Below are 55627 nucleotides of genomic sequence, written 5' to 3'. Positions count from 1 at the left end.
TGGCGATGGCGTTCTTGACGACGAGGCTTTCGGCCGGTTCGTCCCGGTTCTCGCGGAACTGCTCGGCCTTGGCACGGCCATCCCTGACAGCGCCGACGCGGCGGGTCGAGAGCAGGATATAGAGGCCGAAAATGAGCGCGGCATGCGCGATCATCGGCCAGATGGTGGCTTCCGTGGGAGACATGGGGAACCTTCGGCTTGCGTTTCAGCCACCTGCATAAGTGTTTCCGGCTAAAGCCTCAACCGGAAAGGCTGCCGTGCCGCAAGCCGAAGGAAAAGGCGCCCTCCTATTGCGGCGTCAGCGTTTCGCTGCCCGAGCCGTCCTTGCCGCTGATCGTCCAGGCCCCTTCCAGCGACCCGTCGCCCTTGGCTTCGTAGACGATGAGGCCGACGGCATCGCCCAGCACGTAGGCGGCCGCGAAGGCATTGTCGTAGAGCATGCAGATGCCGTTCGACGTGGTCGAACCGGTGTGCCATTCGATCGAGCAAGTCGTCTCGCTGGTCAGCTCGATGGTCGCCGTGCCGCCATAGGCCGAACCGTCGAGATTGGTGCCCTCGACGGTGTAGGTGCCGGCATTGACGGTCTGCGCCTGCGCAGGCACGACGAGACCCAGGCCCAGCAGGGCGCCAGCCAAAATCGTCTTCATGATGTTCCCCCGATAGCCGGCGAGATTGCCGGCATTTCATCCTACGCAGGCGAACGGAAAAACGAAACGGGAGTGGCACCCCGCCAAGCGAAAATGCCCGGCAAAAGCCGGGCATTCCGCAAAAGTGCTGTCAGGATCGGCCGATCAGACGGCGCCCGGATAGTTCGGGCTTTCGCGGGTGATCGTCACGTCATGGGCGTGGCTTTCGCGCAGGCCCGCGCCGGAGATGCGCACGAAGGTGGCGCGCTCCTGGTATTCCTTGATGTCCTTGCCGCCGACATAGCCCATGGAGGCCTTGAGGCCGCCGGTAAGCTGGTGCAGCACGCCCGAGACCGGGCCCTTGTAGGGCACCTGGCCCTCGATGCCTTCCGGCACGAGCTTCAGCGTGTCGCGCACTTCCGCCTGGAAGTAGCGGTCGGCCGAGCCGCGCGCCATTGCCCCGACGGAGCCCATGCCGCGATAGGCCTTGAAGGAGCGGCCCTGGTAGAGGAACACTTCGCCCGGGCTCTCGTCCGTGCCGGCGAGCAGCGAGCCGACCATGACGGCGGAAGCGCCTGCGGCGATCGCCTTGGCAAGGTCGCCCGAGAACTTGATGCCGCCGTCGGCGATGACCGGAATGTCCGCGGCCTGCGCCGCCTCGACGGAGGACATGATAGCGGCGAGCTGCGGCACGCCGACGCCGGCGACGATGCGGGTGGTGCAGATCGAGCCCGGACCGATGCCGACCTTGACGGCATCCGCGCCCGCATCGATGAGCGCCCGGGTGCCGTCGCCCGTCGCGACGTTGCCGGCCATGACGCGGACCGAGTTCGACAGTTTCTTCACGCGGGTCACCGCATCGAGCACGCGCTGCGAGTGGCCGTGCGCCGTATCGACGACGATCAGGTCGACGCCGGCATCGATGAGGCGCTCGGCGCGCTCGAACCCGTCATCGCCGACGGAGATGGCGGCAGCGGCACGAAGGCGACCCTGCGCATCCTTGGAGGCGTTGGGATTGAGCTGCGACTTCTCGATGTCCTTCACCGTGATGAGGCCGACGCAGCGGCCGTCGCCGTCGATCACCAGCAGCTTCTCGATGCGGTGGCGGTGCAGCAGGCGCTTGGCCTCCTGCTGGTCGACGTTCTCCTTCACCGTGATGAGATTCTCACGGGTCATCAGCTCGTAGATCTTCTGGGTCGGGTCGGAGGCGAAGCGCACGTCGCGGTTCGTCAGGATGCCGACGAGGCGGCCGGCTTTGGCATTGCCGCCGTTCTCGACGACCGGGATGCCGGAAATGCCGTGCGCCTTCATCAGCGACAGCGCGTCGGCGAGCGACGCATCGGGGCCGATCGTCACCGGGTTGACGACCATGCCGCTCTCGAACTTCTTGACCTGGCGGACTTCCTCGGCCTGCTCGGCGGGCGTCAGGTTGCGGTGGATGACGCCGAGACCGCCGGCCTGGGCCATCGCGATGGCAAGGCGGCCTTCCGTGACCGTGTCCATCGCGGAGGAGAGGATCGGCAGATTCAGCTCGAAATCGTGGGCGATGCGGGTCGCGATGTTCGTCTGGCCCGGCATGACCTCGGAGTGACCGGGCTGCAGGAGAACGTCGTCGAAGGTCAGGGCTTCGAGACCGGTTGCCGTTTCAATGATGCGCGCCATAGGCCAAGTTCCTTCAGTGTAATAGCAGGCTGCCCAGGGAGGACATTGGGAGTTGTCCACCTCGGTCGCTTGCAAGAAATTCTTGGAAGTTGGCGAGGGCTGGTAACACGTTCATGACGGATTGGGAATAGCAAAAAGCCGGCAATCGGTTTCGGGGCCTGCTTCTGAACAGGCGCCGCAGGGCCGCCGCCCCTCATCCGCCTGCCGGCACCTTCTCCCCGCAAGCGGGGAGAAGGCAGATGTTGCACGGCATTGCCCCAAGTCCCTTCTCTCCGCTTGCGGGGAGAAGGTCGCGGCAGCGGGAGGAGGGGTTTTTGCCTCCACCGCTCACCACCGCGGTCGACATCTCAAACGTCGAACTGATAGCTCACCGGCACGAAGCGATAGCCCTCGCCCGCCTTTTCCACGAAGCCGGCGGCCGGGAAGGGCATGTGGTAGCCGATGAAGGGGAGCCTGTCGGTCGCGATCATGTCGAAGACACGCTTGCGGGTCGCCGCCGCCGCGGCCTTATCCATGTCGAAGCGCACCTCCCAGTCCGGCCGCTGCAGCGAGAGCACGAAATGGTTCGCCGTGTCGGCCGTCAGCATCAGCGCCCTGCCCTCCGATTCGATGCGGAAGATCATGTGGCCGGGCGAATGGCCGAAGGCGTCGAGCCCGGTGATGCCGGGCACCACCTCGCCCTCGTTCTCGATGAAGCTGAGCTTTTCGGCGAGCGGCTGGACCTTGGAGAGGACGCCCTGGTGGCCCTGCTCGGCGGGCGTTCCCATGCGCTCGGGATTGACCCAGAAATCGTATTCCGTGCGGCCGGTGACATAGCGGGCATTGGGAAAGGCCGGCTTGCCGCCCTCCATCAGCCCGCCGATATGGTCGCCATGCATGTGGGTGAGGACGACGACGGAAATCTGGTCCGGCGTGTAGCCGGCATATTTCAACCCTTCCAGCAGGCGGCCCATGCCGGCGCTCCGCCCGCCCTCGCCCATGCCGGTATCGAACAGCACGACCTCGGAGCCCGTATCGACGAGCGTCGGCGTGAAGCTGTTCACAAACGTGTCGGCAGGCAGGAAATTCTCCGTGAGCAGGGCGGCGACGGCCTCGGCGGGCTGGCCGATGCCATAGGTCTCGCTCGGCGCGCCCGAGGGGCGGATGCCGTCGCGCACGGTAAGGATGCGGAAGCTGCCGAGCTTCATGCTGCGCGTTTCGATGGGGCTCGCTCTCATGTCGGTCGTGTCCGTCTCGGTCTGGGCAAGGGCGGCGCGGTTCAGCACCAGGGGCGCGGCCAATGTGCCGACGCCGGCGGCGAGAAACAAGGAGCGGCGCGAGATCGTCGAAGGGTCTCCCATGGTATCGTCTCCGGTCAGGTGTTGCCTGGGCTCAGGACCCCGGCGGCAGGATGCCATGGCCCGATCTAGGGCACGGTCACGATGCAGTCTCGCCCCATCACGGGGTTGTGATGGGCGCGAACGGCCGCCGCGATTTGACAGAGGACGGCAACGGGCGCAGAAGACGGTGCCCGCGCAAGCGCCGTCCGCTTCCTGCCAATTCGCAAAAAGCGCCCATCTTATTTTTCTCACGATTGCGGACGCAAAACCGCTGCACATTTCTGCTGGAATTGCTCCAGAACCAGTATCGCGATCTGCCGATGAACCGTATCGTTCCCCTCATCCTTGCCGTCGCGCTCTTCATGGAGCAGATGGACTCCACCGTCATCGCCACCTCGCTGCCGGCCATCGCCGCCGATCTCGGCGTCGGGCCGATCACGCTGAAGCTGGCGCTGACCTCCTACATGGTGTCGCTCGCGACCTTCATTCCGCTGAGCGGCTGGATGGCGGACCGCTTCGGGGCAAAGCGCATCTTCCGCTTCGCCATCCTCGTTTTCGTCGCCGGCTCCATTCTCTGTGCGGTGGCGAACAGCCTCGTCGCCTTCGTCGTCGCCCGCTTCCTCCAGGGCATGGGCGGGGCGATGATGACGCCCGTCGCGCGCCTCGTGCTGGTGCGCAGCACCTCGCGCTCCGAGCTCGTCTCGGCGATGGCGCTGCTGACGATCCCGGCGCTCGTCGGCCCGCTGGCGGGCCCGCCGCTCGGCGGCTTCATCACCACCTATTTCTCCTGGCACTGGATCTTCCTCATCAACGTGCCTGTCGGGATCGTCGGCTATGTCCTCTCGGGCATCTACCTGCCGGAGATCCGCGCCGCCGCCCCGCCGCCGCTCGATTGGACGGGCTTTTTCCTCAGCGCCGTCGCCGCCTCCGGCACGATGTTCGGCCTCTCCGTCGTCAGCCTGCCGGCCCTGCCGCCGATCATCGGCATCGTCGCCACCGCCGTCGGCCTTCTGTGCGGCGTGCTCTACGTTCGCCATGCGCGGCGCCATCCGACGCCGCTGCTCGACCTGAAACTCTTCCGCGACAGCGCCTTCCGCGCCGCCTCCATCGGCGGCACGCTGTTCCGCATCTCCGTCGGCGCGGTACCGTTCCTGATGCCGCTGATGCTGCAGGTCGGCTTCGGGCTTTCGCCCTTCCAGTCCGGCCTCGTCACCTTCACGGGCGCCATCGGGGCGATCACCACCAAGTTCGTCGCAAGGCGCGTGCTCACGCTTGCCGGCTTCCGCACGACGCTGATCGTCGCCAGCATCTGCGGCGCGGCGCTGACCTTCGTCAACGGCCTCTTCACGCCCACAACGCCCTTCTGGTTCATGGCCGGCGTGCTGCTCATCGCCGGCTTTGCCCGGTCCTTCTTCTTCACCAGCGTGAACGCGCTCTCCTTCGCCGACATTCCAGACGTCGACGCCAGCAAGGCGACCTCGATGAGCGCGGTGCTCCAGCAGATCAGCCTGGCGCTTGGCGTTGCGGTGGCCGGCGCGATCCTCGAGATCGAGACATCGCTCACCGGCTCGCCGCTGGAACTGCGCGACTTCCAGATCGCCTTCATGGTGATTTCGGTGCTGACGCTTGCCGCCGTCCTACCTTTCATCGCCATGGCGAAGAATGCGGGCTCGACCGTCTCGGGCCACCGCATGGCGGGCCGGGAGGAAGACGCGGTGACGGTGAAATGACGAGGCGTGGAGGATAACCCCCTCCCCTGCCTGCCGGCGTCCTCTCCCCGCAAGCGGGGCGAGGAGCGCTGGGCGCATCGTTTTCCTGCATCTTGAGCCTTGGGGGAAAACGGTGCGACACCCCCTTCTCCCCGCCTGCGGGGAGAAGGTCCCGGCAGAAGGATGAGGGGCGCCCCCGCCTCAAGAAATCAAATCATTCCGGCTTTTCGCAGACAGCCGCCAGCTTGTTGCCGTCATGGTCGCGCACGAAGGCCGCATAGAAGCTGGCATGAAAGGGCCGCAGGCCCGGCGCGCCCTCGTCCGTACCACCGGCAGCGAGCGCTGCAGCGTGGAATGCGTCGACAGCCGCACGGTTCGGGGCGACAAGGGCGATGGTGACACCGTTGCCGAAGGTGGCCGGCTCGCGGTTGAAGGGCTCCACGACCCAGAAGCGGCAGCGCACGTCGCCATCCGCCGCATAGCCGATCTCGCCCGTCGCTTCCTTCTGCCTTGCATAGCCGAGCGGCAGCAGGACCGTATCGTAGAAGCGACCGGCGCGGACAAGATCATTGGTGCCGACCGTGGTGTAGAGAAGCATCAGGCTTCCTCGTTTTCTTCCGCCGCCTCATCCTTCGCCTTGCGGCCCTTGAAGCCCTTGGCGAGCAGGAACATTTCCACCGACTCGGCGCGCGAAGCGCCCGGCTTCACATGGATGACCTGCCTGAAATTCTGCTTGAGCATGTTGAGAAGCTCGCGCTCCGTGCCGCCCTGGAAGGTTTTGGCGAGGAAATGCCCGCCCTCGGCCAGCACCTCGACGGCGAAATGCGCGGCGACCTCGCACAGATGCATGGTACGCAGGTGGTCCGTCTGGCGGTGGCCGGTGGTCGGCGCCGCCATGTCGGAAATGACGAGATTCGGCGTGCCGCCGACGGCCTCGATAAGCTTTTCCGGCGCATCGGGATCGAGAAAGTCCATCTGGAGGATGTGCACGCCGGGCAGCGGATCCATCTCCAGGAAGTCGATGGCGGCGACGCGCGGGTCCGTATCCGTCGAGCCCGTCACCTTGGCGGCAATCTGCGACCAGCTTCCGGGCGCCGCGCCAAGGTCGATGATGCGCCGGGCGCCGCCGAGGATGTTGTGCTTCTCGTCGATCTCCAGCAGCTTGAAGGCCGCGCGGGCGCGATAACCCTCCAGCTTGGCGCGCTGCACATAGGGATCGTTGATATGACGCTCCAGCCAGCGGCGGGAAGAGGCCTTGAGCTTGCCCTTCTTGACCTTCTGGCCGAGCTTGCGGCCGATGGGGGTCTTGGTCATGACGCCTGTCCTTCGGGCTTTGCCGGATTGCGATGGCCGCCGCGCTGGTTGCGGCGGTGGCGGCCGCGGCGCCAGACGCCGTCATCGGCCATCATGTCGGTGAGCAGGCCCTCGCGCAAGCCGCGGTCGGCAACGCGCATGCGGCGCGACGGCCAGCGCTTGCGGATCGCCTCCAGGATGGCGCAGCCGGCGAGCACGAGGTCCGCCCGGTCCGGCCCGATGCAGGGATTGGCCGCGCGGGCGGAAAAGTCCCAGGAGAGCAGCCGCGCCTGCATGGCCGTGACCTCGTCGTCCGAGAGCCACACGCCGTCGACGCGGCGGCGGTCGTAGCGCGGCAGGTCGAGATGAACGCCCGCCAGCGTCGTCACCGTGCCGGAGGTGCCGATGAGGTGGAAATCCTCCGGTGCATGGACGCTCTCGCCCGGGCAATCGAAATTCGCCAGCATGCCCTCGACTTCCGAGACCATGCCCGCGAAGCTCTCCGGCGTCACGTCCCGTCCGCCATGGCGCTCGGAGAGCGTGACGACGCCCACCGGCAGCGAGGTCCAGTGGGTGATGTGGTTGGCGAGCCGGCTGGAGCGGTTGTCGCCGATGCGGATGACCGCGATTTCCGAGGAGCCGCCGCCGATGTCGAAGAGCACGACGGACTTCGCCTCGCGCCCGACGAGCGAGGAGCAGCCGGAGACCGCAAGCCGCGCTTCCGTCTCGCGGTTGATGATCTCGAGCTCGAGCCCCGTCTCCTCGCGCACGCGCTCCAGAAACATCTCGCCATTATCGGCCGCGCGGCAGGCCTCGGTGGCGATGAGGCGGCTGCGGCGGATATTGCGGTTCTTCAGCTTGGCCGCGCAGATCTTCAGCGCCTCGACGGAGCGGTCCATCGCCTCGTCGGAAAGCCGGCCGCTCGCCGCAAGCCCCTCGCCGAGGCGCACGATCCGCGAAAAGGCATCCACCACCCGGAACTGGCCGGGCCGGGTCGGCTGGGCCACGAGAAGGCGGCAATTGTTGGTGCCCAGATCGAGCGCGGCGTAGAGCGGCGCGTCGTGATGCTCGCGCTCGGCCGAACGATGCGGCGGCGCGGCTTCGCGCCGGGGTTCGGCAACGTGCTGCGGCGTGCGCGGCACGGCGCCGGCTTCGATCGGCGGCAGGAGCCCGCCAGCTTCGGCGGTCGCCGGGGCCGGGCGCGCCGCGGATTTCCGCCCACGATGCTTGCGGCGCGGCTTGCGGCTATCCGCCTGATCCTGCTGGGGGTCTTCGCGCTGGCCGACGGGCGCGAGCGGACGCACATTCTCGCCGCCCGGATTCCTGCCGTGCCTGCGACGCTTGTTCCGGCGCGCATTGTTGCCGCTCGTCGCGGCCTGGGGGCGCTCGGCGGGCGCGGACGAACCGGCCGCCTGGCCTGCGGACGGGGAAACGGCAGAGGGACTCATGGCGCCCTTCTGCTTTCCCTTGCGACGGCGCGACCGCTTCGGCCGCCCCGCATTGTCCGCATCTCGCGCCCCGGAAACGGACGGCTTTTCGCCGCTGTCGGGGTCGTTCACTGTACTGCCTATGGCGCCGCGCAAAGCCTTAAGCTGCAAGCAGGCGCTCTCTCGATCTTCGTTGGCGCGACATTACCAGCGCCCGGCCCGTTCGCCAAATTCTTTTTATGACGCGGCGGTAACAGTGCATGCCGAACAGCAGGCCGCAATTTTTTCCAAAAAAACCATTTGCAACACGCCGCCTTTTGTTTATAAGCCCGCCTCACAGGCACCGGCCCCGCCGGAGCCAGCCATGCTGGGGAATAGTTCAACGGTAGAACGACGGACTCTGACTCCGTTAATCTTGGTTCGAATCCAGGTTCCCCAGCCAACTTCCTCCTAAATCATTGAAATCATTAAAGTGCCTCGCGCCACCTCAGGCGGGATGAAGCATTTTGCTACAAACCGCTACGCGAGCGAAGCGACGTGGCAGCTCCTTTCAATGTTGTCCGGCGCGGACGTATGTTTCATTTCCGCAGAGTCGTGCCCGCCAATTTGCGCGACAGGCTGAAAAGACGCGAGTTCGTGCGCATGTTGGGAGCCTGCTCCACGAGAACGGCGCGGCTGCGAGCGGACGAACTATATCGGCTCACCGAAAAACTTTTCGAGAGAGCCCGCGCAAATCCCATGCTTGCCAAATCGGCCACCTCGCACAGGAATTCTACAACCATATTCTGGCGAGGGAGCACGCCGGCCGCGCTTCCGGCGCGTATCTGACAGAGGATGGGCGGTGCCGCACGCGCCAAATTCTGGGCCGACGTAGCCGAACAAACGCGGAAAACCCTTGGCGGCAATGCGCTCGATACCGGGCTTTGGGCATCCCATGCCGCCGCCCGGATGGCCGGTTTGTCTGGCCCTCGCTTGACGAGGAAGAACGCTATCAGTGCAAGGAAGCGGTTCCGCCAGACCTTGACCGAGGCGCGCCCGGTGGCGCGAAGACGGAGAAGCCGGACTGTCGACGCGAACGCTTCACCGCCAGCCGGCCCCATCGGGGAGAGGGCTGGCCAGCCACAATGCGGTCTTTGCATCAAAAGCTGCAAGCACGGAGATTGGAGCTGGTCTCGACCGATTCCTCACCCTCATGCCATGGGCTCATGGAGCTGACGGTCGCGCCGAGCTTCAGCAGCGAGCAGCAGGTTCAGCAGGGAGTTCAGTCAGGCTGGAAGGTTCGGATGGCGCGCGCCAGTTCCGCATTCTCCACCTTGTCGGCCGCCTCCTCAGGATCAAACCAGCCGCGGATGCGCTGCTTGCGTTCGGGCCAATGCGTTAGCGTGCCGCGCACCCGTAGCGCGAACAGGGTCACATGGTAATGTTGCAGCACGCCCTCCGCCGTCTCCCTGACATAGCGATAGCCTGCCAGAGGATAGGTGAGGATATCGCCGATCACGCCGGCTTCATCGAAAGCCTCCATCGCCGCCGAAAGATAGGACGGCTTGTCCTTCATCGGCCATCCCGTCGGAACGATCCAGCGGCCGCGCCCCCGGGAGGTCACGAGCAGCACGCGCACGCGGCCACGCTGATCCCTCCGCCACGGGACGGCTCCATATCGCTGCAACAGGACTTCGGCGGCCTGCTCCTTCAGAACACCTCTCATAGCCTTTCCCCCTCGACACCGAACCGGTGAACGGATGGGACATTCCGCTGCTTGAGCGCCGGATCGATCTGGGCAACGGCCAGACGTTTGCACCACGGGCAGCGGCGAGCCGCGCGCGGCAGAGAACGATTGCAGGATATGCAGAATTGCAACGGGAGGGGATGTCTCACGGTTACGCTCCATTTGCGCGATGCAAGCGCATCGCTGAAATGAACCGCAATGATAATATTCCCGGAGCTGGCTAGGTGCGGCGATCGAAAAATGGAAGGGTGCCGCTCCGGGACGAAGCACGTGCTTCGCCGGCAAGCCTGGTCATCCTGATGAACGTTTCCATGCACATGGTCTGGACATAGGGTCTCTCGCGGCCCTATTCAAGGGGGGGATATTTCCCGTTTTTTCTTTTTTTTCAGTGCTTTGACTTTCCGCTTTCCATGGCCGATAGTATCGGCATGAACGCGCTTTTCACCCGCCATAGCTCCAGGTTACGTCTGATCACGAGCTCCTGACCCTGGTCGGCCCTCCTTCTGGTTAGAGGCCGCCCAGGGAGAGCGTTCATTCGCCTTATCCGAACATGTCCCGCCGCTCGGCTCCGCCGCGCCCTCTTTCGCGCGTGCGAACGCGCTTGCGGGATTTGGGCCGCATCGCATCAGCCAACTGTTGGAGATCGCATTGGGCAAGCACGCCTTGCTTCTCATCGTGGACCTATCGCTCACCCGCCGTGCACGCCTCGAGCCGCTCGTCCGCGATGCGACGAGGGGCACGACCTTGCCTGACCGTATTCGTAACCTTGTTCACTCCCGCAGGGGCGCTCTCGGGCTCACCGGCCCGTCTCGCGGAGACGCGCCAGGCCATGTCGCCGGGTTGCCGCGCCTCTGAGCGCTGGCAACCCGAACGGACCGCCTCACCCGACGATGGAACAATGCAAGGAAACGACATGCCCTTATGGACGGAACTGGCACGGGTCTGCAACGCAGCCGGCGACGAGATTCTCTTACGCAGGAAGGGTGACATCCACGAGATCCGCTTCAACGGATTGGAGCTGATGTCCAACATCAATCACCGGTCGGAAACGATCCTCGCCGAGCGGAGCCTCCGGCTTCTCGGCCGTCCGGTCCGGCGCGTGCTGATTGGCGGGCTCGGCATGGGTTTCACGCTGCGCGCGACGCTCGACTGGATCGACGAGAATGCCGAGGTGACCGTCTGCGAGCTGGTCCCGGAAATCGTCGACTGGAACCGGGAGCATATCGGCCATCTGGCCGGCCATCCGCTGCGCGATCGACGGGTGGATCTTCGCGTGGTCGACATACAGCACTTTTTGAAGCGGCAGGACAAAGGCTACGATGTCATTCTGATGGACACCGACAACGGCCCCGATTTCACGGTGCGGGAGACGAATGACGCGATTTACAGCGACGATGGCCTGAAATCCGTCCATCGCATTCTCTCCCCCGGCGGCATCGCAGCTTTCTGGTCGGCAACCGTTTCGGCGGATTTCGAAGAAAGGCTTTGCACCCTGCCCTGGCGCTGGCGGCGTGACGACGTGTGCCTGATCGGCGGACGTGCCGACGCCTTCCACCATATCTATTTCGCAGGCAACAGCCTGCCTTGTCCTCACTTTCCGCCCCAAACGGCACCGCTGCCGGCCACGCCATATCCAATCCCGGAGCCTTCATAGCTGCGGGTATCGCAGCCGAGCAGGCGCTGCCGCGCAAACCACGTGCGTTGAAGCGCCTGCCGATGCCTCCAAGCGCCCGCCGCGCTGACCAGCATTCAACGGCATGCCGATTGACCCTCATTCAGAGAAGCCTCTGCCTGAGCAAGGCCTCAAGCCAGTCGGCAAAAACCTGCAGCCGGCGTGAAAGGTGCTGGCGGTGCGGATAGAGAAGCGTCACCGGCATCGGCTCCGCGCGATATGAAGGCAGCACCTCGACGAGCTCGCCGGCGCTGAGATGGTCGCGAACGTCATAGGCGGGAATCTGGATCAGGCCTAGGCCGGCCACGCAGCAGGCGATATAGGCTTCGGCGCTGTTGACCGCGACGCGGCTGCGCATCGGCCGGGTCTTGATTACCCCGTCCTCGACCCATTCCCAGGCCTCGATGCGGCCGCTCGATGGCGAGGCGTAGTTGATCGCCAGATGATCGCGAAGATCTTCCGGCGCTTCAGGCATGCCATGGCGCAGGAGATAGGCTGGGCTTGCGACATTGATCAGCGGGAGATCGTCGATCTGACGCGCGATCAGGCCGGAATCGGCGAGCGGCCCCACGCGCAGCACACAATCGACACTGTCCTCCACCAGATTCACCGCGCGGTCCGTGACGCCGAGATCGATGTCGATCTCGGGATAGGCGTCGAGAAATTCAGGAAGTGCCGGCGCGATGACAAGCCGGCCGATACGGCCCGGAACATCGATCCGGAGCCGGCCCGAAGGCGCGGCGGTTTGGCGGAATACGTTTTCGGCTTCCTCCACATCCGCGATCAGCCGCCGGCAGCGCTCGTAAAAGGCCAGGCCGTCCTGCGTCGGCGAGACCACCCTTGTCGTCCGGTGCAGGAGCCTCGCCCCGACACGGCCTTCCAGCTCCTGCACCGCTGCCGATACGGACGAGCGCGGCATGCCGAGCATATCGGCCGCGCGCGTGAAGTTCGAGCATTCGACGACACGGACGAAGATGCGGAACAGGTCGATGCGGTCCAAGCAAGGCGCCTCTATTGTACAGGAATGACGACAGGTGATTTCAGAATAACCGGCTTTATAGCATAATTGTAGACGATATCGTGAGCCCTCGAAAGCGATCGCATGACGCGGCCGCACGAAGCACGGAGGCTCGCGCCATGACCGACCATAGTATCAAAGGTAAAACCATTCTCATCGCGGGAGGCGCAAAGAACCTCGGCGCGCTGATCGCCCGCGATCTCGCTGCCCATGGGGCAAAAGCGATCGCTATCCACTACAACAGCGCCGCCACCAGGGCCGATGCGGAGGCGACCGTCGCCGCCATCGAGGCAGCGGGCGCGGACGCGGTCGCCTTTCAGGCCGATCTCACCACGGCCGGCGCGATGGAAAAGCTCTTCGCCGACACCGTCACCGCGATTGGCAAGCCGGATATCGCGATCAACACCGTCGGAAAGGTGCTGAAGAAGCCGATGCTCGAGATCTCCGAAGCCGAGTACGACGAGATGAGCGCGGTCAACGCCAAATCGGCCTTCTTCTTCATCAAGGAGGCCGGCAAGCACCTCAACGACAACGGCAAGATCTGCACGCTCGTCACCTCGCTGCTGGGGGCGTTCACCCCCTTCTACGCCGCCTATGCGGGGACCAAGGCGCCGGTCGAGCATTTCACCCGCGCGGCCTCCAAGGAGTTCGGCGAGCGTGGCATCTCGGTGACGGCGATCGGCCCCGGCCCGATGGACACGTCGTTCTTCTATCCGGCCGAGGGCGCCGATGCGGTTGCCTACCACAAGACGGCAGCCGCGCTTTCGAAGTTCTCAAAAACGGGCCTCACCGATATCGAGGACATCGTCCCCTATATCCGGTTCATGGTCTCGGAGGGCTGGTGGATGACCGGTCAGACGATCCTCGTCAACGGCGGTTACACGACCAAGTAACGCCATTGGACGACCTGGCGGCGGCCAGGGACTACCCCGCTCCTTCGCGCGGCCCGCGTGAAGGAGCGCGGTTCCGACTCAAACGACGAGTGCCGCGTCGTGCCAGAGACGGAAACCGCCTTCGAAGGCGAGGGCGTTGTCACCGCGCCGGGCACCGGGCGGCATTTCGTCCAGTTTTTCGACATTGCCGCCGCCGATGACGACATCGTCGGGCTCCATTGCAGCCCGCAGCCGTTCCACGACATCGAAGACGGACTTTCGCCATTTCTTCCTGCCGCGTTTTTCAAGCCCGGCTTCCCCGACATAGGCTTCGAAGCTCTTGCCTTTCTTATAGGGCAGATGGGCCAACTCCATGGGCTGCGCGACATGATCGACGATCATGGCCGCCCCCAGCCCGGTGCCGAGGCCGAGAAACAACATGCGCCCGCCCTCATAGGAGCCGATCGCCTGCATCAGCGCGTCATTGACGATCTTGACCGGCTTGCCGAAGGCGCCGGCAAAGTCGAACCCCACCCAGCCCGGACCGAGATTGCGTGGGTCGAGCACGATCCGGTTGTGGACGACAGGCCCCGGATATCCCATCGCGACAACATCGAAGCGCAAATCCTGGGCGAGCACTTTCAGTTGCGCCATCATCCGGGCAGGTCCCATGCCCGCACCCGAAGTAAACTTGCGCTCCTCGCCGCCCGAACTGGTGCGGATCTTGACATGGGAGCCGCCGATATCGACGGCGAGAACGATCTTCTGCTCGTCGCTTGCCGGCTGATTTGCCTCGGTGCATGCATCCATCGTCTCGCCCTCCGTCACGTTCCCGGATCGACCCAGCCGCCGGGCGGGCAGAAGCCCGCCATGGCTTCCTTCGGCCCCCACGTTCCCGGCTGGTAGACGGCGGGCGGCGACGGATCATCGAGCACCGGGGCAACGATGCGCCAGGCAATCTCCGAGGCATCCTGCCGGGTGAACAATTGTCGATTGCCGTTCATCGCATCGCCGATCAGCCGCTCATATGGCTCCATTTCGTTCCTGGTATCCGTGTCGAGGGCGCTCAGTTCCACCTTTTCACCCACCATCGCATCACCGGACGCCTTGCGGCGTGCACCGATGCCGATGGCTACATCGGGGCTGATACGAAAACGCAGATAATTCGCCTCGTCACGCGCGACGGCATCGAACACGGCAATCGGCGGCTGCTTGAAACGCACCAGAACCTCCGTCGCATGCACCGGCAGGTTCTTGCCGGCGCGGATATAGAAAGGCACGCCCTGCCAGCGCCAGGTATCGATCATGAAGCGCACGGCGGCAAAGGTCTCGCGCGGCGAAGCCGCCGCGACGCCCGGTTCCTGCAGATATCCATCGACCTGTCCGCGCACGACATCGTTTGCCGTCAGCGTGCGTACTGCCTTCAGGACCTGCACCTTCTCATCGATCAGATCGTCTGCATTGTTGCCGGCCGGAGGCTCCATGGCCAGAAGCAGAATGATGTTGAGGAGATGGTTCTCGATGACATCCCGGATGCAGCCGACCTCGTCATAAAACCTGCCGCGGCCTTCCACACCGAAGTTCTCGGCCATGGTGACCTGCACGCTATCGACGAAATTGCGGTTCCATACCGGTTCGAGAAAGGCATTGGCGAAGCGGAAATAGAGCAGATTCTGGATCGCTTCCTTGCCGAGATAGTGATCTATGCGGAAGATCGACGCCTCGTCGAAGACGATGTGCAGGACCCGATTGAGCCAGCGTGCCGATTGCAGATCGCGGCCAAAGGGCTTTTCCACCATCACCCTGGCGCCGGCGGCGCCGCCGGACTGTTCCAGCCCCTGCACCACCGGTTCGAACATGGAGGGCGGTATCGCAAGATAATAGAGCGGCGACTTGTCGCTCGACAGCGCTTCCCTCAACCGGGTGAAGGTTGCCGGGTCGCGGTAGTCCCCGCTGACATAGTGGAGAAGATCGGCAAGTTTGCGGAACGCATCCTCGTCAACCTTGCCGTTGGCTGCCTCGATGCCGTCGCGCGCGCGTTCTGCCAGCTTCGCGCGATCCCAATCCTCCAGCGCCACGCCGATGACCGGTTCGGTCAGAACACCGCGCTTCACCATGGAGTAGAGCGCGGGAAGAATCTTCTTGTGGGCCAGATCGCCGGTTGCCCCGAACAGCACCAGAACGTCGGATCGGTGGCTGCTCATTCGTTCTCTCCCGCGGTCGGGGACTTCGGCTTTTCGACGTGCCCGCCGAAAGCGAAGCGCATGGCCGAAAGAAGCTTGTCGGCATATTCGGCTTCACCGCGCGAGGAGAAGCGGTCGAATAGGGCCGTCGACAGAACGGGCGCCGGAACGCCGGTATCGATCGCGGCCTTCAACGTCCAGCGGCCTTCGCCGGAATCGGACACCCGCCCGCTGAATTTTAAAAGCTCGGGATCGGCCTTAAGGGCGCCCGCGGTGAGGTCGAGCAACCAGGAACCGATAACGGAGCCGTGCCGCCACACCTCGGCGACCTCAGCCAGGTCGATGTCGAAGCGATAATAATGCGGTTCGTCCAGCGGCGTCGTCTCGGCGTCCGCATCGCGGCTCTGCGCGCCGGCATTGGCTGCCTTGAGAATGTTCATCCCCTCGGCATAGGCGGCCATGATGCCGTATTCGATGCCGTTGTGGACCATCTTGACGAAATGGCCGGCGCCGCTCGGACCGCAATGCAGGTAACCATAGGGCGCGGTGCCTGCCGCACCGTCCGGCGCGTTGCCGGCGTCCGCACCGGGCGCCAGGCTGGCGAAGATCGGATCGAGGCGCTTCACCGCCTCGTCCGGGCCGCCGATCATCAGGCAATAGCCGCGGTCCAGCCCCCAGACCCCGCCGCTGGTGCCGACATCCAGGTAATTCAGGCCCTTCTTCGAGAAAAGCGCGGCCTGATCGACCGCGTCGCGATAATTGGAATTGCCGCCGTCGACGATGGAATCGCCAGCCTCCATGAAGTCGGCGACCGCGCCGGCGACCTTGCGCGTGATTGCGGCCGGCAGCATCAGCCAGACGACGCGGGGTTTTTGCAGCTTGCCGACGAGATCCTCGATAGAAGCCGCGCCGACGGCGCCATCCCGGGCGAGATCGGCGATGCTTGCCGGATTGATGTCATGGACGACGCATTCATGCCCGGCCTTCATCAGGCGCCGCACCATACTGGCGCCCATGCGCCCGAGGCCAATCATTCCGATCTGCATATCTTACTCCCGTGCTGGTGACGTTGAAGAGGATTGCAAAACGGCAACGGCGTAGTTCGCATTCTCCCAATGGCCTGCGTCGCGCCAGAAAAACGTGAAGACAAGGCTAGCACCAGGATCGGCATCGGCAATGGGCAAATCGACGATATGGATGCCGAACGCCTTCTCCTGTGTCTCGCTCTCGTGAACGGTCGCCCAGCCGTCGAGGCTCCAACGCACCATGGCGGTCGCCAGAACCTCGATGCGCAGGAGCTTGCCGGCGGGCAGGGAGGCGGTCTTCTGGTTGAAGCGCCATGATCGGTACGGCGATATGGTCTTGCTCCTGACATAGCGCTCGATCCCCTGTGGCGGGAGGTCGAAGACGGCGCCGTCCTTCAGCGAGCGCAGCAGCTTGATATGCTCGGAATGTGCCCAGACCAGCGGCATGGCACTGCCGGAGGCGCGGCCGTGCAACAATTCGAGATCCGGCAAGTCCTCACCGTCCCAGACCTGCTCCGGGATCAACCCGCCTGCATTGGCCGATCCCTCCAGCGCGCCGAGCAGACGCTCCGCCTCCTCGCGCCGCCCGGCGGCCAGTTCGTAATGCGCCCGTTCACCGGCAAGCAGCGGCCATGGCCGGCCGGTCCCCCAGCCGTCGAAGGGCGCGCCGTCGTCATGCTCACCGTAACCATCGTCATTGTAGCGATACCAGAGCGGGCCTTGCGGCAGGTCGCAGCGCAGCAAGGCATCGATTACCGTGACCGTGTCGCGGATGCGTGGATCGTCGGCCGCCCGCAGGCCGAAACGTACCAGCGCCAGCGCATCGGGGCTGACGAGTTGGCGCACCAGCAGGCTGGAGGCCTCCGGCGGCCGGTTCTTGATGGGCACGAAACCGTCCTTCGGCGAGGCGGCGTCGGCGGTATCCGGCGCGCCGATGCGGACATAATAGCCGGCTACGCCATGCTCCACCGCGAGAGGTGTGTTCTCGACATAGGTCCAGCGCTCGATCTGTTCATTCCAGCAATCGGCGGTCTCCCGCAGGTAGGTGGCGGCGTCCGCCTTGCCGGAAAGCGTGAGCAGGTCGGCGGCCGCCAGCAAGGCGGCGATCTCGACCGCCAGCGTGAAGGGGCTATAGCCGGCATCCTCCTCCCACCGGTCCTCACCGGTCACCGGGCCGTTGCGAGCCACATAGGACGCAGCCTTCTCGATCATCGGCATGAAGCGCTGGAATCTCTCTTCCGGCAGATGGCCCGCACGACGCAGGGCGTCGGCGAGCAGAATGGGAAAGGCGCATTCGTCCATCTGAAGGCCCGGCCAATAGGCGGCGCCGTCCAGCCAGGCATTTTGCGGCCAGTGCCCGTCGTCCTGCTGGATGGTCTCCAGATAACCGAGGATCTGCAACGCCTCTTCCGCATCGCCGGCGGCGAGAAAGCCGCCGGCCGTCTCGACGAGGTCGCGCGGCCAGACAAGGTGATAGCCGCCGAGATCGTCATCCCCCTTGGCGGAACCCCAGGGAATCGAGAGGCTGGCCACCGCGGCTCCCGGAGGCTGTGACGAACGGTGCGTGGCCAGAACCGCCGTCGATACGCGATAGGGATCGAGGGCGGTGGATGGCCCGGCGCGGTCGAGCGGCACAAGCTTGGCCTGCCATTCCCGCCACTCGGAAAGATAAGCCTTTGCCGCCGTATCGAAACCCTGCGACAGGCTGGCAATGGCGTGCTCCGCCGCTTCGTCGGACGTATCGCCGAAGCCAAGCGCCAGGACGGCCGTGCGGGCGTCTTCGGAAAAGCCGATTTCGGCAGTGAGCGCGACATTTCCGTCTTCGGCGCGCCGGAAATCGGGATCGAGGCGACCGGATGCGCGGAGCTGCTGCCAGCCATCCGAGACGCCGACATAGCCGGCGGAGCGGGCGCCCCAGGGCAGCGAGCAGGCAAGAGCAAGGCTCGTGCCGCGCCCGGTCGCGAACAGCATCGGCACGCCGCCATATTCACCGATCCAGGCGGTATTGCCCATGCCGGCATTCACCAGATGCGGCGCCAGCAGACCGTAGGCGCGATAATCTGCAATCTTGCCCTTGAGCGGGGTAAAGGTGATCTCCTGGAGGAGGCAGGGCCGCGCCGGGTCGCTCAGGATGAGTTTCTCGATACACCAGGCATCGTCCAGAGCCTTGTTGGCGAGCCGATAGGCGGGCACGCCTTTCTCCATGGCCTCGATGTCATGGCTGGCATCACGCTTTTCTTCCCAGAAGCCGCCGTCTGCCCCGGTTACAACCAGCCCGAAATCGCGCGTGCAGGCATTGTCGGGCCTCGGATAATAGATCTCGTTCAGGATGCCGTGGCTGATGGTGAACCAGAGCGGGCTGCGGAACGAGAGCGCGGTTCCGACACCGCTCTTGGCGCTTGATGTCCAGCGCGCCGCTATCCCCGGCCGCCCAGGTGCGAGTGACCCGTCCACCATCTTTCACCTCATCGCCCTTTTCGGACAAGGTTGAAACATGACCTACCCGGCGGCCTTGCGCCAGACCATGCGAAGCGCCCGGCGACGGTATTTTCGATTCCGGCATTGCGCAATCCTCGGCGGCAGGACAGATTCGGCCCGTCCGTCCCCATTTCAAGGATTCCTGCAACGTGCTGCGCAATCTCGATTTCACTTCCTGGCACAGCCTTCTGGTCACGCTGATCGGTCTGGCGCTGTTCACGCTCATCAGCATCGGCATCCGCCTTGTCATGATGGTGACGATCCAGCAGCGGCGGGAGCGGGCGAACCGGCAGATCAACGAGCGCCTGCGTACCCTGATCGCGGCCTACAAGACGCTCGGCGGCTCCTTCACCGGCAATCTCGCGGTCGATCCCACCCATTTGCGCGACCTGCGCCAGAGGGCGGAGCCGCAGGCAACGGTCGAAGGCGACGTCGATCTTTCTGCCAGCTCCGAGCGCAGCCGCCGCATCCGGGACGATGTGGAGGCGGCGCTTTCCGACATCATGCTGCTCGGCACCGAGGAGCAGGTCCGGCTCGCGGAAAAGGCGGTGCGGGAGCTGGTCGCCGGCCGGCCGGTGCACACCCACGATCTCGTCGTCTCCCTTCGCGCCTTCATTCGCGGCGCCCTCGATCTCGATCCGGTTCCCGCGGACCTTGCCATTCCGAGGCAAGGCCCGGCCCGCCCGTCTGGCGGCAGCAGCCGGGGCAAGGCGGAACGCGGCAAGGAAGGTGCGCGCGGCGGCGGCGGTGGTGGTGGCGGCATGGGTATGGGAGGTGGAGGCGGCATGGGCGGCGGGCTTGGATTGGGCGGGCACCCGGCGGACGACGAGCCGGCGCACAGGCCCTGACGCTCGTCAATAGTGCGCCTGCCCTGCCAACCGGCGCTTTCAATTTGCTGCGGACTTTTCAACCAGCGCTCTTGTCACCGCCCGTTGCCGCTGGCACGTTCAGCGCGTCTGATTCACATTCCGGGAAAAGGGAAGCCCATGGCGCACAAGTTTGAAATCTACAAGGACAAGGCCGGCGAATTCCGCGTTCGCTTCAAGTACAACAGCGAGATCATGTTCTCGACGGAAGGCTATTCCAGCAAGGCCAGCGCGCAGAACGCCATCGATTCGATCAAGAAGAACGGCCCCGACGCGCCGGTCGAGGACAATACGCAGGCCTGATCCGCCGCATTTCCCGAAAGCCCGCCCCCGGCGGGCTTTCTTCTTTCAGAAGGTCGGCGGGGTGCAGGCGCTGATGACCTCACAGGGCACCGGGCCGACGCAGCGGAAGCGGTGCGGCCGGCGGCTTTCGAAATAGTAGGCATCGCCCGGGCCGAGGATGCGGCGCTCGTCATCGACCGTCACTTCGAGGCGGCCGGACAGCACGATGCCGCCCTCCTCCCCCTCATGCACCAATGGCACCTTTCCGGTATCGGCGCCGGGCTGGTAGCACTCCTTCAATATCTGCAGGCTGCGGCCGAACAGGTTGTCGCCGATCTGGCGATAGGAAATGCCGCCCTTGCCGATCTCCGTCAGCTCGTCCGCCCGGTAGAACGCCTTTCGCGGGCGGTCGGGCTCGAAGGCGAAGAATTCCGCAAGGCCGATCGGGATGCCGTCGAGGATGCGCTTGAGGGCACCGACCGACGGGTTCGAGGCATTCGATTCGATCAGGGAGATCGTCGAATTGGTGACGCCGGCGCGCTTGGCGAGCTCCCGCTGGGAGAGATTGTGGGCCAGGCGCAGATGACGCAGCCTGCCTCCGATATCGACCGACATGACATTTCCTGTTTCAGATGTTCGAAATAGCGAAAACCACTCTCGTTGCATCCTTTAATTTCAAACCCTTGACGTCAACCAGAAAAGGACTTGTTCGGCATGGCAAATCATGGCGTCAATCCATCAGCCAGAGCATTTCCGCCTTCTTGCGGAAACGCTCTACCCTTTTCATTTTTCGCAATTCCGGACGCAGAACCGCTACGCACTTTTGCCGGAATTGCTTTGGGAGGAGATCCGCCATGAACGTTCACAACAAACCCAATGCGCCGGTGCTCGACAGCTACTGGATGCCGTTTACCGCCAACCGCCAGTTCAAGGCCGCGCCGCGCCTGCTCGCGAGCGCCGAGGGCATGTATTACACCAGCACCGACGGCCGCACGGTCCTCGACGGCACCGCGGGCCTCTGGTGCTGCAACGCCGGCCACGGCCGCCGGCAGATCGCCGCCGCCGTCGAGCGCCAGCTGACGCAGATGGATTTCGCGCCGTCCTTCCAGATGGGCCATCCGATCGCCTTCGACTTCGCCGAGCGGCTCGCGGAAATCGCGCCCGGCCCTGAAGGCGCGAAGCTCGACCGCGTGTTCTACACGGGCTCCGGCTCCGAATCGGTCGACACGGCCCTGAAGATCGCCATCGCCTACCAGCGCGCCATCGGCCAGGGCACGCGCACGCGCCTCATCGGCCGCGAGCGCGGCTATCACGGCGTCGGCTTCGGCGGTATCTCGGTCGGCGGCATCGTCAACAACCGCCGCGTCTTCCCGCAGCTTGCCGGCTCGGATCACCTGCGCCACACGCATGACCTCTCCAAGAACGCCTATGTGAAGGGCCAGCCGGAGCATGGCGCGGAACTGGCCGACGACCTCGAACGTCTCGTCGCCCTGCATGGCGCGGAAACCATCGCGGCCTGCATCGTCGAACCCGTCGCCGGCTCCACCGGCGTCCTCATTCCGCCGAAGGGCTATCTCGAAAAGCTGCGCGCGATCTGCGACAGGCACGGCATCCTCTTGATCTTCGACGAAGTGATCACCGGCTTCGGCCGCCTCGGCGCCGCCTTCGCCACCGACTATTTCGGCGTGACGCCGGATCTCGTGACGACCGCCAAGGGCCTCACTAACGGCGCGATCCCGATGGGCGCGGTCTTCGCCAGCCGCAAGGTCCACGACGCGCTGATGCACGGGCCGGAAAACGCCATCGAGCTTTTCCATGGCTACACCTATTCCGGCCATCCGGCGGCCTGCGCGGCGGGCATCGCGACGCTCGACATCTACCGCGACGAGGGCCTCTTCACCCGCGGCGCCGAGCTGCAGGACGCGTGGCATACGGCGATGCATTCGCTGAAGGGCCTGCCGCACGTCATCGACATCCGCACCATCGGCCTCATCGCCGGCATCGAGCTGGCACCTCGCGACGGCGCACCGGGCGCGCGCGCCTATGACGTCTTCGTCGACTGCTTCGAGAAGGGCCTGCTGATCCGCGTCACCGGCGACATCATCGCCTTCTCGCCGCCGCTGATTGCCGAGAAGAAGCATTTCGAGGACATCGTCTCGATCCTCGGCGATGCCCTCAAGCGGGCAGCCTGAGCTTTAATCCGCGGAAAACGCTGTTATAACTGGCCCGTATCCATACGGGCCAGTTTCATGTCAGCAGCCGCCAAGACCGAACCGAAGATCATCTTCCGGATCCAGCTCGAGCCGGAAGGGCGCATCGGCCGCGGCAAGATCGAGCTTCTCTCGCATATAAGGGAAACGGGCTCGATCTCGGCGGGCGGGCGGGCGATGGACATGTCCTATCGCCGGGCCTGGCTGCTGGTCGACGAGATGAACCGGCTGTTCCGCCAGCCGGTGGTGGAATCGCAGCGCGGCGGCAAGCAGGGCGGCGGCGCGGTGCTGACGCCCTTCGGCGAGGCGCTGATCGCGCATTACCATGCCATGGAGGAGAAGGCGCGCTTGGCGCTTGCCGAGGAAATCGGCTGGCTGGTCGCTAACCTCGCGGACTGATCCCTATTCCAGCGCCACCGTCTTGATGACGGCATGCACCGGCAGGCCGGGCGCAAGGCCGAGCCGTTCGACGGAGAACGCCGTGATGCGGGCGCGGACGTGATCGCCGCCGCAGGCGATGCGCAGGCTCGCCATGCCCTCGCCGTCCGGTTCGATGGTCTCCACCGTGCCTTCGAGGATGTTGAGCGCGGAGAGGCCCTCCGGCCGCACCGTCGCCACCATGACGTCGCGCGCCGGGATGCGCAGGCGCACCGCCTCGCCGGGCGAAACGGCAGCGCCGGGCACAAGGATCGCCGCACCGCCGTCGAGGCGGATGGTGGCAAGGCCATGCGCCGCATCGCGCGCCTCGACATGGCCGGACAGCACGCTGCCCGCCTCGCGGCGGTCGGCGGCGGAGGCAAGGCGGGGGCCGCCGAGCACGTCGGAGGCCGGCCCGACCGCCTCGACGCGGCCGCCCGTCATCAGCACGACCCGGTCGGCAAGCCGCGCGACCTCGGCGACGGAATGGCTGACATAGACGATGGGAATGCCCGCCTCGTCGCGCAGGCGCTCCAGATAGGGCAGGATCTCCGCCTTGCGCTCCTCGTCGAGCGCGGCAAGCGGCTCGTCCATCAGCAGGAGGCGCGGGGAAGCGAGCAGCGCGCGGCCGATGGCGACGCGCTGCTTCTCGCCGCCGGAAAGGTTGGCCGGCTGGCGGTCGAGGAGATCGCCGATGCCGAGCAGGCCGACGACACGATCCGGGCTTTCCGGGCGCGTGCCCTTCGGCGAGAACCAGCGGCCGTAATTGAGGTTCTGCCGGACGGTCAGGTGCGGGAAGAGCCGCGCCTCCTGGAAGACATAGCCGAAGCGGCGGCGATGGGGCGGCACGAAGATGCCGCGCGCCGTATCGACCAGCACGTCGTCGCCGAGGCGCACCACGCCTTCCGCCGGGCGCGTCAGGCCGGCGATGATGCGGATGAGCGAGGTCTTGCCCGAGCCGGAACGGCCGAAGAGCGCCGTGACTCCGCCATCGGAGGTGAAGGCGGCGTCGAGGGTGAAATCGCCGAGCCGGTGGCGTGCTTCGACGACGAGGCTCATTCGAGGTTCACCTTGCGGCCGAGGCGCTGGGCGAGGATTTCCGAGGCGATGAGCGCGACCATGGAAATGGCAATGGCGACGACGGTGAGGCGCATGGCGCCGGCATCGCCGCCCGGCACCTGAGTGAAGGTGTAGATGGCGGCCGAGAGCGTCTGTGTCTCGCCGGGAATGTTCGAGACGAAGGTGATGGTCGCGCCGAACTCGCCCATGGCCTTGGCGAAGGCGAGGATCATGCCGGCGATGACGCCGGGCAGGATGAGCGGCAGGGTCACCGTGAGGAAGACCCAGGCGGGGCTGGCGCCGAGCGTGCCGGCCGCCTCCTCCAGCTTGCGGTCGACCGCCTCGATGGAAAGGCGGATGGAGCGCACCATGAGCGGAAAGCCCATGACGCCGCAGGCAAGCGCCGCGCCGGTCCAACGGAAGGAGAGCACGATGCCGAACCATTCGGCGAGCACCGAGCCGATGGGCCCGCGCCGGCCGAACAGGATGAGCAGGATGAAGCCGGTAACGACCGGCGGCAGGATCAGTGGCAGATGGACGATGCCGTTCAGAAGCGACTTGCCCCAGAAGCGGCCGCGCGCCAGCGCCAGCGCGACCAGAATGCCGAGCGGCAGGCTGACGAGCACCGCGACGGTCGAGACCCTGAGGCTCAGCCGGATCGCCGTCCATTCCTCAGCGCTCAAGGCAAACCAGTCCACGCCGTCTCCTTACTTTGCCGCCGTCCGGGTGGGGCGCCCCTCATCCGGCCTGCCGGCCACTTCTCCCCGCAAGCGGGGCGAAGGGATATGCCGCACTGGTTTCCCAAACGTCCACCCTTGTGTCGGGCAAGTCCCCTCTCCCCGCTTGTGGGGAGAGGGTTAGGGTGAGGGGCAACCTCGCAAGGGGCATTTCCGGCCACCAAAAACGATAGGCCGACAATATCATCCCGGCCTGTCGCGAAGCTCGTCTTACTTCAGGATGGTGAAGCCCTGCTCGGTGAAGAAGGGGGCGGCCTTGTCGGACTTCAGGAAGTCGAGATAGGCGCCGGCGGCCGGGCTCTGCGATTCCGAGAGGATGGCAACCGGGTAGATGATCGGCGGATGGCTGTCTTCCGGGAAGGTGCCGACGACGGCGACGCCAGGATCAGCGGCGGCGTCCGTCTCGTAGACGATGCCGTAGGGTGCCTCGCCGCGCGAGACGAGCGCGAGCGCGGCGCGCACGCTTTCGGCGCCCGCCACCTTGCCTTCGACGGCGGACCAGACGCCGAGCTTTTCAAGCGCCGCCTTGCCGTATTTGCCGGCCGGCACGCTGTCCACCGCACCCATGGCGAGCTTGCCGTCGCCGACGAGGCCGGCGAGATCGAAGCCTTCCTTGATCTCGACCGTCGAGGCCTTGTCCTTCGGCGCGACGAGCACAATGCGGTTGCCGAGGAGGTTGGAGCGGGTGTCGTCCTTGATCAGCTTCTTCTCGGCGACGTAATCCATCCAGGCAAGGTCTGCCGAGATGAAGAGGTCGGCGGGCGCGGCCGCCTCGATCTGCTTGGCGAGCGCCGAGCTTGCGGCATAGGAAACGGCCGTCTCGTTGCCGGTTTCCTTCTGCCACGCGGCATTGGCGGCATCGAGCGCGTTCTTGAGGCTGGCGGCGGCGAAGACGGTGACCTTCTCCGCGGCGGCGGCCGGCAGGGCGAGCGGCATGGCCGCGAAGGCGGCGACGACCAGTTTCAGAAGCAGACGACGGTTCATTCCTGTTCTCCCTTTTTCTGCCTTTGCGGCAACGTCATATCCCCTTGGATATATCGATGTTTCCGGCTTGGCCAGCGCTATATTTTCAAAAATATAGTGAAATTACCTATGGCAAATCGGCCGGAATGACCGGCCGATCGCATGGCATCGACAATGCGGGAACGAAGGGCTCAGAACAGAGCGTCGTCGAAGAGGTCCTCGTCGCTCTGGGCGGCGGCGGGCGCGGCGGGCATCTCCACCGTCGTGCCGAAGACCCGGGCGTGCACCTCCCGTTCGGAAACCATCGTATAGGTCCGGGCGATCCGGCCGCCGAGATCGGCGAGCGCTTCTTCGAGACCGGCAGTGTCCGGCAAGTCGGGGCAGATCAGGTCGCCGACGCTCCCGGCGCAATCGGCGAGCACGTCGCCGAGTTCGGCGTTGAAATCGAGATCGGCGATGGTGCGGCCGGCCTTGGCGGAAATGTCGGCGCAGCAATCGCGCAGGGCCGCCATGTCCTCCTCCATGCGGTCGCCCGCGTGGCGGATATGATCCAGAACCTCCTCCAGCCGGGCATCGAGGGAGCCATCGGCGGCGTTGCCGGCCGCGCCGAGCTTGATGGCATCGTCTTCCAGCGATTGCAGGGCGGTGAGGATGCGCTCGGCGATCTCGTCGAGCTGCGCGGAGAAGCTGCGCAGCTCCGCCGTCACCACATTGATCGCGCGCCCCTCCTCGCCGAGCTTGCTGCAGCGCAGATTGGTATTGAGCGCCATGTACTGGATGTCGGTACGAACGAGCTGGATGGTCTTCACGCCCTTCAGCAGCTCCTGCACGGTCTCGACCGTGCTCGAGCCCAGCGCATTGGCCTTGCCGGCAGCCTGCTCGATATCGCGCACCACGGTGCGGGCGGCATCGATATCGGCTTCCAGCGTGCGCATGGCGCGGTCGGCGGAATGGCCATCGCTGGCATCCATGTCGCCGTAAAGCGCCATGAGAGCATCGATATCCGCGCCGAAACTGCGGATCGTGCCGACGACGGTCCGGCATTCGCGCTCGAAGTCGCGGGCGATCTCGACGAGCTGGTCGCGCACCAGATGGCGCACCAGCGCCGTGAGCCGGCCGCCCGCATCGCCGTCCAGCGCCACGGAAGCGAGATATTCCTCCAGGAAGGTGAAGGCGGACTGGCAGTGCTCGATGCGCTGGCGGGTGATGTCGCCGATCTGCATGGAGGAGAGCGTCGTCGCGACCTTCGTCTGCACGAGGCGCGCGGAGCTGCCGACCTTGCCGGCAAGCTGCGAGAGATGGCGGCGCTGGGCGGTGAGATCCGCCGCATTGCGCGAGAGGTTGCCGGCAATGTCCGGCACGCTGCGGCGGAAGCGCTCCAGCGCCTCCCCGCCCCCGGCGGACGCAGCGTCGATCACGCCGCCGAGCGTGCCGATCCGGGCGCCGAGCGCATTAACCTCGCTCGTGCCGAAATGGATGCGCTCGAGGATCTCTTCCGCGAAGCCCGAAAAGTCCGGGATGGCAGCGCCGGTGATCTTGGCTGTGGTGGCAAAGGTGCGGAGATACCGCAGCGTCTCCTGCATGTCCGCGATATGGGTGCCGAGCGACTTCTCCGTCACCGCGACGCCGGCAAGGCGCTGCTGGCGGGTCTCCTCGATGGCCGGCAGGGCGGTGAGCTGGTCGACCGTCGCGACCAGCCGGCCGATCGTCGCCTCGGCGGCCTCGTCGTCGAGCGATTGCGACAGGTTCTCCAGCGACGCCACCAGGCGGTTGAGCACGTCGAGGACGGCAAGCAGCACGACGCCGCCGTCGAGGAAGCGCTGTTCGATGCGGGAACGGGCCCCTTCGAGGCGGGAGACGAGTTCCGCCTCGGCCGTCTGCCGCTCAATGCGGACTGCGCTCGCTGTTCCTGACACGCCATACCCCACTTTCAAGAAACCTGGCCCGACCCTAGGGCGAACAAGGTAACGCGCAGTAAATTCGCATTTTCTGATGGAGTAGAATCGGCCTCCAAAGGCCCGGTTTTCGCGCCACTACCCGAAGCTGCACTCACCCCAGGAATTAGGGATTTATAAATAATATCTCTAATGTCTAATCATATTTAAATGTCTTATTTTTCAATGAATTACACTGAAAAACTACCCTAAGGTGAGTTGGTGTATTTTCCTCTTCTCGACTACCATTAGATGAATTTGGCAACCGGGCTTTACGGTTCATTAAGCGTATCTGGGAATTCTGGCGCGGGAAATACTCCCTTCAGAAACGTTTATCGGGGCCTCCATGTCCTCCACCCTGCCCGGTGACGCACCGTTAACCTTGCCAACGGCGCTTACCATCAAGAACATATCGGCGGTCCAGGAGCTTATCCTGAGCCATCTGAACAATAATCCGGCGGCGATACTTGATATCGACGAGGAGGCGCAGGTCGACCTCAGTTTCGTCCAGCTCGTGACGGCGGCGCGCAAGCACGCTGCGTCCCGCGCGGGCCGGCTTCTACTTGCACGACCGGCGGCGGGGGACCTTTACGACGTGCTGAAGCGCGGCGGCTTTCTCGACGAGATGACGTCGGACGCCGCGCATTTCTGGCTGCATCAGGAGAAGAATTGATGACCGCGAAAATCTTGACCGTGGACGATTCCGCCAGCATCCGGCTGACGACACGCGTCACCCTCAGCAATGCCGGCTATGCCGTGACCGAGGCGGTCGACGGGCTCGACGGCCTCAACAAGCTGAAGGAAGGTGAATACGACCTCGTGGTCACCGACCTCAACATGCCGAACATGGACGGCCTGACGATGATCCGCGAGCTGCGCAAGCTGCCCGCGCATACCGGCGTGCCGGTCATCTTCCTCACCACCGAATCCGACGGCGAACTGAAGGCGCAGGCCAAAGCCGCCGGCGCCACCGGCTGGCTCACCAAGCCGTTCGATCCGGAAAGCCTCGTCAAGATAGCCCGGAAGGTCCTCGGAAAATGAGCAACCCGGACCCGATCTCAGTCTTCCGGACAGAAGCGGCCGAACTGCTGGAACAGATCGAGTCCGGCCTTCTGGACCTGACCCGCAGCCTCGACGACCGCGACCAGATCGACGCGGTCTTCCGGGGCCTGCACACATTGAAGGGGTCGGGCGCGATGTTCGGCTTCGAGGCGCTGGCCGCCTTCACGCATCATTGCGAGACCGCCTTCGACCGCGTGCGCAAGGGCGACGTGCCGGCAACACACGAACTGGTCTCGGCGGTCCTTTCCGCGCAGGACCACATGCGCGCCCTGCTCGAAACGCCGAACGGCGACCATGACGCGATGAGCGCGAGCCTGCTCGACAACCTGCACCGCGCCGTCAACGGCGCGGGCTCGCCCGCCCCCGCGGCAAACGTTGCCGCCGCGACTGCGCCGGTGGCCGAAGCGTCCGGCGGCATGCGCGAATGGCGCATCCGCTTCAGCCTGCCCGTCAACGCCATGGCGAACGGCACCAATCCGCTCGGCCTGCTCGACGAGATGCGCGACCTCGGCGAATGCCGGATCGTCGCCGATGCGGCGAAGGTGCCCGAGCTTGCCGAGCTCGACCCGCGCGACATCCACCTTTCCTGGGACGTGACGCTGAAGACCGAGAAGCCGCGCAGCGACATCGAAGACGTCTTCATCTTCGTCATGGACGACATGGAGCTGGAGATCACCGAGATCGCCATCGAGCCTCCGGCCGCAACGCCCGAACCCGCCCCCCTGCCGAAGGCGGTGGTGGTGACGGAACGCGAGGCGCCAGCCGTGCAGGCTGCCAACGATTCCAGGCAGGCGAAGTCCGCCGCCGAGAACGTCCGCGTTCCCGCCGAACGGCTCGACGAGATGATGGACCGTGTCGGCGAACTCGTCATCGCCCAGTCCCGCCTCACCCAGCTCGCAGGCGCGGCGGCCGACCTTGGCCTTCGTTCCGTCTCGGAAGAGATCGAGCGCCTTTCCGGCGAATTGCGCGACACGATGATGGTGCTGCGCATGATGCCGGTCGCCAGCCTCTTCAGCCGCTTCCGCCGTCTCGTGCACGACCTGTCGCGCGAGACCGGCAAGGAAATCGAACTCATTACCGAGGGCGAGAGCACCGAGGTCGACAAGACGGTCATCGACCGGCTCGCCGATCCGCTCGTCCATCTCGTGCGCAACTCCATCGACCACGGCCTCGAAAAACCCGAGGAGCGCATCGCCGCCGGCAAGGACGCGAAGGGCAAGGTCCTTCTCTCGGCCCATCAGACGGGCGGCGAGGTCATCATCACCATCAAGGACGACGGCCGCGGCATCAACCGTGAGCGCGTGCGTGCCAAGGCCGAGGCCTCCGGCCTGATCCAGCCGGCCCAGGCGCTCTCCGACCCGGAACTGCTGCAGCTCATCTTCCAGCCGGGCTTCTCCACCGCCCAGCAGGTCACCAACCTTTCCGGCCGCGGCGTCGGCATGGACGTGGTGAAGAAGACGGTGGAAGCGCTGCGCGGGGCGATCGACATCACCAGCAAGCCGGGCGACGGCTCGGAAGTCTCGCTGCGCATCCCGCTGACGCTCGCCATCATCGACGGCCTGCTGGTGCGTGTCGGAGAGGGCTGCTACGTCATCCCGCTCTCGGCGGTCGAGGAGTGCCTGGAGCTCTCGCTCGAAGACGACCTGCGCTCGCGCGGGCGCTCCTTCATCTCGCTGCGCGACAGCCTCGTGCCGTTCCTGCGCCTGCGGGAACTCTTCCGCACCGGCACCCAGCCCGATCCGCACCAGAAGGTCGTCGTCATCTCGACGGGCTCCGAGCGTGTCGGCCTCGTCGTCGACCAGATCATCGGCGACCACCAGACGGTCATCAAATCCATGTCCAAGCTGCACCATGACGTCGCCACCTTCTCGGGCGCGACCATCCTCGGGGACGGCAGCGTCGCGCTGATCCTCGACGTCACCCATCTGGTCGCGGCCGGACAGCATCAGGAGGCGCAAATGCGGGCGGCAGGATGAGCGAAGCGGCACGGAAACTCGACCACGACACGATCTGGGGCGTTGAGGAGGACCTTTCCGTCCTCACCTTCAACCTCAACGGCGAGACCTTCGCCATCGAGGCGACCGTCGTGCAGGAAATCCTCGACCTTCTGCCGGAGACCCACGTTCCCGGCAGCAAGCCCTTCGTGTCCAGCGTCATCAACTTCCGCGGCAAGGTGATCCCGCTCGCCGACATCCGTCTCGCCTTCGGCATGGACGCGACGGAAACCACCATAGACAGCCGCATCGTCGTCATCGAGCTCGACCTCGACGACGAACCGACGCTGGTCGGCATCCGCACCGACAAGGTCAACGAAGTCACGACCCTGCCGAAGGTCGCCAGCGAGCCGCCGCCGAGCGTCGGCATGCGCTGGCGCGCCGACTACATCAACTGCCTCGTCAAGCGGGGCGGCGAATTCATCATCGTCCCGAATCTGCACGCGATCTTTTCCTCTCGGAAGGAACGCACCGGCAACGCGCAAGCGCCGAACTAGGCACTCAGGAGAGACCCATGCGCTTTACCATAAAACTCAAGCTGTTCCTGACATTCGGCTTCATGATCGCGGTGCTTCTCGGCACCGCGGGCTACGGTATCATGAGCCTCGGCGGTCTCAACACGACGCTCAGCGACGTGCTGAACGGCCCGGCCGAGCGCCTGAAGCTCACCCAGACGCTGAACAACCTGCAACTCCAGCAGATCCGTCAGCAGAAGAACATGCTGTCTTCCGCAAGCACCACCGAGACGAACCGCTATATCGGTCTCAGCGACGAGGCGCGCAAGGAATTCGACGCGACCTTCGGGCAGATCCTCGCCAAGGCGACGGAACAGGGCAAGGTGATGTGGGACAAGCTCTCCGCCTTCACCACCGATTTCCGCCGCAACGACGATCGCATCCGGGCGCTGGCGCTCGCCGGCGACATGGACGGCGCGACCCGCATCTCGAACACCGATGCGCGCGCCGTGACCAACGAGATCGACAAGCTGCTCGGCGAAGTCGTCAAGCTCGAGGAAAGCCGCCTGGACGAAGCCGAACTCGGCGCCCAGGCGCAATATGAAAGCACGCGGACGGTCATGATCGGAGCCGCCGCCATCGCGGTTCTGATCGCAGCGCTTGCAGCCACCTGGATCGTCCTGTCGATCAACCGCGGCCTCGGCCGCGCTGCGAGCGCCGTGCAGGCCGTCGCCGACGGCGACCTCACCCGCTTTGCCGACATCACCACGAAGGACGAGATCGGCGACATGCTCGGCCATGTCAACACGATGATCGAGCGCCTGCGCGGCGTCGTCGCAGACGCGCTTTCCGCCTCCGAGAACGTCTCGTCCGGCAGCCAGGAACTCTCCTCCAGCTCCGAGCAGCTCTCGCAGGGCGCGACCGAGCAGGCCTCCTCCGCCGAAGAGGCCTCCGCCTCGATGGAAGAAATGGCCGCGAACATCAAGCAGAACGCCGACAACGCCGCCCAGACCGAGAAGATCGCCCGTCAGTCCGCCAAGGACGCGGAAGCATCCGGCGAAGCGGTCGGCCGCGCCGTCGGCGCCATGCGCACCATCGCGGAGAAGATCTCCATCGTGCAGGAAATCGCCCGCCAGACGGACCTTCTCGCCCTCAACGCTGCGGTGGAAGCCGCCCGTGCCGGCGAGCACGGCAAGGGCTTTGCCGTCGTCGCCTCGGAAGTGCGCAAGCTCGCCGAGCGCAGTCAGGCGGCCGCCGCCGAGATCAGCACGCTGTCCGGCCAGACCGTCTCCGTCGCAACGGAAGCCGGCGACATGCTGAACCGGCTGGTGCCCGATATCCGCAAGACCGCCGAGCTGGTCTCCGAGATCTCCGCCGCCTGCCGCGAGCAGGATATCGGCGCCTCGCAGATCAACGAGGCGATCCAGCAGCTCGACAAGGTAACGCAGCAGAATGCCGGTGCGTCGGAAGAGATGTCCGGCACCTCGGAGGAGCTTGCCGCCCAGGCCGAAGAGCTGCAGACCTCCATCGCCTTCTTCCGCGTCGACGGTGCCCGCAAGGAACCGAACCACGCCGACCGGCTGCGGGCGACCGCTGCGAAGATGGCCGCTCCCGCCGCCAAGCGGCCGGCCGCGAGCCCTGCCCATCGCCCCGCGCCGTCGAGCGCCAAGGCGGCGCGCGGCAACGGCTTCTCCCTCGACATGTCGATGGGCGGCCCGGATGCCGACGATGCAGATTTCAGGGAAAGCGCCTGATCGGAACCAATGATGGCGGCGCGCCCGGCAACGGGCGCGCCGTGCAATCGACAGCGGCGCATGTCAGCGCCGGCGAAAGGGCTGCTCCGGCGGCCCGCGGAAGGGTGAGTGTATCGGTCTTCACGCATGGGAGCGTCGCGTTGCGGCCGCTCCGCCCTCAACAGGCATCTGCAAGGAGAACAGGATGCGCCTTACCATCAAGTTGAAGCTGGGCCTCGCCTTCGGCTTCCTCATCGCCCTTCTTTGTATTTCGGCCGGCATCGGTATCCGCAGCCTCAGCGAAATGAACACCCTGCGCAACGACCTCATCGAAGGCCCGATTCAGCAGGACGACTATTCCAACGACCTCGCGGCCGCCTTCGACGGACTGGGCCTTGCCGAGGCCGACCTTCTGCTCGCGACGACGCTGGAGCGGACGAACAAGGCGAAGGCCACCATCGCGGCCGAACGGGAGGCCTTCGAAAAGGCGCTGAACGACGGCCAGAACGACGCGACCGGCGAATTCAAGGCCAAGTGGCAGGAGATTCGCGACTTCTGGGACGACTACCTCGCCATCAACGACAGGATCGTCTCGCTGATGGCCTCCGGCCAGCGCGACATGGCGCTCGAGATCAATCAGACGGAAGGCGCCGTCGCCGCCGACAAGCTGGACGGCATGACGGCCGCTCTCGCCAACCTGACCGAACAGGCGATCAAGGATTCCGACACGGTCGCCGATGCCGGCTACGAGACGGCGTTCTACACGCTCGTCATCCTGACCCTCTCCGCCCTCGTCCTTTCCGTCGGCGCCGCCCTCTGGATCGCGCTCGGCATCAATACCGGCCTGCGCAAGATCCGGAACGTCGCGGAAGCCGTCGCGGTAGGCGACCTCGACCAGAATGTCGAGATCAGGACCAATGACGAGATCAAGGACCTTGTCGACACGATCAACGTGATGACCGGCAACCTGCGCAACACGGCCACCATCGCCGACCAGATCGCCAATGGTGACCTGACCGTGACGCCGAAGGCCCTCTCCGACAAGGATACGCTGGGCATTTCGCTGGAAAGCATGGTGGAGCGCCTGCGCGGCGTCGTCGCCGACGCGCTTTCGGCAGCCAACAACGTCTCCTCGGGCAGCCAGGAGCTTTCGGCCAGCTCCGAGCAGCTCTCGCAGGGCGCGACCGAGCAGGCCTCCTCCGCCGAAGAGGCCTCCGCCTCGATGGAAGAGATGGCCGCGAACATCAAGCAGAACGCCGACAACGCCGCCCAGACCGAGAAGATCGCCCGCCAGTCCGCCAAGGACGCGGAAGCTTCCGGCGAAGCGGTCGGTCGCGCCGTCGGCGCCATGCGCACCATCGCGGAAAAGATCTCCATCGTGCAGGAAATCGCCCGCCAGACGGACCTCCTCGCCCTCAATGCCGCGGTGGAAGCCGCCCGTGCCGGCGAGCACGGCAAGGGCTTTGCCGTCGTCGCCTCGGAAGTGCGCAAGCTCGCCGAGCGCAGCCAGGCGGCGGCCGCCGAGATCAGCACGCTGTCCGGCCAGACCGTCTCCGTCGCAACGGAAGCCGGCGACATGCTGAACCGGCTGGTGCCCGATATCCGCAAGACCGCCGAGCTGGTCTCCGAGATCTCCGCCGCCTGCCGCGAGCAGGATATCGGCGCCTCGCAGATCAACGAGGCAATCCAGCAGCTCGACAAGGTGACGCAGCAGAATGCCGGTGCGTCGGAAGAAATGTCCGGCACTTCGGAAGAGCTCGCCGCCCAGGCCGAGGAACTGCAGACCTCCATCGCCTTCTTCCGCGTCGACCGCGCGGCGGGCGCCCCGGCTTCCGCCCAGCGCCGCCCGGCGCCGGCAGCGACACGCCCGGCCGCCAAGTCCGCGGCCACACCCACCCGCAAGTCCGACAACAGCGTCAATGCCCAGCAGGCCCGCGCCCGCGGCTTTGCCCTCGACATGTCGATGGGCGGCCCGGATGCCGACGACGCAGATTTCAGGGAAAGCGCTTGATCATGGCCGGCACGTCCTCCGAATCCCAGTACGTCACCTTCTCCCTCGACAACGAGGTCTTCGCGGTCCCCGTCTCGGTGGTCCGGGAAATCCTCGATCATGAGGAAGCCTTCAGGATCCCGCATGGGCCGGACTATCTGCTCGGGCTCCGGGACGTGCGCGGCCAGGGCGTGCCGGTCATCGATCTACGTCTCCGTCTCGGCATGACGAAGACGGAGAGGACGCCGCACACGCGCGCGCTCGTGCTCGACGTGCCGATCGGCGAGAAGACCCTGACGCTCGGCCTCGTCGCCGACCGCGTCTACGAGGTCATTCCCTTCCGCGCGGAGGAGATCGAGGGTGCGCCGGACATCGGCGTGCGCTGGCCCTCCGACTACATTGCCGGTGTCGTGCGCCGCGATGGCGGCTTCGTCGTCATCGTCGATCTCGCCCGCCTCTTCTCCAGCGCGGAAGTGGCGATGATGGGAACGGCGAACCGCCTCGCCGCGACGGCGTAATCTCGAGGAGACGGGTGTGGGAGCAGCATTGCGGGCGCAGGCGGGCGAAGACGGCTTGAGCAGCCGGAATTTCGAGGCCCTGTCGCGATATATCTACGACTATAGCGGCATCAAGATGCCGATCACCAAGCTGACCATGCTGGAGGGCCGCCTACGGCGACGCCTGCGGGCCACCGGCATCCCCAGCTTCAACGCCTATTGCGACTATCTCTTCAAGCATGGCGGCATCGAGAAGGAAGCGATCTTCCTGATCGACGCGGTGACGACCAACAAGACGGACTTCTTCCGCGAGCCGAAGCATTTCGACTTCATGGAGCGGACCGGCCTGCCGGAGCTGGTCGCGGCCGGGCACAAGCGGCTGCGCCTGTGGAGCGCCGCCTGCTCGATCGGCGCCGAGCCCTATACGATGGCGATGGTCATGCAGGATTTCGCCGATGCCACATCCGGCATCGACTACCGGATTCTCGCGACGGACCTTTCGACCGATGTGCTGGCCGCCGCCCGCCGCGGCGTCTATCCGCGCGACATGGTCCAGCCCGTGCCGGCCGAACTCCAGCGGCGCCACGTGATGATCTCGCGCGATGCCGCGCGCGGCGAGGTGCGCATCCATCCCCGCCTTCGCTCGACCATCGGCTTTGCCCGCATGAACCTCATGGACGGCGCCTACAAGGTGGGCGAGCCGATGCACATGATCTTCTGCCGCAACGTGCTGATCTATTTCGACAAGCCGACACAGGCGAAAGTGCTGACACGGCTCTGCGATTGCCTTGTCCCCGGCGGTTTCCTCTATGTGGGCCATTCCGAAACGGTCACCGGCATTCCCCTGCCGGTGCGCCAGGTCGCCAACACGGTTTTCAAGAAGATCTGATGCCCCTTCCGGCCAAGAAAATCCGCGTTCTCATCATCGACGACTCGGCGAGCGTGCGCCAGGCGCTGACCCATGTGCTGGAAGAGGACCCCGAGATCGAAGTGATGGGCGCGGCCTCCGACCCCTTCATGGCGGCGAAGAAGATCCAGGAGGAGCTGCCCGACGTCATCACGCTCGACGTGGAAATGCCGCGCATGGACGGCATCACCTTCCTGCGCAAGATCATGTCGCAGCGGCCGATCCCCGTCGTCATGTGCTCCTCGCTGACGGAAGAGGGCTCCGAGACGCTGATGCAGGCGCTGGAAGCCGGCGCCGTCGACATCATCCTCAAGCCGAAGATCGGCGCGGCCGACCATCTTGCCGAATCCGGCACGCGCATCCGCGAGGCGGTCAAGGGCGCGGCCGTCGCCCGCCTCGGCGCGAACCGGCGCAGCGCCGCGGCAAGCGGGCCCACGGCCAAGCTCACCGCCGATGCCGTGCTGCCGCCCCCCTCCGGCCGGGCCATGGCCAAGACGACGGAAATGGTGGCCTGCATCGGCGCTTCCACGGGCGGCACGGAAGCGCTGCGCGTGCTGCTCGAACAGTTGCCGGCCAATTCGCCGGGCATCGTCATCGTCCAGCACATGCCGGAAAAATTCACCGCCGCCTTCGCCAAGCGGCTGAACAGCCTTTGCGAGGTGGAAGTCAAGGAAGCGGCGCACGGCGACCCCGTGCTGCGCGGCCATGTGCTGATCGCCCCCGGCGACCGGCACCTGATGCTGGAGCGGCAGGGCGCGCGCTACCATGTCGCGGTGCGCGAGGGGCCTCTCGTCTCCCGCCACCGGCCATCCGTTGACGTGCTCTTCCGCTCGGCGGCCCGCGCCGCGGGCGCCAACGCCATGGGCGTCATCATGACCGGAATGGGCGACGACGGCGCGCGCGGCATGGCCGAGATGCACCAGGCGGGCGCCTATACCGTTGCGCAGGACGAGGCGTCCTCCATCGTCTTCGGCATGCCGAAGGAAGCGATCGCCCATGGCGGGGTCGACAGGATCCTGCCGCTCGACCAGATCGCCCGCGAAATCCTCGCGGCGGACCGGCGCAGATAGGGCATTTTCATCCACCATTAACCATGATGGGCGAAAGTGGCGAAGCACCATGCGAAGGTGCCTGCCCGAGCGATGACCGGCTCGACGAACCGATCCGGAGAAGCCCATGCCCGTCATCACCTTCGCCAATACCAAGGGCGGCGCCGGCAAGACGACGGCGGTGCTGCTGCTCGCCACCGAGCTTGCCCGCCTCGGCTTCCGCGTCTCGGTGCTCGACGCCGATCCGCAGCACTGGATCACCCGCTGGTACGAGACGTCGCAAAGCGCGCTCGGCAAGCTGACCGTGGTGCCCTACGTCACCATGAACTCGATCGACCGGCAGCTCACCGAGGAGAAGACGCGCGCCGATTTCGTGCTGATCGACCTGCCGGGCTCGCGCTCCTCGCTGCTCGCCAAGGCGGTCGGCCATGCCGACTATGTGCTGATCCCCGTGCAGGGGTCGGCCATGGACGCCCAGGGCGGTGCCAATGTTATCGAGCTCCTGCAATATCTCGAGGACAAGGCCGATATCCGCATCCGCCATTCCGTCGTGCTGACGCGCGTCAACTCGATGGTGACGACGCGCGCGATGAACGCCGTCAAGGACCTGCTCGCCGCCCGGCGCGTGCACCTTCTCGAAACGCCGATCATCGAACGCTCCGCTTTCCGCGACATGTTCGGCTGCGGCGGCACGCTCTATTCGATGGATGCGCGCCGCGTCAGCAATCTGGACAAGGCCCAGGAGAATGCCCGCGCGCTGGCGCTGGAAGTGCTGCAGCAGATACCCGCCGCGCGACATGCCGGCATTCCGGGCCTTCGCAACGTCGCCTGAGGCACCGCTTCCTTTCGGCGTTCCCGCCTTCCACGCTTCTGCACCCGTCTCTACCGACAGGATGGATGCTCGGGTCAAGCCCGAGCATGACGAGGGAGAGGTAGGGCATAATGACGGAGAGCAGGGACACATCCGCCAAACCCGGCCCGCCAGCGTTCGAACTGTTCTTTGAGAAAACTCAGGTCCAGAAGCGGAAAAGCCTGCCGCGGGAGGAGGTGCGGCAGGCTTTCCGATAGAACCGAATGACGACTGGGAGGAGGAGTGTCGTCATTCCCGCAGTCGGCCCTGGGAGGAGGAGTAGGCCTTCTGCATCCATCGAAGCTTCGTGGGAGGAGGTACGTTGCTTCGATAAGTGTGACTATATCCGATTCCTGATTATTTCATAGGCACCGTTTTGCAATGCAGCTATGCGTTATGCGCGTAACGTATATCTCAATTCCGTTGAATTAAGTCTCGCCGAGGTGATTCGTTCGCACATGCAAAAACGCCCGCCGGAAGGCGGGCGTTTTTGAAATCTTGCCTTGCGGCGTCGGTCAGAAGCCGACGGCGGCGCGGGCGACAGCCTTGATTTCCGAACGCTCGATGCCGAGGTCGCGCAGTTCGCGAGCGGACATGCGGTCGAGTTCGTTGACGGTCTGACGGTACTTGCGCCAATTGTTGAAGGAACGTGCCATGTTCATGATGATCCCCTTTCGTAGGGCTCTCTGTTCGGCACCGGTCCGTGGCGCCGCGTCTTTCGATGGCCGCCTTGTACCGTCATGCTGCGCTGCGGAAAAGCGCGAAGCTGACACGTCACCCATGCAGTGAATGCATGGGTGAGTAAGGTTTCATTAACGAAGCAGCTATGCGGCGCGCGCGGCCTGCTCCTCGCGCAGGAAGGCGGTGAAGCGCTTCAGGCCCTCGCGCAGGATCGCTTCGCCATTGGCGTAGCCGATGCGAAGATAGCCTTCCATGTCCATGGCGCTGCCGGGTGTCAGCATGACGCCGGTGCGCTCCAGCAGCCTGGTGCAGAAGGCTTCGGAAGTGAGCGGGAGGTCGTATTTCAGGAGCGCGGTCGTGCCGGATTTCGGCTTCACCCAGGAAATCAGCGGCTCGCCCTCCACCCATTCGGCGAGGATGGCAAGGTTGCGCCGGGTGATCTCATGGCTGCGCGCAAGAATCTTGTCGCGATTTTCCAGCGCGATGGCTGCGAAATGGTCGTCCAGCATGCCGACGCTGATCGTGTTGTAATCGCGATGGATGGAAACCTTGTGAAGCAGCGCCTTCGGCCCGACGATCCAGCCGAGGCGGAGGCCCGCCAGCGAATAGGTCTTCGACATGCTGCCGGTGCTGATGCCCTTTTCATAAAGATCGGCGATGGAGGCCGTCATGCCGTCGCCCTGCTGGTCCGTGCCGCGATAGACCTCGTCGCAGAGGATCCAGGCGCCGCAGCCGCGCGCGATCTCGACGACCTGCGAGAGGAAGTCGCGATCCATCAGCGAGCCGGTCGGATTGTTGGGGTTGTTGAGGCAGATGAGCTTCGTGCCGGGCGTGGCAAGGCGGCGCAGCTCGGCAAGATCCGGCAGGAAGCCGTGCTCGGGCGTCAGCTTGAGAATGCCGACATCCGCCCCGAAGCTTTCGGGGATCGAATAGTGCTGCTGGTAGGTGGGCAGGACCGAGACGACGCGGTCGCCGGGCTCCACCAGCGTCTCGTGCACCAGCGCATTGGCGCCGATCGCGCCATGGGTGACGACGACATTCTCGATCGCCTGCTTCTCGTAAAGGCCGGCGATCTGTCCGCGCAGCCGGTCGCTGCCCTCGATCGCGCCGTAGGTAAGCTTCATCGGCAGCAGCTCGGACAGGATGTCGTCGCGCTTGCCGGCCATGTCGAGCAGCTCGGCGACCGTCAGCGATTCGACGCAGGTTTCCGCGAGATTGAGCTCGCAATGGTTTTCATAGCGGTTCATCCAGATCTCGACGCCGAAATCGCGTATCTTCATGGCGGGGTCCTTTCGGGTTAGAAAGCGAAAAGCGGGCAGCAGCCCTTCGACACGAACGATAGAGCAGTATATTGCACAGTCAAGAACGCAGCGACGTCCTCGCCCATGTCTCGGGCAACCTGCGCCGCCTCAGGCAGGCAGCGGGTCTCAGCCAGGCGGCACTGGCGGAAGCCTCCGGCATCAGCCGCCGCATGATCGTGGCGCTCGAGGGAGGCGACGCCAATATCAGCCTCTCGAGCCTCGACAAGCTTGCCGCGGCGATGGGCGTCGGCTTCGTCGATCTCGTGCGCGATCCCGCCCGGGCGCCATCCGCTGAGATCAACGAGGTGACGTGGCGGGGAAAGCATGCCGAAAGCACCGCCGTCCTGCTCGGCTCCGCGCCGGCAACGGTGGAGGCGCAGATGTGGCTCTGGTCGCTCGGCCCCGGCGAGCGCTACGAGGCGGAGCCGGACCCGGCCGGCTGGCACGAGATGGTGCTGGTGACGGAAGGCACCCTGCGGCTCGAACTTTCGGGTTCGGTGAAGGACTATCCGGCGGGCAGCTTTGCCGTCTACGGCACCGACCGGCCCTATGCCTATGCCAATCCCGGCGACGTGCCCGTGCGTTTCGTGCGCAACGTCATCGCCTGACCGTCAGCCGGCCAGCAGCCGCCAGCCGATGCCGGCCAGCGCCGCAAGGCCGAGCGTCAGCAGCACAGACGCCTTCAGCCGGAAAAGCGCGAAGGCGGCCGCGGCCGCCAGCAGCGCCGAGGGCAGGACGATCGTCGCAAGGACGGGCAGTTCGATATGGAACGGGCCAGCGGCCAGCACAGTCACCCGGCCGAACAGCGTGTGAATGACGAACCAGACGGCAAGATTGAGGATGACGCCGACCACCGCGGCGGTGATCGCCGACAGGGCGCCGGAAAGGGCGGCATTGCCGCGCAGCTTCTCGATGAAGGGCGCGCCGAGGAAAATCCACAGGAAGCAGGGAACGAAGGTGACCCATGTGGTGAGGATCGCGGCAAACGTCGCGGCCACCATCGGATCGAGGCTGCCGGGATCGCGATAGGCTCCGAGAAAGCCAACGAATTGCAGCACCATGATCAGCGGCCCCGGCGTCGTTTCCGCCATGCCGAGCCCGTCGAGCATCTCGCCCGGCCTCAGCCAGCCGTAGTGCTGCACGGCCTCCTGCGCGACATAGGCAAGCGCCGCATAGGCCCCGCCGAAAGTGACGACCGCCATCTTGCTGAAGAAGATGCCGATCTCGGTGAAGACATTGCCGCCGCCGGCGAAGATCGCGATGAGCGCGACCGGTCCGAGCCAGAGGCCGAGAAGCGCCGCCGATATCTTCAGCGACCAGAGGAGATCGGGGCGGGCATGGGCCGGCGTCCCTTCGCCGAGAAGCGAATCGCGATCCTGCAGCACGGCTCCGCGCGCGGCCGCGTGGCCGGAGGCGGTGCGGAACAGGCGCGATCCCGACCGCGACCCGGCATAGCCGACGATGGCGGCAACGAGGATGATGAGCGGGAACGGCACCTTGAAGGCGAAGATGGCGATGAAGGCGCCGGCAGCAATGGCGATCATCGCCGGATTGACCAGCGCCCGGCTACCGATGCGGAACACCGCCTGCACCACCACGGCCAGCACCGCCGCCTTGAGGCCGAAGAACAGCCCTTCGACGACGCCGGCATCGCCGAAGATCACATAGACATAGCTGAGGGCGAGGATGGAAAGGAAACCCGGCAGGATGAAGAGGAGGCCGGCGACCAGCCCGCCCCAGGTGCGATGCATCAGCCAGCCGATGTAGACGGCAAGCTGCTGCGCCTCCGGCCCCGGCAGCAGCATGCAATAGTTGAGCGCATGGAGAAAACGGCTCTCGCCGATCCAGCGCTTCTCGTCGACGACGATGCGGTGCATGACCGCGATCTGCCCCGCCGGCCCGCCGAAGCTGAGCGCCGCGACCCGCGCCCACACGCGCAGCGCCTCGCCGAAGGAAACACCGTGGCCCTGCCGCGCGTCCGTATTTGCAGGCGCGGTCATTGTCTCATCCATCGAATGTCCTCTCCCCGTCGAACCGGCCCGCTACATGGCCTCTTCTTATGACACGGATTCGACAGCCGCTCCTCACCTTCGCCATTTCAAAAAAGAGGTGGCGCCGGACTGGCGTTCGGCTAGGGTCGCACCACCGGCCGGGGGCACCGCTTTCAGGGACTGTCGGAACTGGTCGCGGACGAGTCGCAGACAGGCTGCACTGGCGTCGAGCGAGGCCCTAAAATCGGGCGCAATTTCTCATCGGGGTCTATCAGCATGGCAGAGTTTCCGCAAAAGGCGAAGGTCGTCATCATCGGTTTGGGTGGCATCGTGGGCGCGTCCATCGCCCACCATCTCATCGAGCGCGGCTGGGACGATATCGTGGGCATCGACAAGTCGGGCATCCCGACCGATATCGGTTCGACGGCGCATGCCTCGGACTTCTGCTACACGACCAGCCACGACTATCTCTCGGTCTGGACGACCCAGTATTCCATCGATTTCTACGAGAAGATGGGCCACTACGCCCGCATCGGCGGCCTCGAAGTCGCCCGCACGGGCGATGACGCATGGATGGAGGAGATCAAGCGCAAGCTTTCCTCCGCCCGCGCCTTCGGCACGCGCGCCCGCTCGGTCTCGCCGTCCGAGATCAAGGAAATGTTCCCGCTGATCGAGGAAGACCAGGTGCAGGGCGGCCTGTTCGATCCCGACGCCGGCCTCGTCATCCCGCGTTCGCAGACCGTCGCGGGCAAGTTGGTCGATGCCGCCGAGAAGTCCGGCAAGCTGCAGGTCTACGGCAACACGCCGGCCACCGCGCTCATCGTCGAGAAGGGCCGCATCAAGGGTGTCGTCACCCATCGCGGCACGATCATGGCCGACCATGTCATCGTCTGCGCCGGCATCTGGGGCCGCCTGATCGCCGAGATGGTGGGCGAGGACCTGCCGGTCATGCCCGTCGACCATCCGCTGACCTTCTTCGGCCCGTACAACGAATTCGAAGGCACCGGCAAGGAAATCGGCTTCCCGCTGCTGCGCGACCAAGGCAATTCGGCCTATATGCGCGACACGGGCGACCCGAAGACCACCGAGGGCGGCCAGATCGAATGGGGTTATTACGAGACCACCAATCCGCGTCTCTGCCATCCGCGCGACATTCTTGAAAAGCACGAGGCGCGCCTGTCGCCCTCACAGCGCGACCTCGACATGGAACAGATCCTCGAGCCGCTCGAAAAGGCCATGGAGCTGACGCCGATCCTCGGCGAACTCGGCTATAACGAAGGCCATTCCTTCAACGGCCTGCTGCAGGTTTCCGCCGGCGGCGGCGCGTCCTGCGGCGAGAGCCAGAAGGTGCGCGGCCTGTGGTACTGCGTCGCCATCTGGGTGAAGGACGGTCCCGGCTACGGCAAGCTGATCGCCGACTGGATGACGGACGGCCGCACCGAGATCGACCACAACTCCATCGACTATTCCCGCTTCTATCCGCACCAGCTGGAAGAGAAGTTCATCGAGGGCCGCACCTACGAGGCCGCCCAGAAGATCTACTTCCCGGCCGTGCACAACCGCGAGCCCTATGCCTCGGGCCGCGGCGTCAAGCGCTCGCCCTTCTACGAGCGCGAGATGGAGCTCGGCGGCTACTTCATGGAACTCGGCGGCTGGGAGCGTGCGCATGGCTACAAGGCCAACGAGCACCTTCTGGAGAAATACGGCGACCGCGTGCCGGTGCGCGAAAACGAGTGGGACAGCCGCCACTTCTGGCGCGTCTCCAATGCCGAGCACCTGGCGCTGAGCGAGGATTGCGGCATCATCAACCTCTCGCACTTCCACATGGTCGATATCGAAGGTCCCGACCATGTCGAGCTCTTGGAATGGCTCTGCGCGGCAAAAATCGGCGGCGATGGCAATATCGGCAAGGGCATCTATACCCACTTCCTCGACGACGAGGGCATGGTGCGCGCCGACTTCACCGTCTTCCGCATGGCCGACCGCTGCCGCCTCGTCAACGGCGCCGATGCCGGCCCGCGCGACTTCCACTACATGAAGCGCGTCGCCGAGGATCGCGGCCTCGACGTCACCATCACCGACACGTCGGAGAAGTTCATCACCATCGGCATCTGGGGTCCGAACGCCCGCGAGAACCTGAAGAAGGTAGTCGCCGATCCCGATGGCCTGAACGTCGAGAACTTCCCCTTCGCCGCGATCAAGCAGATCGAGATCGCCGGCAAGACCGTCACCGCCTTCCGCATCTCCTATGTCGGCGAGCAGGGCTGGGAACTGCACATGAAATACGAGGACGGCCTTGCTGTCTGGGACGCGCTGCGTTCCACCGGCGTCATGGCTGTCGGCGTCGAGACCTATGCCAACTCGCGCCGCATGGAAAAGAGCCTGCGTCTCCAGAACGCCGACCTTCTCACCCAGTACAACCTCATCGAGGCGGATCTTGCCCGCCCGAAGGTCAAGGAAGCCGATTTCCGCGGCAAGGCGAAGCATCTGGAATACAAGGCGCGCGACCACCAGCCCGCCATGCTCTGCACGCTCGTCATGACGGAGAATACGGACAAGAACGGCGTCAAGCGCTACCCGCTCGGCAACCTGCCGGTCGTGGACCCGGCCACCGGCGAAATCCTGATCGACGACCTCGGCCGCCGCTCCTACACCACCTCCATCGCCTTCGGCCCGACCATCGGCAAGAACATCGCGCTTGCCTACCTGCCGCATGCCTATTGCCAGGAAGGCCGCAAGCTCAACATCGAATATTTCGACGAGAGCTACCCGGTCGAGGTGGTCAGCATCGGCTACAAGCCGCTTTACGATCCCGAGAACCTGAAGCCGCGCACGTAAGCGGCCTCACATCAAACGAAAGGGCGTGCCGGTGGAAAGCCGGCACGCCTTTTTCGTTTGCGAAGACTTTGACCGTCCATTCACTTCAAGCACGCCCTCTCCTTCGTTACCCTCGGGTCAAGCCCGACCATGACGAAGGAGAGATTATCGCATCACCGCGCCGTTCTCCGCGACCAGCCGGCCTTCCTTGAAGACCCGCCGGCCTTTCGGCACCGCGACAACCGCCTCCGGCACATGTTCGGCGGCGAGCGTCACGAAGTCGGCCTTGGCGCCAAGCGCGATGCCGTAGCCTTCGAGGCCGAGGGCCTTTGCGCCCGCTGCGGTGACGATATCGAAGGCGGCGGCGAGGTCTTCGTCCGTGTAGAAGCCGGAGCGGTAGCCGATCATCATGGCGCGGCCGAGCATGTCGCCATCGCCGTAAGGCCACCAGGAATCGCGGATATTGTCGTTGCCGGCGAAGACGTTGACACCCTCGGCGCGCAGAAGCGCGACCGGCGGGAAGGCATGGTCTCCGGGCGCGTTGGTCATGATCGAGACGCCGGCGGCGGCGATCTTCGCACCGATGCGGCGGGCGGCATCCCGGTCGAGATTGCCGAGACCGTAGGCGTGGCTGATCGCGACCTTGTGCTGCATGCCGAGCGCCACCGTGCGGGCACAGATTTCCTCCACCGTGAAGGCGCCGAGCGTGCCGAAATCATGGAGATGGATGTCGACCCCGACGCCATGCTTTTCCGCGACGCCAAAGACGACGTCGAGATGGCCCTGAAGATCGCGGTCGAAGCTCGCCGGATCGAGGCCGCCGACGAGATCGGCGCCCATGGCGATGGCCTCGTCCAGAAGCTCCGGCGTGCCAGGGCTTTTCAGGATGCCGCTCTGCGGGAAGGCGACGAGCTGGATATCGATGATGCCGCGATATTCCTCGCGGACCTTCAGGATCGTTTCCAGCGACTTCAGCCCGACGGAGCCGTCGACCATGACATGGCTGCGCATCTGGAGGGAGCCGTTGGCGACGCAAAGCTCGAGCTGGTTGCGGGCACGCTCGTCCATCGGCGCGGCCTGCGCCATGTTTTGCGCCTGGAAGGCGACGCGCTCATGCACATCGAAACCATTCGTGCAGGGTTTGTGCGGGATCCATTTGTCGCCGTAGAAGCTCGTGTCGAGGTGGATATGACCCTCGACGAAGGCCGGCACCAGCAGCGCACCGGCAATGTCGATCTTCCGCGCCGCATCCGACGTCGCGCCGGCCGGCGCGATCGAGACGACGCGTCCGTGCACGACGCCGATATCCTTCAGCGAGCCATCGGCCAGCTTCGCATTGGTGAAAAGAGTTTCCGTCATCTCGCGTCTCCATCATGCGCGACCGGGCCTGCCCGATGGGAGCAAACCATATCGCACACAATTAGACGCGAAAATCGTATACAGTCAATAGGCCGCGGCAACGGCCGGCGAACCGAGCACCACGATGGGCGTGCCGTTCTGCACGCGATTGTAGAGGTCGACGACGTCCTGGTTCATCATGCGCACGCAGCCGGACGAGACGGACTTGCCGATGGTCCACCATTCCGGCGAGCCGTGAATGCGGTAGAGCGTATCCTCGCCGTCGCGGAAGATATAGAGCGCACGGGCACCGAGCGGGTTCTTGAGGCCGGGCTCCATGCCGCCGTTGCGGGAGCTGTAAGGCTCCAGCTCCGGCTGGCGGCCGATCATCTCGTCCGGCGGCGTCCAGCGCGGCCATTCGCGCTTGTACTGGATGACGCCGCGGCCGGCCCATTCGAAACCGGCGCGGCCAAGGCCGACGCCATAGCGCATGGCTTGCCCATCCTCATAGGTGAGGTAGAGGAAATGGCTCGCGGTATCGACGACGATCACGCCGGGGCGCTCGCCGGTGGGGTTCGGCACCATCTGGCGGTAGAAGCGCGGATCGATCTTCTGGTAGGGGATGGCCGGCAGCGGAAACTGCTCGTCGGGCTTCGGCCCGTACATGGCGGCGTAGATGCTGGTATCGACCGGCTCGGGCTCGACGGCCACCCTTTCGCGAACGGGCACCGAGGTGCAGCCGGCCAGAACGGTGGTTGCCAATCCTGCGCTGCCGAGCAGGAAGGACCGGCGGGTTACGCTTTCACCAGTCAATACATGTCCTCACACATCAATCGTCATAGGGATCGGCAAGAGCGGCTTCGGGCCGGCTGACCGGGTATTTCGTCCGCGAGATGCGCGCGGCCATGCCCTTTGCCCCCTCCTGCTTGAGCAGCGAGCGGAAGCTCGGATGCATGCCGCCGTCCGAATAGGAGAAACTGGAAACCGGCGCGGCGCCTGCAAAAGCCGCATCCAGCTTCTTTTGTTCCGCACCGATCTTCGCCATCAGATCATTGTCGGCGCCATCGACAGTGGCCGGGCACTGCGCCAGCGGATCGCTCGGCTCGCCGGTCGCGAATTCCTTGTTGAAGACGTAGCGGCCGCCGCAGACGGAGACTTTCGGCTGGCGCTTGGTGAAGGCGAAAGCGTCGTAGCCCTCTTTCAGGGTGCGCCAGAAGGGCATGTTCGGGTCGCCCTTGTGCTTGGCCATGTTCTCCGTGGTCATGCGGAAGGGATAGGCCTGCACCTGGAAGCGGTCCTGCCCGCTCTCCAGCGCCTTCTGCACGATGGCGTAGATCTCGCCGACGCCCTGGTCCGTCATGGCGTAGCAGCCCGAGGACGAACAGGCGCCATGCACCATCAGCGCCTCGCCCGAATAGCCGAGCGCCGATTCCAGCCTGTTCGGATAGCCGAGGTTGAACGAGACGTAATATTGCGAATTCGGATTCAGCATGCCGGCGGAGACATGGTAGAAGCCTTCCGGCGCCTGCCGGTCGCCGCTCTTCGTCTTGGGCCCGAGCTTTCCGGACCAGCGGCACATCGGATAGGTCTTGAAGAGCGCGTATTTGCCGCTCGTATCGACCTTCCAGACTTCCAACTCGCTTTCCTGCTTGAAGATGCGCACGAGCACGGGGCTCTCCGGGCGCATCTTCTTCTTCGACATCTCGGCTTTCACCTTGTTGGAAAGCTTCGGCGCCTCGGCGAGCGAAGCGACGTCCATGGCCATGCAGCCGGCGAGCAGGCCGCCGGCGACGGTCGCAGCGGCCAAGCGCGCGAGAAGCGGGAGACGCAGGCGGGCAGTTTCAAGAGAAAGACGGTGGCGAAGCGCAAACATGGGTCGTTTTCGGTTTTTCGGGGTCCGTGGTGCGCCGCAGTCCCCGCGGCGCGTCTCGGTTCAGAGTCCAAGCGATTGCTTAGAACTTCGTTAATCTTACGGCCTTCATCGGCCCTCGCGCGGCGTCATGCCTCAGTTTTCACCCCGAATCCGGGGCTGCAGTTCGGCTGGAGCTTAAATCCTCAAGCCCCTTGAGCTTCAACCCCAGCTTTGCGGCTTTCTTTCGACCTGACATCACGGCGCGAACACAATATCGTCAGACGCTTGCGCCGGGCCGCTCTACCGAGAGAAAACTTGATTTGCGACGGCGCCCGCCACATCTCTTGGTGGGCTCATTGAAGAGGCGAATGCTATGCTGACGATCGGCGATCTTTCCAGGGAAACGGGCGTCAAGGTTCCGACCATCCGCTACTACGAGCAGATGGGCCTGCTTTCCCATGCCGAACGTTCCGAAGGCAACCAGCGGCGCTATTCCAGCGAGGAGCGCGACCGGCTCGCCTTCATCCGCCATGCCCGCGACCTCGGCCTCACCATTGACGCGATCCGCGAGTTGATCGACCTCAGCCAGCACCCCGAGCGCCCCTGCCACGACGCCGACCGCATCGCCGCCGAGCAGCTTGCGACCGTGCGGCGCAAGATCGCCCGGCTGCGCAAGCTGGAGGCGGAGCTGGAGCGCATCACCAGCCATTGCCACTCCGACCAGATCAGCGATTGCTACGTCATCCGGGCGCTGGCCAACCACGACCTCTGCACCGACGATCACGACTAGAGCACGTCCGGTGGACTCCGGTTCTCCGAACGTGTTCTAGATTCTTGTTTTTATCGCATTATCCGACGCCGAAGCGATTTCGCTTCGGCTGGAAATGCTCTAGGACGCGGCCAGCAGCTTCAGTTTCTGCAGCTGGTTTTCGCGCGGCTCGTGCATGTCGAGCATGCCTTGCAGGCGGCCGTCGGCGCGGATGAGGAAGAGCCCCGCCGTATGCTCCATCGTATAGCTGTCGGACGCCGTCGGGACCTTCCGATAGAAGGCAGAGAACGCATCCGCCGCCGATTTCGTCTGCGCGGCATCGCCGCGGAGCGCGACGATCCTCGGGTCGAAGGACGTCATGTAGAGCTTCAGCAAATCCGCCGTATCCCGCTCGGGATCGATGGAGACGAAGAGCGGCGTGATGCGATCGGCCGCCGGGCCGATATCCTTCAGGAGCGCCGACAGCTCGAAGAGCGCGGTCGGGCAGACATCCGGGCAATGGGTGAAGCCGAAGAAGACGAGATAGGGCTTGCCGGCAAGATCGGCCGAGCGGAAGGGATCTCCGTCGACCGTCTGCAGGGTGAAGGCGCGCTGTTTCGGCTGGTCCTGGCGCGGGGCGAGGACCGCGGTCAGCACGCCTGCCGCCGCGGTCCCCATGAAGAGAGCGATGAGGGTGCGCCGCTTCATCCCTTGATGGACCTCAGGAGGCGCAGGGCGTTCATCGTGACGAGCACAGTGGCGCCGGTATCGGCGAGGATCGCCGGCCAGAGGCCGGTGATGCCGACGATGGTGGTGACCAGGAAGACACCCTTGAGGCCGAGGGCGATGACGATGTTCTCCGTGATGTTGCGCATGGTGCGCCTGGAAAGATCCGTCATCAGCGCGACGTCGCCGACGCGGCCGTGCAGGATGGCGGCATCCGCCGTTTCCAGCGCCACGTCCGTGCCGCCGCCCATGGCGATGCCGATATTGGCGGCCGCGAGCGCCGGGGCGTCGTTGATGCCGTCGCCGATCTTGCCGACGACGAAGCCTTCGCGCTGGAGTTCGCCGACGATGCGCTGCTTGTCCTCGGGCATCAGCTCGGCGCGGACCTCGATACCGAGTTCGGCGCCGACGGCTTTGGCCGTGCGGGCATTGTCGCCGGTCAGCATGATCGTCTTGATACCGGCGTCGCGCAGGGTCTTCAGGCCGGCGGCGGCATCGGCGCGCGGCTCGTCGCGCATGGCGATGGCCCCGGCGAGAACGCCGTCGACGATCAGCATGGAGACAGTCTTGCCGTCGTCGTTGAGCGCCGTGGTAGCGGCTTGTACCTCCGGCGAGAGCGTGACGCGATCGGCGGCAGCCTTGGGCGAGCCGAGGAAGATGTCCTTGCCCTCGACGGTGGCGGTGACGCCCTTGCCGCCCAGCGCACGGGAGCCGGTGGCGACCGGGGGAACGACGCCGTCGTCGGCAGCCTTGCCGAGAATGGCGAGGGCCAGCGGATGGCTGGAGCCGACCTCCAGCGCGGCGGCGAGGCGCAGGACCTCAGCCGCCGGCTGGGAGAAGGCGACGATGTCGGTGACGACAGGCTTGCCCTCGGTCAAAGTGCCGGTCTTGTCGAAGGCGATGGCGGTGAGCTTGCCGAGGCCTTCCAGCACCGCGCCGCCCTTCATGAGCAGGCCGCGCCGCGCGCCGGCCGAAAGCGCGGCGGCGATGGCGGCAGGCGTGGAGATGACCAGCGCGCAGGGGCAGCCGATCAGCAGGACGGCAAGGCCCTTGTAGACCCATTCGCTCCAGATGCCGCCGAAGAAGAGCGGCGGGATGACCGCGACGAGCGCGGCGACGACGACCACGCCGGGCGTGTAATATTTGGAGAAGCGGTCGATGAAGCGCTCGGTGGGGGCCTTCGATTCCTGCGCTTCCTCGACCAGCTTGATGACGCGGGCGATGGTGTTGTCGGATGCGGCGGCGGTGACGCGGATGCGCAGGGCGGCATCGCCGTTGACCGTACCGGCGAAGACCGTGTCGCCGACTTCCTTGCGCACGGGCGTGCTTTCGCCGGTGACGGGCGCTTCGTCGATGGCGCTTTCGCCCTCGATGATCGTGCCGTCGGCGGAAATGCGGTCGCCCGGACGCACGAGGATAACGGCACCGACGGCAAGCTGCTCGGCCGGCACTTCCTTCGTGCGGCCCTCCCCTTCTTCCAGAAGCGCGGTCTTGGGCACGAGGGCGGAGAGCGAGCGGATGCTGTCGCGCGCCTTGCCGGCGGCAACGCCCTCCAGCAGTTCGCCGACGAGGAACAGGAAGACGACGGCGGCCGCTTCCTCCGTGGCGTTGATGATGACGGCGCCGACGGCGGCAATGGTCATCAGCATCTCGATGGAGAAGGGCGTGCCGGCGAGCACCGCCATGATGGCGCGGCGGGCGATCGGCACGAGACCGACGAACATCGCGATGATGAAGGCATAGGTCTCGATCGCCGGGAAGAGATGGCCGATACCGTAGGCGACGACCAGCGATGCGCCGGCGAGAATGGTGAGGCGGCCCTTCTTGCCTTTCCACCACGGGCCTTCCGATGGGCCGTGGTCGTGCCCATGCAGCCCTTCGATGGCGGCTGCTTTCGGCTTGGCGTCGTGGTCGTGGCCGGCGTGATCATGGTCGTGGTGGTCGTGATCATGTGCATGGTCGTGATCGTGCCCATGATTGCAGCCGGGGCCGTGCACATGCTTGCCCGCCGGCTTTTCCGCTGCCACTGCCGCGCCCGGCGTCACCGTATAGCCGAGGCCGGAGACCTTGCGGCGGATCGCCTCCAGGTCACTCGTCACGTCGTGCTGCACGCGCATCGTCCCGGCTGTGACGGAAACGGAAACGTCCGCGACCCCCGGCATGCGGCGCACGGCCGTATCGATCTTGCTGGCGCAGGAGGCGCAATCCATGCCCTCCACCCGGAAACGCGTCTCTTTCACATCCGACATCGCATAATCCTCTTCAGTCTGTTGAGGATGTTCTACGACCTCTAGCGACTAGAGGTGCAAGTACCGATTTCGAAAAAAATCGGCCAAAGTACCGCATTGAATTCTGCGGCCGGCCTGTGCTAGAGAGCGCCCACTTATTGCAGGTTTCATCTGCTGGTTGGGGAGGACGCCATGTCTTGCGACGCCCTCTTCCAATCGGGGATGGGCTCGGTAGATGCCCCCCGAACGGAAGAACGCTTTACGATGCGTGCCATCGCGGCACGGTCTGGCTTAGACGCCGTTACGCCCGACGCCTCCGTGCGGCCGGCGAAGACACCGCGCCTGCCCGTCCTCCATTTCACCCGATACCTTGACCGTGCGAACAGCGCCAGGGCGCTGTCACATCGCCGTGTCCGGACGACGATACCGTAACAGACGGTTCCTTTCCTGAGCCCACGCGGAGCGGGAGGCTGACGCCTCTTCTGCCGCGATTCCTCGCGTTCCGGCGCTGCCGGCGCGCGATCCACAGCAAGAAGACAGGTCCTCCATGTCCCTGAACACGCCCTACTATCTGATCGACAAGTCGAAGCTTCTCGCCAACATGGAAAAGATCGCACTGCTGCGCGAGATTTCCGGCGCCAAGGCGCTGCTGGCGCTGAAGTGCTTCGCCACCTGGTCGGTCTTCGATTTCATGCGGGACTACATGGACGGCACCACCTCCTCGTCGCTGAACGAGGTGCGCCTCGGCCACGAGCGCTTCGGCAAGGAAACGCACGCCTATTCCGTCGCCTATGCCGATTACGAGATCGACGAGGTCATCAGCCACGCCGACAAGATCATCTTCAACTCTGTCAGTCAGCTCGACCGCTTCTCGGACAAGGCTTCCGGCATCGTCCGTGGCCTGCGCCTCAATCCGGGCATCTCCTCGTCGAGCTTCGACCTTGCCGACCCCGCCCGCCCCTTCTCGCGCCTCGGCGAATGGGATGTGAAGAAGGTCGAACCGGTCATGGACCGCGTCTCGGGCTTCATGATCCACAACAACTGCGAGAACGGCGATTTCGACCTCTTCGACCGCATGCTCGGCACCATCGAGGAGAAGTTCGCGCCCCTCCTGAAGAAGGCGGAATGGGTGAGCCTCGGTGGCGGCATCCACTTCACCGGCGCGGACTACCCGCTGGAAAAATTCGCCGAGCGGCTGAAGCGCTTTGCCGGCGAATACGGCGTGCAGGTCTATCTGGAGCCGGGCGAAGCTTCGATCACCAAGTCCACTTCGCTTGAAGTGACCGTGCTCGACACGCTCAACAACGGCAAGGACCTCGCCATCGTGGACTCATCCATCGAGGCGCACATGCTGGACCTGCTGATCTACCGCGAGAGCGCCAAGCTTTCCCCGAACACCGGGCCGCACCGCTATATGGTCTGCGGCAAGTCCTGCCTTGCCGGTGACATCTTCGGCGAGTTCAATTTCGAGCAGGAACTGAAGGTCGGCGACCGCATTTCTGTCCAGGACGCCGCCGGCTACACTATGGTCAAGAAGAACTGGTTCAACGGCGTGAAAATGCCGGCGATCGCCATCCGTGAACTCGATGGCAGCATCCGCACCGTCCGCGAATTCGATTACGCGGACTACGAAACAAGCCTTTCCTAATCCCCCTCATCAACCCCAGAAGGAGCTATTCCGGGAAATGAAGAAGAACGTGCTCATCATCGGCGCCGGCGGCGTTGCACAGGTCGTTGCGCATAAGTGCGCCCAGAACAACGACGTGCTCGGCGACATCCACATCGCTTCGCGCACCAAGGCGAAGTGCGACAAGATCATCGCGTCCGTTCATGAGAAGAAGGCGATGAAGCAGCCGGGCGTGCTCGAAGGTCACGCCCTCGACGCGCTCGACATCGAGGCCACCAAGGCGCTCATCACGTCGACGAAGTCCGAGATCGTCATCAATGTCGGCACCGCCTTCCTCAACATGTCGGTGCTGCGCGCCTGCATGGATACGGGCGTCGCCTATATCGACACCGCGATCCACGAAGAGCCGGGCAAGATCTGCGAGACCCCGCCGTGGTACGGTAACTACGAGTGGAAGCGCGCCGCCGAATGCGAGGAGAAGGGCATCACCGCCATTCTCGGCGCCGGCTTCGACCCGGGCGTCGTCAACGCCTATGCCAAGCTCGCCAAGGACGAATATCTCGACAAGGTGACGGATGTCGACATCGTCGACATCAATGCCGGCAGCCACGGCAAGTACTTCGCCACGAACTTCGACCCGGAAATCAACTTCCGCGAATTCACCGGCGTCGTCTATTCCTGGCAGAACGGCCAGTGGCAGACCAACAAGATGTTCGAGATCGGCAAGGACTACGACCTGCCGGTCGTCGGAACGCGCCGCGCCTATCTGTGCGGCCACGACGAGGTGCATTCGCTCGCCAAGAACATGGACGGCGCGAATGTGCGCTTCTGGATGGGCTTCGGCGATCACTACATCAACGTCTTCACCGTGCTGAAGAACCTCGGCCTGCTCTCCGAGCAGCCGGTCAAGACGGCCGAAGGCCAGGAAGTCGTGCCGCTCAAGGTCGTCAAAGCCGTGCTGCCCGATCCGGCATCGCTCGCCCCCGGCTACGAGGGCAAGACCTGCATCGGCGACTACGTGAAGGGCCTGAAGGACGGCAAGGAAAAGACCGTCTTCATCTACAACGTGGCCAACCACAAGGAAGCCTATGAGGAAGTCGGCTCGCAGGGCATCTCCTACACCGCCGGCGTTCCGCCGGTCGCCGCCGCGATGCTCGTCGCCACCGGCGAGTGGGACGTGAAGAAGATGGCGAATGTGGAAGAACTGCCGCCGAAGCCCTTCATCAACCTCCTGAACCGGATCGGCCTGCCGACCCGCATCCAGGACGAGGACGGCGACCGCGCCGTCAGCTTCTAAGCTCGATGCCCATGCCGTGGACGGCATGGGCAAGGCTGCCAAAACGGAAAGGCCGGCGTAATGCCGGCCTTTCTCATGACGGCTATCGCCAATCAGGCGATCTTCTCGATCTCCAGTTCCTGCCCGCCCATCGTCACCACATCGCCGACCGCCTTGCCCATGAGGAGGCGCGCGACGGGGGAGACATAGGAGATCGACCCTGCCTTGGGATCGGCCTCGTCCTCGCCGACGATGCGGTAGGTCTGCACGCGGCCGTCGTCCCGGTTGAAGGTGACGGTGCTGCCGAAGGCGACGGCGTCGTTCGTCGCGGGAGCCGGAACGAGCTGGGCGGTGCGCAGCCGCTCGGAGAGGTAGCGAAGGTCCCGAACGGGGCCGGCCAGCTGGCGGCGGCGCTCATTGATGTCCTCGATCGCGTTGGCGGCCTCATAGGCCTCCCTGGCCTCCTGAAGCTGGCTCTCGAGCGCCTTCAGGCCCGTCTCCGTCACGAGATTGGGATGCGGAGAAACGGGGCGGTCCGGCAGCTGCGTTTCCGCCGCTGTCTCCGCGCTCTCTTCCTTGACGAATGCAACGCTCACGCGCGAACTCCGTTATGACCACGCAATCCACGCCGCCCAATGGTCTGGCGGCCGGCATTGCTCAAAAGCCTATCCTTACGGACATTCGCGCGCGAAAGCTACCGCAGCCAGATGGCAAGGTCGGAAGGCTTGCGGCCGCGACGCTTCTGCGCGCCAAGCTTTTCCCAAGCGAATTTCTTCGCCGCCGCCTCGGCCGCCTCGCGGGTCGGATAGGCATCCGGCAGCACATAGTCCTTGCCCTCGCAGCACACCAGCGCACGGCAACTGAGAACGTCGAAATGCAATTGGATATCGGTCTGTTCGTTCATTTCGCCCTCCCTTCACGGCAGGAATCGAACACGCAACAGCCCCGGAAGTTCCGGGCCCTCACGGCTTTGTGCGAAAGCGTACGGACGACGGAACGCTTCGCGTAAAAAGCCCCGGCGAAAGTC

At 65.0% G+C, this 55627-nt stretch carries 51 protein-coding genes and 1 tRNA gene (1 of these 52 running past the window's edge); 24 read left to right on the top strand and 28 right to left on the bottom strand.

Annotated elements, in window-relative coordinates; genetic code table 11:
- The 4 genes from ShzoTeo12_RS17975 to ShzoTeo12_RS17960 form a co-directional block, all read right to left on the bottom strand.
- Positions 1-184: the 5' portion of an MAPEG family protein gene (locus tag ShzoTeo12_RS17975; protein ID WP_318913317.1), read on the bottom strand. 236 nt of this gene lie to the left of the window's left edge; only the first 184 of its 420 coding nucleotides appear in the window; its start codon is at positions 182-184; its stop codon lies beyond the left edge, outside the window.
- 103 nt (positions 185-287) lie between these two features.
- Positions 288-647, bottom strand: a complete 360-nt coding sequence (locus ShzoTeo12_RS17970; RefSeq protein WP_119254397.1) for a hypothetical protein — start codon at positions 645-647, stop codon at positions 288-290.
- 144 nt (positions 648-791) lie between these two features.
- Positions 792-2288: an IMP dehydrogenase gene (guaB, locus tag ShzoTeo12_RS17965; protein ID WP_318913315.1), complete on the bottom strand. Its 1497-nt coding sequence runs from the start codon at positions 2286-2288 to the stop codon at positions 792-794.
- A 347-nt stretch (positions 2289-2635) separates the two neighbouring features.
- Positions 2636-3628, bottom strand: a complete 993-nt coding sequence (locus ShzoTeo12_RS17960; RefSeq protein ID WP_318913314.1) for an MBL fold metallo-hydrolase — start codon at positions 3626-3628, stop codon at positions 2636-2638.
- A 299-nt stretch (positions 3629-3927) separates the two neighbouring features.
- On the opposite strand from ShzoTeo12_RS17960, the gene ShzoTeo12_RS17955 reads away from it, so the two are divergent.
- Positions 3928-5337 carry a DHA2 family efflux MFS transporter permease subunit gene (locus ShzoTeo12_RS17955; protein WP_318913312.1) on the top strand — a complete coding sequence of 470 codons (1410 nt, stop codon included), beginning with the start codon at positions 3928-3930 and terminating at the stop codon, positions 5335-5337.
- A gap of 193 nt (positions 5338-5530) precedes the next feature.
- Here ShzoTeo12_RS17955 and ShzoTeo12_RS17950 read toward each other — a convergent pair whose 3' ends face one another.
- From ShzoTeo12_RS17950 to ShzoTeo12_RS17940, 3 genes are read right to left on the bottom strand one after another with little or no spacing between them, the layout of a single operon-like run.
- On the bottom strand, positions 5531-5914 hold the full coding sequence (locus ShzoTeo12_RS17950; protein WP_119254393.1) for a VOC family protein: 384 nt from the start codon (positions 5912-5914) through the stop codon (positions 5531-5533).
- Positions 5914-6630: an RlmE family RNA methyltransferase gene (locus ShzoTeo12_RS17945; RefSeq protein WP_318913310.1), complete on the bottom strand. Its 717-nt coding sequence runs from the start codon at positions 6628-6630 to the stop codon at positions 5914-5916. The genes ShzoTeo12_RS17950 and ShzoTeo12_RS17945 overlap by 1 nt, the downstream gene beginning before the upstream one ends.
- The gene (locus ShzoTeo12_RS17940) at positions 6627-8168 is read right to left on the bottom strand and encodes an exopolyphosphatase (protein ID WP_413251178.1); all 1542 of its coding nucleotides are present in this window, start codon (positions 8166-8168) and stop codon (positions 6627-6629) included. The genes ShzoTeo12_RS17945 and ShzoTeo12_RS17940 overlap by 4 nt, the downstream gene beginning before the upstream one ends.
- A 236-nt stretch (positions 8169-8404) precedes the next feature.
- Between ShzoTeo12_RS17940 and ShzoTeo12_RS17935 the strand changes: the two genes are divergently transcribed.
- Both ShzoTeo12_RS17935 and ShzoTeo12_RS28280 read left to right on the top strand, forming a co-directional pair.
- Positions 8405-8478 (top strand) — tRNA-Gln (locus ShzoTeo12_RS17935).
- A gap of 131 nt (positions 8479-8609) precedes the next feature.
- Entirely contained in the window at positions 8610-8864 is a 255-nt protein-coding gene (locus ShzoTeo12_RS28280; RefSeq protein ID WP_413251196.1) for a DUF6538 domain-containing protein, read from the top strand.
- Between the two features lie 433 nt (positions 8865-9297).
- Here ShzoTeo12_RS28280 and ShzoTeo12_RS17930 read toward each other — a convergent pair whose 3' ends face one another.
- A complete protein-coding gene (locus tag ShzoTeo12_RS17930) occupies positions 9298-9741 on the bottom strand; it encodes an NUDIX hydrolase (RefSeq protein WP_318913307.1) in 444 nt (147 codons plus the stop codon).
- A 934-nt stretch (positions 9742-10675) separates the two neighbouring features.
- Between ShzoTeo12_RS17930 and ShzoTeo12_RS17925 the strand changes: the two genes are divergently transcribed.
- Complete coding sequence (locus tag ShzoTeo12_RS17925; protein ID WP_318913306.1) at positions 10676-11416, top strand: hypothetical protein; 741 nt, start codon at positions 10676-10678, stop codon at positions 11414-11416.
- 121 nt (positions 11417-11537) lie between these two features.
- Here the strand turns inward: ShzoTeo12_RS17925 and ShzoTeo12_RS17920 are convergent, their stop codons facing one another.
- Positions 11538-12434 carry a LysR family transcriptional regulator gene (locus tag ShzoTeo12_RS17920; RefSeq protein WP_318913304.1) on the bottom strand — a complete coding sequence of 299 codons (897 nt, stop codon included), beginning with the start codon at positions 12432-12434 and terminating at the stop codon, positions 11538-11540.
- 137 nt (positions 12435-12571) lie between these two features.
- Here ShzoTeo12_RS17920 and ShzoTeo12_RS17915 point away from each other — a divergent pair, with 137 nt between their 5' ends.
- On the top strand, positions 12572-13345 hold the full coding sequence (locus ShzoTeo12_RS17915) for an SDR family oxidoreductase (protein ID WP_318913303.1): 774 nt from the start codon (positions 12572-12574) through the stop codon (positions 13343-13345).
- Positions 13346-13423: 78 nt separating this feature from the next.
- On the opposite strand, the gene ShzoTeo12_RS17910 is transcribed toward ShzoTeo12_RS17915, so the two are convergent.
- The 4 genes from ShzoTeo12_RS17910 to ShzoTeo12_RS17895 are packed head-to-tail and all read right to left on the bottom strand — an operon-like array spanning position 13424 to position 18989.
- Positions 13424-14134 (bottom strand): ROK family protein, encoded by a 711-nt coding sequence (locus tag ShzoTeo12_RS17910; RefSeq protein ID WP_318913302.1) that lies wholly within the window; start codon positions 14132-14134, stop codon positions 13424-13426.
- A gap of 14 nt (positions 14135-14148) precedes the next feature.
- A complete protein-coding gene (zwf, locus tag ShzoTeo12_RS17905) occupies positions 14149-15528 on the bottom strand; it encodes a glucose-6-phosphate dehydrogenase (RefSeq protein ID WP_318913300.1) in 1380 nt (459 codons plus the stop codon).
- The gene (gene gnd / locus ShzoTeo12_RS17900; protein ID WP_318913299.1) at positions 15525-16553 is read right to left on the bottom strand and encodes a phosphogluconate dehydrogenase (NAD(+)-dependent, decarboxylating); all 1029 of its coding nucleotides are present in this window, start codon (positions 16551-16553) and stop codon (positions 15525-15527) included. The genes zwf and gnd overlap by 4 nt, the downstream gene beginning before the upstream one ends.
- A 3-nt stretch (positions 16554-16556) precedes the next feature.
- Positions 16557-18989, bottom strand: coding sequence for a glucan 1,4-alpha-glucosidase (locus ShzoTeo12_RS17895; RefSeq protein WP_318913297.1), 2433 nt, complete (start codon positions 18987-18989; stop codon positions 16557-16559).
- Positions 18990-19162: 173 nt separating this feature from the next.
- On the opposite strand from ShzoTeo12_RS17895, the gene ShzoTeo12_RS17890 reads away from it, so the two are divergent.
- Positions 19163-19858 carry a hypothetical protein gene (locus ShzoTeo12_RS17890; protein WP_318914318.1) on the top strand — a complete coding sequence of 232 codons (696 nt, stop codon included), beginning with the start codon at positions 19163-19165 and terminating at the stop codon, positions 19856-19858.
- A gap of 138 nt (positions 19859-19996) precedes the next feature.
- Positions 19997-20179 carry a YegP family protein gene (locus ShzoTeo12_RS17885; RefSeq protein ID WP_119254358.1) on the top strand — a complete coding sequence of 61 codons (183 nt, stop codon included), beginning with the start codon at positions 19997-19999 and terminating at the stop codon, positions 20177-20179.
- Positions 20180-20224: 45 nt separating this feature from the next.
- Here ShzoTeo12_RS17885 and ShzoTeo12_RS17880 read toward each other — a convergent pair whose 3' ends face one another.
- Positions 20225-20773 carry a cupin domain-containing protein gene (locus ShzoTeo12_RS17880; protein WP_318913295.1) on the bottom strand — a complete coding sequence of 183 codons (549 nt, stop codon included), beginning with the start codon at positions 20771-20773 and terminating at the stop codon, positions 20225-20227.
- 239 nt (positions 20774-21012) lie between these two features.
- Between ShzoTeo12_RS17880 and ShzoTeo12_RS17875 the strand changes: the two genes are divergently transcribed.
- Positions 21013-22350, top strand: a complete 1338-nt coding sequence (locus tag ShzoTeo12_RS17875; RefSeq protein WP_318913294.1) for an aspartate aminotransferase family protein — start codon at positions 21013-21015, stop codon at positions 22348-22350.
- Between the two features lie 57 nt (positions 22351-22407).
- Entirely contained in the window at positions 22408-22767 is a 360-nt protein-coding gene (locus tag ShzoTeo12_RS17870) for a winged helix-turn-helix domain-containing protein (RefSeq protein ID WP_119254355.1), read from the top strand.
- A 3-nt stretch (positions 22768-22770) separates the two neighbouring features.
- Here the strand turns inward: ShzoTeo12_RS17870 and modC are convergent, their stop codons facing one another.
- From modC to ShzoTeo12_RS17850, 4 genes are all read right to left on the bottom strand, one after another.
- Positions 22771-23844, bottom strand: a complete 1074-nt coding sequence (gene modC, locus ShzoTeo12_RS17865) for a molybdenum ABC transporter ATP-binding protein (RefSeq protein ID WP_318913293.1) — start codon at positions 23842-23844, stop codon at positions 22771-22773.
- Positions 23841-24542, bottom strand: a complete 702-nt coding sequence (gene modB, locus ShzoTeo12_RS17860) for a molybdate ABC transporter permease subunit (RefSeq protein WP_203317960.1) — start codon at positions 24540-24542, stop codon at positions 23841-23843. Before modB ends, modC begins: the two co-directional genes overlap by 4 nt.
- Positions 24543-24791: 249 nt before the next feature.
- Entirely contained in the window at positions 24792-25565 is a 774-nt protein-coding gene (gene modA / locus ShzoTeo12_RS17855) for a molybdate ABC transporter substrate-binding protein (RefSeq protein WP_313192109.1), read from the bottom strand.
- Between the two features lie 170 nt (positions 25566-25735).
- Positions 25736-27460, bottom strand: coding sequence for a chemotaxis protein (locus ShzoTeo12_RS17850; protein ID WP_318913289.1), 1725 nt, complete (start codon positions 27458-27460; stop codon positions 25736-25738).
- Between the two features lie 364 nt (positions 27461-27824).
- On the opposite strand from ShzoTeo12_RS17850, the gene ShzoTeo12_RS17845 reads away from it, so the two are divergent.
- The 10 genes from ShzoTeo12_RS17845 to ShzoTeo12_RS17800 all read left to right on the top strand — a co-directional run bounded on the left by ShzoTeo12_RS17845 (position 27825) and on the right by ShzoTeo12_RS17800 (position 37997).
- Positions 27825-28151, top strand: a complete 327-nt coding sequence (locus ShzoTeo12_RS17845; protein WP_318913288.1) for an STAS domain-containing protein — start codon at positions 27825-27827, stop codon at positions 28149-28151.
- The gene (locus tag ShzoTeo12_RS17840; RefSeq protein WP_119254349.1) at positions 28151-28519 is read left to right on the top strand and encodes a response regulator; all 369 of its coding nucleotides are present in this window, start codon (positions 28151-28153) and stop codon (positions 28517-28519) included. The genes ShzoTeo12_RS17845 and ShzoTeo12_RS17840 overlap by 1 nt, the downstream gene beginning before the upstream one ends.
- A complete protein-coding gene (locus ShzoTeo12_RS17835; protein WP_318913286.1) occupies positions 28516-30516 on the top strand; it encodes a chemotaxis protein CheA in 2001 nt (666 codons plus the stop codon). The genes ShzoTeo12_RS17840 and ShzoTeo12_RS17835 overlap by 4 nt, the downstream gene beginning before the upstream one ends.
- Entirely contained in the window at positions 30513-31031 is a 519-nt protein-coding gene (locus ShzoTeo12_RS17830; RefSeq protein ID WP_119254347.1) for a chemotaxis protein CheW, read from the top strand. Before ShzoTeo12_RS17835 ends, ShzoTeo12_RS17830 begins: the two co-directional genes overlap by 4 nt.
- Before the next feature lie 17 nt (positions 31032-31048).
- Entirely contained in the window at positions 31049-32743 is a 1695-nt protein-coding gene (locus tag ShzoTeo12_RS17825) for a methyl-accepting chemotaxis protein (protein ID WP_318913284.1), read from the top strand.
- A 184-nt stretch (positions 32744-32927) separates the two neighbouring features.
- Complete coding sequence (locus tag ShzoTeo12_RS17820; protein ID WP_318913283.1) at positions 32928-34733, top strand: methyl-accepting chemotaxis protein; 1806 nt, start codon at positions 32928-32930, stop codon at positions 34731-34733.
- Positions 34734-34735: 2 nt separating this feature from the next.
- Positions 34736-35230, top strand: coding sequence for a chemotaxis protein CheW (locus ShzoTeo12_RS17815; RefSeq protein ID WP_119254344.1), 495 nt, complete (start codon positions 34736-34738; stop codon positions 35228-35230).
- 16 nt (positions 35231-35246) lie between these two features.
- Complete coding sequence (locus ShzoTeo12_RS17810; protein WP_318913282.1) at positions 35247-36098, top strand: protein-glutamate O-methyltransferase CheR; 852 nt, start codon at positions 35247-35249, stop codon at positions 36096-36098.
- A complete protein-coding gene (locus tag ShzoTeo12_RS17805; RefSeq protein ID WP_119254342.1) occupies positions 36098-37186 on the top strand; it encodes a protein-glutamate methylesterase/protein-glutamine glutaminase in 1089 nt (362 codons plus the stop codon). Before ShzoTeo12_RS17810 ends, ShzoTeo12_RS17805 begins: the two co-directional genes overlap by 1 nt.
- Before the next feature lie 106 nt (positions 37187-37292).
- Positions 37293-37997: a ParA family protein gene (locus tag ShzoTeo12_RS17800; protein WP_318913280.1), complete on the top strand. Its 705-nt coding sequence runs from the start codon at positions 37293-37295 to the stop codon at positions 37995-37997.
- 533 nt (positions 37998-38530) lie between these two features.
- Here the strand turns inward: ShzoTeo12_RS17800 and ShzoTeo12_RS17795 are convergent.
- A complete protein-coding gene (locus tag ShzoTeo12_RS17795; protein ID WP_119254340.1) occupies positions 38531-38677 on the bottom strand; it encodes a DUF1127 domain-containing protein in 147 nt (48 codons plus the stop codon).
- Between the two features lie 162 nt (positions 38678-38839).
- On the bottom strand, positions 38840-39976 hold the full coding sequence (locus ShzoTeo12_RS17790) for an aminotransferase (RefSeq protein ID WP_318913278.1): 1137 nt from the start codon (positions 39974-39976) through the stop codon (positions 38840-38842).
- A gap of 71 nt (positions 39977-40047) precedes the next feature.
- Here ShzoTeo12_RS17790 and ShzoTeo12_RS17785 point away from each other — a divergent pair, with 71 nt between their 5' ends.
- Positions 40048-40605, top strand: coding sequence for a helix-turn-helix domain-containing protein (locus ShzoTeo12_RS17785; protein ID WP_318913277.1), 558 nt, complete (start codon positions 40048-40050; stop codon positions 40603-40605).
- Positions 40606-40608: 3 nt separating this feature from the next.
- On the opposite strand, the gene chrA is transcribed toward ShzoTeo12_RS17785, so the two are convergent.
- Positions 40609-42009, bottom strand: coding sequence for a chromate efflux transporter (gene chrA / locus ShzoTeo12_RS17780; protein WP_413251177.1), 1401 nt, complete (start codon positions 42007-42009; stop codon positions 40609-40611).
- 255 nt (positions 42010-42264) lie between these two features.
- Between chrA and ShzoTeo12_RS17775 the strand changes: the two genes are divergently transcribed.
- Positions 42265-44826 (top strand): FAD-dependent oxidoreductase, encoded by a 2562-nt coding sequence (locus ShzoTeo12_RS17775; RefSeq protein WP_318913274.1) that lies wholly within the window; start codon positions 42265-42267, stop codon positions 44824-44826.
- Between the two features lie 144 nt (positions 44827-44970).
- Here the strand turns inward: ShzoTeo12_RS17775 and ShzoTeo12_RS17770 are convergent, their stop codons facing one another.
- The 3 genes from ShzoTeo12_RS17770 to ShzoTeo12_RS17760 all read right to left on the bottom strand — a co-directional run bounded on the left by ShzoTeo12_RS17770 (position 44971) and on the right by ShzoTeo12_RS17760 (position 47908).
- The gene (locus tag ShzoTeo12_RS17770) at positions 44971-46164 is read right to left on the bottom strand and encodes an amidohydrolase family protein (protein ID WP_318913272.1); all 1194 of its coding nucleotides are present in this window, start codon (positions 46162-46164) and stop codon (positions 44971-44973) included.
- Between the two features lie 84 nt (positions 46165-46248).
- The gene (locus ShzoTeo12_RS17765; protein ID WP_318913271.1) at positions 46249-46956 is read right to left on the bottom strand and encodes a L,D-transpeptidase; all 708 of its coding nucleotides are present in this window, start codon (positions 46954-46956) and stop codon (positions 46249-46251) included.
- A 16-nt stretch (positions 46957-46972) separates the two neighbouring features.
- Entirely contained in the window at positions 46973-47908 is a 936-nt protein-coding gene (locus tag ShzoTeo12_RS17760) for a L,D-transpeptidase family protein (protein ID WP_413251195.1), read from the bottom strand.
- 460 nt (positions 47909-48368) lie between these two features.
- Here ShzoTeo12_RS17760 and ShzoTeo12_RS17755 point away from each other — a divergent pair, with 460 nt between their 5' ends.
- Complete coding sequence (locus ShzoTeo12_RS17755) at positions 48369-48785, top strand: helix-turn-helix domain-containing protein (protein ID WP_318913267.1); 417 nt, start codon at positions 48369-48371, stop codon at positions 48783-48785.
- A gap of 99 nt (positions 48786-48884) precedes the next feature.
- On the opposite strand, the gene ShzoTeo12_RS17750 is transcribed toward ShzoTeo12_RS17755, so the two are convergent.
- Both ShzoTeo12_RS17750 and ShzoTeo12_RS17745 read right to left on the bottom strand, forming a co-directional pair.
- Positions 48885-49451: an SCO family protein gene (locus ShzoTeo12_RS17750; RefSeq protein WP_318913266.1), complete on the bottom strand. Its 567-nt coding sequence runs from the start codon at positions 49449-49451 to the stop codon at positions 48885-48887.
- Positions 49448-51718 (bottom strand): heavy metal translocating P-type ATPase, encoded by a 2271-nt coding sequence (locus ShzoTeo12_RS17745; RefSeq protein ID WP_318913264.1) that lies wholly within the window; start codon positions 51716-51718, stop codon positions 49448-49450. The genes ShzoTeo12_RS17750 and ShzoTeo12_RS17745 overlap by 4 nt, the downstream gene beginning before the upstream one ends.
- A 526-nt stretch (positions 51719-52244) precedes the next feature.
- Here ShzoTeo12_RS17745 and ShzoTeo12_RS17740 point away from each other — a divergent pair.
- Together ShzoTeo12_RS17740 and ShzoTeo12_RS17735 are read left to right on the top strand one after the other, a co-directional pair.
- On the top strand, positions 52245-53345 hold the full coding sequence (locus tag ShzoTeo12_RS17740; RefSeq protein ID WP_318913263.1) for a carboxynorspermidine decarboxylase: 1101 nt from the start codon (positions 52245-52247) through the stop codon (positions 53343-53345).
- Positions 53346-53382: 37 nt separating this feature from the next.
- A complete protein-coding gene (locus ShzoTeo12_RS17735; RefSeq protein WP_318913261.1) occupies positions 53383-54621 on the top strand; it encodes a saccharopine dehydrogenase family protein in 1239 nt (412 codons plus the stop codon).
- A gap of 92 nt (positions 54622-54713) precedes the next feature.
- On the opposite strand, the gene greA is transcribed toward ShzoTeo12_RS17735, so the two are convergent.
- Both greA and ShzoTeo12_RS17725 read right to left on the bottom strand, forming a co-directional pair.
- Positions 54714-55196 carry a transcription elongation factor GreA gene (gene greA, locus ShzoTeo12_RS17730; RefSeq protein WP_318913260.1) on the bottom strand — a complete coding sequence of 161 codons (483 nt, stop codon included), beginning with the start codon at positions 55194-55196 and terminating at the stop codon, positions 54714-54716.
- Positions 55197-55294: 98 nt separating this feature from the next.
- Positions 55295-55504 carry a hypothetical protein gene (locus tag ShzoTeo12_RS17725; RefSeq protein WP_119254326.1) on the bottom strand — a complete coding sequence of 70 codons (210 nt, stop codon included), beginning with the start codon at positions 55502-55504 and terminating at the stop codon, positions 55295-55297.
- Between the last annotated feature and the right edge of the window lie 123 nt (positions 55505-55627).

Source organism: Shinella zoogloeoides (assembly GCF_033705735.1).
GTDB lineage: Bacteria > Pseudomonadota > Alphaproteobacteria > Rhizobiales > Rhizobiaceae > Shinella > Shinella zoogloeoides_A.
Note: the sequence above shows the minus strand (reverse complement) of the source record. Positions and strands in the feature narration are given on the sequence as shown.

What these genes read in the sequence shown, in the direction of transcription:
- ShzoTeo12_RS17970 (WP_119254397.1), bottom strand. Translation starts at nt 647, where the DNA reads ATGAAGACGATTTTGGCTGGCGCCCTGCTGGGCCTGGGTCTCGTCGTG.
- guaB (WP_318913315.1), bottom strand. Translation starts at nt 2,288, where the DNA reads ATGGCGCGCATCATTGAAACGGCAACCGGTCTCGAAGCCCTGACCTTC.
- ShzoTeo12_RS17960 (WP_318913314.1), bottom strand. Translation starts at nt 3,628, where the DNA reads ATGGGAGACCCTTCGACGATCTCGCGCCGCTCCTTGTTTCTCGCCGCC.
- ShzoTeo12_RS17955 (WP_318913312.1), top strand. Translation starts at nt 3,928, where the DNA reads ATGAACCGTATCGTTCCCCTCATCCTTGCCGTCGCGCTCTTCATGGAG.
- ShzoTeo12_RS17950 (WP_119254393.1), bottom strand. Translation starts at nt 5,914, where the DNA reads ATGCTTCTCTACACCACGGTCGGCACCAATGATCTTGTCCGCGCCGGT.
- ShzoTeo12_RS17945 (WP_318913310.1), bottom strand. Translation starts at nt 6,630, where the DNA reads ATGACCAAGACCCCCATCGGCCGCAAGCTCGGCCAGAAGGTCAAGAAG.
- ShzoTeo12_RS28280 (WP_413251196.1), top strand. Translation starts at nt 8,610, where the DNA reads ATGTTTCATTTCCGCAGAGTCGTGCCCGCCAATTTGCGCGACAGGCTG.
- ShzoTeo12_RS17930 (WP_318913307.1), bottom strand. Translation starts at nt 9,741, where the DNA reads ATGAGAGGTGTTCTGAAGGAGCAGGCCGCCGAAGTCCTGTTGCAGCGA.
- ShzoTeo12_RS17925 (WP_318913306.1), top strand. Translation starts at nt 10,676, where the DNA reads ATGCCCTTATGGACGGAACTGGCACGGGTCTGCAACGCAGCCGGCGAC.
- ShzoTeo12_RS17915 (WP_318913303.1), top strand. Translation starts at nt 12,572, where the DNA reads ATGACCGACCATAGTATCAAAGGTAAAACCATTCTCATCGCGGGAGGC.
- ShzoTeo12_RS17910 (WP_318913302.1), bottom strand. Translation starts at nt 14,134, where the DNA reads ATGGATGCATGCACCGAGGCAAATCAGCCGGCAAGCGACGAGCAGAAG.
- zwf (WP_318913300.1), bottom strand. Translation starts at nt 15,528, where the DNA reads ATGAGCAGCCACCGATCCGACGTTCTGGTGCTGTTCGGGGCAACCGGC.
- gnd (WP_318913299.1), bottom strand. Translation starts at nt 16,553, where the DNA reads ATGCAGATCGGAATGATTGGCCTCGGGCGCATGGGCGCCAGTATGGTG.
- ShzoTeo12_RS17895 (WP_318913297.1), bottom strand. Translation starts at nt 18,989, where the DNA reads ATGGTGGACGGGTCACTCGCACCTGGGCGGCCGGGGATAGCGGCGCGC.
- ShzoTeo12_RS17885 (WP_119254358.1), top strand. Translation starts at nt 19,997, where the DNA reads ATGGCGCACAAGTTTGAAATCTACAAGGACAAGGCCGGCGAATTCCGC.
- ShzoTeo12_RS17880 (WP_318913295.1), bottom strand. Translation starts at nt 20,773, where the DNA reads ATGTCGGTCGATATCGGAGGCAGGCTGCGTCATCTGCGCCTGGCCCAC.
- ShzoTeo12_RS17875 (WP_318913294.1), top strand. Translation starts at nt 21,013, where the DNA reads ATGAACGTTCACAACAAACCCAATGCGCCGGTGCTCGACAGCTACTGG.
- ShzoTeo12_RS17870 (WP_119254355.1), top strand. Translation starts at nt 22,408, where the DNA reads ATGTCAGCAGCCGCCAAGACCGAACCGAAGATCATCTTCCGGATCCAG.
- modC (WP_318913293.1), bottom strand. Translation starts at nt 23,844, where the DNA reads ATGAGCCTCGTCGTCGAAGCACGCCACCGGCTCGGCGATTTCACCCTC.
- modA (WP_313192109.1), bottom strand. Translation starts at nt 25,565, where the DNA reads ATGAACCGTCGTCTGCTTCTGAAACTGGTCGTCGCCGCCTTCGCGGCC.
- ShzoTeo12_RS17845 (WP_318913288.1), top strand. Translation starts at nt 27,825, where the DNA reads ATGTCCTCCACCCTGCCCGGTGACGCACCGTTAACCTTGCCAACGGCG.
- ShzoTeo12_RS17840 (WP_119254349.1), top strand. Translation starts at nt 28,151, where the DNA reads ATGACCGCGAAAATCTTGACCGTGGACGATTCCGCCAGCATCCGGCTG.
- ShzoTeo12_RS17835 (WP_318913286.1), top strand. Translation starts at nt 28,516, where the DNA reads ATGAGCAACCCGGACCCGATCTCAGTCTTCCGGACAGAAGCGGCCGAA.
- ShzoTeo12_RS17830 (WP_119254347.1), top strand. Translation starts at nt 30,513, where the DNA reads ATGAGCGAAGCGGCACGGAAACTCGACCACGACACGATCTGGGGCGTT.
- ShzoTeo12_RS17825 (WP_318913284.1), top strand. Translation starts at nt 31,049, where the DNA reads ATGCGCTTTACCATAAAACTCAAGCTGTTCCTGACATTCGGCTTCATG.
- ShzoTeo12_RS17820 (WP_318913283.1), top strand. Translation starts at nt 32,928, where the DNA reads ATGCGCCTTACCATCAAGTTGAAGCTGGGCCTCGCCTTCGGCTTCCTC.
- ShzoTeo12_RS17815 (WP_119254344.1), top strand. Translation starts at nt 34,736, where the DNA reads ATGGCCGGCACGTCCTCCGAATCCCAGTACGTCACCTTCTCCCTCGAC.
- ShzoTeo12_RS17805 (WP_119254342.1), top strand. Translation starts at nt 36,098, where the DNA reads ATGCCCCTTCCGGCCAAGAAAATCCGCGTTCTCATCATCGACGACTCG.
- ShzoTeo12_RS17800 (WP_318913280.1), top strand. Translation starts at nt 37,293, where the DNA reads ATGCCCGTCATCACCTTCGCCAATACCAAGGGCGGCGCCGGCAAGACG.
- ShzoTeo12_RS17795 (WP_119254340.1), bottom strand. Translation starts at nt 38,677, where the DNA reads ATGAACATGGCACGTTCCTTCAACAATTGGCGCAAGTACCGTCAGACC.
- ShzoTeo12_RS17790 (WP_318913278.1), bottom strand. Translation starts at nt 39,976, where the DNA reads ATGAAGATACGCGATTTCGGCGTCGAGATCTGGATGAACCGCTATGAA.
- chrA (WP_413251177.1), bottom strand. Translation starts at nt 42,009, where the DNA reads ATGGATGAGACAATGACCGCGCCTGCAAATACGGACGCGCGGCAGGGC.
- ShzoTeo12_RS17775 (WP_318913274.1), top strand. Translation starts at nt 42,265, where the DNA reads ATGGCAGAGTTTCCGCAAAAGGCGAAGGTCGTCATCATCGGTTTGGGT.
- ShzoTeo12_RS17770 (WP_318913272.1), bottom strand. Translation starts at nt 46,164, where the DNA reads ATGACGGAAACTCTTTTCACCAATGCGAAGCTGGCCGATGGCTCGCTG.
- ShzoTeo12_RS17760 (WP_413251195.1), bottom strand. Translation starts at nt 47,908, where the DNA reads ATGGCCATGGACGTCGCTTCGCTCGCCGAGGCGCCGAAGCTTTCCAAC.
- ShzoTeo12_RS17755 (WP_318913267.1), top strand. Translation starts at nt 48,369, where the DNA reads ATGCTGACGATCGGCGATCTTTCCAGGGAAACGGGCGTCAAGGTTCCG.
- ShzoTeo12_RS17750 (WP_318913266.1), bottom strand. Translation starts at nt 49,451, where the DNA reads ATGAAGCGGCGCACCCTCATCGCTCTCTTCATGGGGACCGCGGCGGCA.
- ShzoTeo12_RS17745 (WP_318913264.1), bottom strand. Translation starts at nt 51,718, where the DNA reads ATGTCGGATGTGAAAGAGACGCGTTTCCGGGTGGAGGGCATGGATTGC.
- ShzoTeo12_RS17740 (WP_318913263.1), top strand. Translation starts at nt 52,245, where the DNA reads ATGTCCCTGAACACGCCCTACTATCTGATCGACAAGTCGAAGCTTCTC.
- ShzoTeo12_RS17735 (WP_318913261.1), top strand. Translation starts at nt 53,383, where the DNA reads ATGAAGAAGAACGTGCTCATCATCGGCGCCGGCGGCGTTGCACAGGTC.
- ShzoTeo12_RS17725 (WP_119254326.1), bottom strand. Translation starts at nt 55,504, where the DNA reads ATGAACGAACAGACCGATATCCAATTGCATTTCGACGTTCTCAGTTGC.